This window comes from Pseudohalioglobus lutimaris (assembly GCF_002866825.1).
Lineage (GTDB): Bacteria > Pseudomonadota > Gammaproteobacteria > Pseudomonadales > Halieaceae > Halioglobus > Halioglobus lutimaris.
In genome coordinates, this window is sequence record NZ_PKUS01000029.1 from 57,672 (window position 1) to 98,323 (window position 40,652).

Annotated in this window: 33 protein-coding genes (1 of these 33 only partly in view); 25 read left to right on the forward strand and 8 right to left on the reverse strand. The window is 57.8% G+C overall.

What is annotated here, in order from left to right; genetic code table 11:
• The 3 genes in view from dapC to map are tightly spaced (at most 12 nt apart) and all read right to left on the reverse strand, a layout consistent with a single transcriptional unit that may run on beyond the window.
• Positions 1 to 962: the 5' portion of a succinyldiaminopimelate transaminase gene (dapC, locus tag C0039_RS17070; RefSeq protein WP_101518762.1), read on the reverse strand. 229 nt of this gene lie to the left of the window's left edge; the window shows 962 of its 1,191 coding nt (coding positions 1-962); it begins with the start codon at positions 960 to 962; the stop codon falls past the left edge of the window.
• A 12-nt stretch (positions 963 to 974) separates the two neighbouring features.
• Entirely contained in the window at positions 975 to 3,659 is a 2,685-nt protein-coding gene (gene glnD / locus C0039_RS17075) for a [protein-PII] uridylyltransferase (protein WP_101518763.1), read from the reverse strand.
• Complete coding sequence (gene map / locus C0039_RS17080) at positions 3,659 to 4,429, reverse strand: type I methionyl aminopeptidase (RefSeq protein WP_075998697.1); 771 nt, start codon at positions 4,427 to 4,429, stop codon at positions 3,659 to 3,661. The genes glnD and map overlap by 1 nt, the downstream gene beginning before the upstream one ends.
• A gap of 326 nt (positions 4,430 to 4,755) precedes the next feature.
• On the opposite strand from map, the gene rpsB reads away from it, so the two are divergent.
• The 14 genes from rpsB (at position 4,756) to C0039_RS17150 (ending at position 20,435) form a co-directional block, all read left to right on the forward strand.
• Entirely contained in the window at positions 4,756 to 5,559 is an 804-nt protein-coding gene (gene rpsB / locus C0039_RS17085) for a 30S ribosomal protein S2 (protein ID WP_165787172.1), read from the forward strand.
• A gap of 121 nt (positions 5,560 to 5,680) precedes the next feature.
• Entirely contained in the window at positions 5,681 to 6,538 is an 858-nt protein-coding gene (gene tsf / locus C0039_RS17090) for a translation elongation factor Ts (protein ID WP_101518765.1), read from the forward strand.
• Between the two features lie 170 nt (positions 6,539 to 6,708).
• A complete protein-coding gene (locus tag C0039_RS17095; protein ID WP_243391647.1) occupies positions 6,709 to 7,503 on the forward strand; it encodes a hypothetical protein in 795 nt (264 codons plus the stop codon).
• Positions 7,504 to 7,678: 175 nt separating this feature from the next.
• Positions 7,679 to 9,202 carry a fumarate hydratase gene (locus tag C0039_RS17100; RefSeq protein WP_101518766.1) on the forward strand — a complete coding sequence of 508 codons (1,524 nt, stop codon included), beginning with the start codon at positions 7,679 to 7,681 and terminating at the stop codon, positions 9,200 to 9,202.
• A 4-nt stretch (positions 9,203 to 9,206) separates the two neighbouring features.
• Positions 9,207 to 10,655: an exodeoxyribonuclease I gene (gene sbcB / locus C0039_RS17105; RefSeq protein ID WP_075998692.1), complete on the forward strand. Its 1,449-nt coding sequence runs from the start codon at positions 9,207 to 9,209 to the stop codon at positions 10,653 to 10,655.
• Positions 10,656 to 10,778: 123 nt separating this feature from the next.
• Complete coding sequence (locus C0039_RS17110; RefSeq protein ID WP_075998691.1) at positions 10,779 to 11,792, forward strand: aspartate carbamoyltransferase; 1,014 nt, start codon at positions 10,779 to 10,781, stop codon at positions 11,790 to 11,792.
• Positions 11,792 to 12,409 carry an NUDIX domain-containing protein gene (locus C0039_RS17115; RefSeq protein WP_075998690.1) on the forward strand — a complete coding sequence of 206 codons (618 nt, stop codon included), beginning with the start codon at positions 11,792 to 11,794 and terminating at the stop codon, positions 12,407 to 12,409. Before C0039_RS17110 ends, C0039_RS17115 begins: the two co-directional genes overlap by 1 nt.
• An 18-nt stretch (positions 12,410 to 12,427) precedes the next feature.
• Positions 12,428 to 14,020: a murein biosynthesis integral membrane protein MurJ gene (murJ, locus tag C0039_RS17120; protein WP_075998689.1), complete on the forward strand. Its 1,593-nt coding sequence runs from the start codon at positions 12,428 to 12,430 to the stop codon at positions 14,018 to 14,020.
• Positions 14,021 to 14,133: 113 nt separating this feature from the next.
• Positions 14,134 to 15,084 carry a bifunctional riboflavin kinase/FAD synthetase gene (ribF, locus tag C0039_RS17125; protein ID WP_075998688.1) on the forward strand — a complete coding sequence of 317 codons (951 nt, stop codon included), beginning with the start codon at positions 14,134 to 14,136 and terminating at the stop codon, positions 15,082 to 15,084.
• Positions 15,081 to 17,885 (forward strand): isoleucine--tRNA ligase, encoded by a 2,805-nt coding sequence (gene ileS, locus C0039_RS17130; protein WP_101518767.1) that lies wholly within the window; start codon positions 15,081 to 15,083, stop codon positions 17,883 to 17,885. Before ribF ends, ileS begins: the two co-directional genes overlap by 4 nt.
• Positions 17,854 to 18,366, forward strand: a complete 513-nt coding sequence (lspA, locus tag C0039_RS17135) for a signal peptidase II (protein ID WP_101518768.1) — start codon at positions 17,854 to 17,856, stop codon at positions 18,364 to 18,366. Before ileS ends, lspA begins: the two co-directional genes overlap by 32 nt.
• Positions 18,359 to 18,814, forward strand: a complete 456-nt coding sequence (locus C0039_RS17140) for an FKBP-type peptidyl-prolyl cis-trans isomerase (RefSeq protein ID WP_101518769.1) — start codon at positions 18,359 to 18,361, stop codon at positions 18,812 to 18,814. Before lspA ends, C0039_RS17140 begins: the two co-directional genes overlap by 8 nt.
• Positions 18,814 to 19,764 (forward strand): 4-hydroxy-3-methylbut-2-enyl diphosphate reductase, encoded by a 951-nt coding sequence (gene ispH / locus C0039_RS17145; protein WP_075998684.1) that lies wholly within the window; start codon positions 18,814 to 18,816, stop codon positions 19,762 to 19,764. The genes C0039_RS17140 and ispH overlap by 1 nt, the downstream gene beginning before the upstream one ends.
• Before the next feature lie 104 nt (positions 19,765 to 19,868).
• Positions 19,869 to 20,435, forward strand: a complete 567-nt coding sequence (locus tag C0039_RS17150) for a GspH/FimT family pseudopilin (RefSeq protein ID WP_101518777.1) — start codon at positions 19,869 to 19,871, stop codon at positions 20,433 to 20,435.
• Positions 20,436 to 20,438: 3 nt separating this feature from the next.
• Here the strand turns inward: C0039_RS17150 and C0039_RS17155 are convergent, their stop codons facing one another.
• Both C0039_RS17155 and C0039_RS17160 read right to left on the reverse strand, forming a co-directional pair.
• Positions 20,439 to 21,818 (reverse strand): sigma-54-dependent transcriptional regulator, encoded by a 1,380-nt coding sequence (locus C0039_RS17155; RefSeq protein ID WP_101518770.1) that lies wholly within the window; start codon positions 21,816 to 21,818, stop codon positions 20,439 to 20,441.
• Positions 21,819 to 23,435 (reverse strand): sensor histidine kinase, encoded by a 1,617-nt coding sequence (locus tag C0039_RS17160; RefSeq protein WP_243391648.1) that lies wholly within the window; start codon positions 23,433 to 23,435, stop codon positions 21,819 to 21,821.
• A gap of 167 nt (positions 23,436 to 23,602) precedes the next feature.
• Here C0039_RS17160 and C0039_RS17165 point away from each other — a divergent pair, with 167 nt between their 5' ends.
• On the forward strand, positions 23,603 to 25,234 hold the full coding sequence (locus C0039_RS17165) for an NAD+ synthase (RefSeq protein ID WP_101518771.1): 1,632 nt from the start codon (positions 23,603 to 23,605) through the stop codon (positions 25,232 to 25,234).
• A 55-nt stretch (positions 25,235 to 25,289) separates the two neighbouring features.
• On the opposite strand, the gene C0039_RS17170 is transcribed toward C0039_RS17165, so the two are convergent.
• Positions 25,290 to 26,159, reverse strand: coding sequence for an outer membrane protein assembly factor BamD (locus tag C0039_RS17170; RefSeq protein ID WP_232334859.1), 870 nt, complete (start codon positions 26,157 to 26,159; stop codon positions 25,290 to 25,292).
• A gap of 101 nt (positions 26,160 to 26,260) precedes the next feature.
• Between C0039_RS17170 and rluD the strand changes: the two genes are divergently transcribed.
• The 8 genes from rluD to C0039_RS17210 all read left to right on the forward strand — a co-directional run bounded on the left by rluD (position 26,261) and on the right by C0039_RS17210 (position 36,752).
• Complete coding sequence (gene rluD, locus C0039_RS17175) at positions 26,261 to 27,241, forward strand: 23S rRNA pseudouridine(1911/1915/1917) synthase RluD (RefSeq protein WP_101518772.1); 981 nt, start codon at positions 26,261 to 26,263, stop codon at positions 27,239 to 27,241.
• Positions 27,222 to 27,971 (forward strand): peptidoglycan editing factor PgeF, encoded by a 750-nt coding sequence (gene pgeF / locus C0039_RS17180; RefSeq protein WP_075998678.1) that lies wholly within the window; start codon positions 27,222 to 27,224, stop codon positions 27,969 to 27,971. Before rluD ends, pgeF begins: the two co-directional genes overlap by 20 nt.
• A 95-nt stretch (positions 27,972 to 28,066) precedes the next feature.
• Positions 28,067 to 30,637 (forward strand): ATP-dependent chaperone ClpB, encoded by a 2,571-nt coding sequence (gene clpB / locus C0039_RS17185; protein WP_101518773.1) that lies wholly within the window; start codon positions 28,067 to 28,069, stop codon positions 30,635 to 30,637.
• Positions 30,638 to 30,863: 226 nt separating this feature from the next.
• The gene (locus tag C0039_RS21425; protein ID WP_279304939.1) at positions 30,864 to 31,283 is read left to right on the forward strand and encodes a type IV pilin protein; all 420 of its coding nucleotides are present in this window, start codon (positions 30,864 to 30,866) and stop codon (positions 31,281 to 31,283) included.
• On the forward strand, positions 31,283 to 31,879 hold the full coding sequence (locus C0039_RS17195) for a PilV family protein (RefSeq protein WP_207796478.1): 597 nt from the start codon (positions 31,283 to 31,285) through the stop codon (positions 31,877 to 31,879). Before C0039_RS21425 ends, C0039_RS17195 begins: the two co-directional genes overlap by 1 nt.
• Before the next feature lie 11 nt (positions 31,880 to 31,890).
• Complete coding sequence (locus tag C0039_RS17200; RefSeq protein WP_165787173.1) at positions 31,891 to 33,015, forward strand: PilW family protein; 1,125 nt, start codon at positions 31,891 to 31,893, stop codon at positions 33,013 to 33,015.
• Between the two features lie 59 nt (positions 33,016 to 33,074).
• Entirely contained in the window at positions 33,075 to 33,509 is a 435-nt protein-coding gene (locus C0039_RS17205) for a hypothetical protein (protein ID WP_133126042.1), read from the forward strand.
• A gap of 240 nt (positions 33,510 to 33,749) precedes the next feature.
• Positions 33,750 to 36,752, forward strand: coding sequence for a pilus assembly protein (locus tag C0039_RS17210; RefSeq protein ID WP_207796479.1), 3,003 nt, complete (start codon positions 33,750 to 33,752; stop codon positions 36,750 to 36,752).
• Positions 36,753 to 36,846: 94 nt separating this feature from the next.
• Here C0039_RS17210 and C0039_RS17215 read toward each other — a convergent pair whose 3' ends face one another.
• Positions 36,847 to 37,311 (reverse strand): DUF4124 domain-containing protein, encoded by a 465-nt coding sequence (locus C0039_RS17215; protein WP_101518776.1) that lies wholly within the window; start codon positions 37,309 to 37,311, stop codon positions 36,847 to 36,849.
• A 22-nt stretch (positions 37,312 to 37,333) separates the two neighbouring features.
• Entirely contained in the window at positions 37,334 to 37,795 is a 462-nt protein-coding gene (locus C0039_RS17220; protein ID WP_084179097.1) for a DUF4124 domain-containing protein, read from the reverse strand.
• Positions 37,796 to 38,294: 499 nt separating this feature from the next.
• Between C0039_RS17220 and C0039_RS17225 the strand changes: the two genes are divergently transcribed.
• Both C0039_RS17225 and ilvN read left to right on the forward strand, forming a co-directional pair.
• Positions 38,295 to 40,040 (forward strand): acetolactate synthase 3 large subunit, encoded by a 1,746-nt coding sequence (locus C0039_RS17225; RefSeq protein ID WP_075998673.1) that lies wholly within the window; start codon positions 38,295 to 38,297, stop codon positions 40,038 to 40,040.
• 2 nt (positions 40,041 to 40,042) lie between these two features.
• Positions 40,043 to 40,534: an acetolactate synthase small subunit gene (gene ilvN, locus C0039_RS17230; protein ID WP_075998672.1), complete on the forward strand. Its 492-nt coding sequence runs from the start codon at positions 40,043 to 40,045 to the stop codon at positions 40,532 to 40,534.
• The last annotated feature ends 118 nt before the right edge of the window (positions 40,535 to 40,652 follow it).

The following is a 40,652-nucleotide window of genomic DNA, read 5'->3' on the forward strand; positions in this document are numbered from 1 at the left end:
ATTGCCACATCAAGATGACCCTCGAGAACCGCCAGGACAGCCTTGAACTTTTCCCGGTAGCGCTGCCGGTTTTCTACTACGTGGGTGTTGTCGTTCCAGGCAGCGATACTGGCCAGCTGGTGGTGCGGTGGCATGGCGCAACCATGGTACGTGCGATAGAGCAGGAATTTGGTGAGTATATCCGCGTCGCCGGCAACAAAACCAGAGCGCAGCCCAGGCAGGTTTGAGCGCTTGGACAGTGAGTGAAAAACGACGCAGTTTCGGAAGTCGTGATGGCCCATTGCGGCACAGGCTTGCAGTAGCCCGGGGGGCGGCGCGTCTTCGTTAAAGAATATCTCGGAGTAGCATTCGTCTGCGGCGATGATGAAATTGTGTTCTATCGCCAGCCTGATCAGCTGCTGCATCTGGTCTATCGGCATCACGGCCCCGGTAGGGTTGCCGGGACTGCACAGGTAAACCAGTTGGCAGCGTTGCCACTCGTCTTCGGCGATGCTGTCGAAATCCGGCAAAAAGCCGGTCTCTGCGGTGCAGTTGATAAAGCAAGGTTGTGCTCCGGCGAGCAGGGTTGCGCCTTCATAGATCTGGTAGAACGGGTTGGGGCAGAGTACCCGGGCATCCGGCCCCGGTGTCACAACTGCCTGGGCGAAGGCGAACAGGGCTTCTCGCGTGCCGGTGACCGGAAATATCTGCTTGTTTGCGTCAACTCCCTGCAGCTGAAAACGCGCTGTCAACCAAGAGGCCATTGCACTGCGAAGCTCAGGTAGGCCCTGGGTTAGCGGGTAGCTCGAGAGTTTGTCGAGGTTGTTTGCCAGGGTCTCCAGAACAAAGCCGGGCGCAGGGTGTTTCGGTTCCCCAATGGACAGCGCAATGGCCGACATGTTCTCCGCGGGCGACAGGTCGGCGAACAGCTGGCGCAGTTTTTCAAAGGGGTACGGCTGAAGCTTTTGCAGATCCGGATTCATATATTTTTGCTGTCAGGCAACCGCCTGTTCATCCAGCTCTTCACGAACTGCGCGTTGTATTGCCTCGCACATCGCCGGGTCTGTTATGGGCTGTTGCTTATGGTCGGTGATGAAGAATACGTCTTCTACCCGCTCGCCCAGCGTCTGGATCTTGGCGGCCTGCAGTTCGATGCCGAAGTCTACAAATATGCGGCTTATCCGCGCGAGCAGACCGGGGCGATCAGGGGTTGACACTTCCAGCACGGAATAGTTTTTGATCTCGTCCACGCTCATCTTGGTTTCAGTGGGTACCGAGAAAGATTTCTTGGCCCGCGGCGTTCTCCGCTGTACGTCATCCTTTGCCTCGGAATAATCACCCAGTGTTTCAGTCAGGTGCTCACGTATGTGATTCAGGCGTGCGCTGTCTTCGGCAATAGAGCTGCCATCTGCACTGAGGACGAAGAACGTATCCAGCGTCATGCCGTCGTTGGCATTATAGATGCGCGCATCATGAACTGAGAGGTCTAGCTGTTCCAGCTGAGCACAGATTCTGGGGAAGAGCTGGGGAGTGGAGCGAGCATGAATAAAGATCTGGGTGGTATTGGCAACGCTGGAGTCCAGGGTTGAGCGCAGCACAACCAATGGCTTGCTCTTGTCGTGGTGGCCGGCAATCGCCTCCGTGTGCCAGGCGATATCCTCGGACTTTTCACGCAGAAAGTAGTCTTCGCCGCGCTCTTTCCACAGCTCTTGCAGTTCTTCAACGGTAAAGCCACGGTATTCGAGCGAATCGATGGCCGCATCCCGCGTTTCGTCCACCCAGACCTGCTTGTCTATCGGATTCTCCAGGCCTCGTCGCAGTGCACGCTTGGTCTCGGTGTAGAGCTGGCGCAACAGGCTGCCACGCCAGGCGTTCCACAGCGTGGGATTGGTGCCGTTGATGTCAGCAACCGTGAGAGCAAAGAGGTAGTCCAGTCGGTTCTCATCCCCCACGTGTTGGGCGAACTGCAGAATGACGTCAGGGTCTGAGATGTCCCGCCGCTGGGACACGGCGGACATTGTCAGGTGACTTTCAACCAGCCATGTCACCAGGTTGGTATCGCGCTTTGACAGTCCGTGGTCCTCACAGAACGCTCGCGCATCCACAGCGCCAAGCTCAGAGTGATCGCCTCCGCGCCCTTTGCCGATATCGTGGAACAGTCCAGAAAGGTAGAGCAGCTCTATTTTTGGGAGCCTGCAAGCGACCCGGCTGGTGACTGGAAAACGCTCGGCGAACTCAGGAATCTGGAAACGGCGCATGTTCTCAATCACTTCCAGCGTGTGTGCATCCACGGTGTAAGCGTGAAACATGTCGTGCTGCATCTGCCCGATGATACGACCAAATGCGGGTATATACCGGCCCAGCACGCCGTAGCGCAGCATACGCTTTAGCTGGCGGGTGAGCTTGTATGGCGAGCGTAACAATTCGATAAACATGCGCTTGTTGATATCGCTGGCGCGAAAATTGTCGTCTATCAGGTGCAGGCTGTTGCGCAGCAGGCGGATGGTGGGAGCGGCGATGCCGTTAATGGCGTCATTGCGCGCGCTCAGCAGGAACACCTCCAAAATGGCGGAGGGATCAACCTTGAATACGTTGTCGTTGCGGGCCTCGATGTAGCCGTTGCGCATTTGGAAGCGGCCGTTGAGTTCCTGCACGTCGTGAGCACCCGCCGCGGTGAGAAAGGCCTGGTCAAAATTCTGTATGAGCACTTCGTTGAGCATACTTAATGCCTGTGCCCAGCGATAGTAGACCTGCATGAAGTTCTCAACAGCGAGCTTGTCTCCGTCTTCCAGCCCCCATATGCCAGCCAGCTCTCGCTGGTGATCAAAGAGCAGCCGATCCTCTTCGCGCCCGGTAACCATGTGCAGTGCATACCGTACTTTCCACATGAACTCACGACCGTCTTTCAGGACTTTCATTTCCTCAGCATTGAGGAATGCTTCAGTGGTCAGTCGATCAAGGGACTCGACCCCGAAGTGACGTTCTGCGATCCAGCTGATAGTTTGCAGGTCGCGCAAACCTCCGGGTGAGCTCTTTACGTTGGGTTCCAGGTTGTATTCGGTGTCCGCAAATTTGGTGTGCCGGGCACGTTGTTCATCAAGCTTGGCGCGGAAGAACTCGGCGCTGGACCACATCTGCGTGGGTCCGGTGAGCTGGCGAACCTCCTGCATCAGCGACTCGGGACCACGCAACACCCTTGCTTCCATTAGATTGGTCAGTATGGTGATGTCGTCGCGGCCCGCGTCTACGCATTCCTGCACCGTGCGTACGCTGTGGCCGATATCCAGTCCGATGTCCCACAGTCGGGTGAGAAAGCCTTCTATCTGTCCTGAGCCGGGGTCATAGTCTGCTCCCAGCAACAGCAAAATATCAATGTCGGAGTGAGGATGGAGCTCGCCGCGCCCGTAACCCCCTACTGCAACCAGTGCCAGGTCTGTGGAATCCCACCCGTGATTGTCCCAGAGTGCACCCAGCATCTGGTCCATGAAAACGGCCCGCTGGCGAATGAGCAGACCCGCATCGGCACCTGCACGGAATTGACGGTGCAGGAACTCGGTACACTGGCTGATGGCGTCCTTACAGGCCACCAGGGGTTGTCCCTCATCCAGCCCCCGAGCAAAGGCCTTCGGATCAAACGCTTCCCGGGGCAGGCTGGGCAATGGGGTGACCGCGACAATCATCAGCGTTTTTCAGTTGAACGACGGGTGAAGACTTCACAGCCGTCAGCGGTAACGCCCAGCGTGTGTTCCCATTGGGCGGAAAGTCGGCCGTCACGCGTGGTGACAGTCCAACCGTCTTTCTGGTTGAGCCGGGTCTGGCGTTTGCCGGCGTTGATCATGGGCTCAATGGTGAAGGTCATGCCTTCTTCCAGAACCAGTCCTGTGCCTTTTTTGCCGTAGTGCAGTACCTGAGGGTCTTCATGGAAGACCTTGCCGATGCCGTGGCCACAGTATTCACGGACGACAGAGTAGTAATTCTTTTCTGCGTGCTGCTGAATGACGGCGCCTATGTCGCCCAGTGTGGCCCCCGGGCGGACGATGTCCAGTGCCAGGTAAAGACACTCCTGCGTAACCTGGACCAGGCGCTGGGCATGGGGGGCAACGTTCCCAACTTGCACCATGATGCTGGTATCCCCGTGATAGCCATCGAGAATGACGGTGACATCAATATTGACGATATCGCCGTTCTTGAGTTTCTTGGTATCAGACGGAATGCCGTGGCATACCACCTCGTTTATCGAGGTGCAGATGGAGCGAGGGAAGCCGTGATAGTTGAGAGGCGCGGGAATGGCGTTCCTGCTCACTATGTAGTCGTGGCAGATTCGGTCCAGTTCGCCGGTAGTGATGCCCACCTCAACGTGGGGTTCGATCATTTCAAGTACCTCGGCAGCAAGGCTGCCTGCGGCGCGCATTTTTTCTATTTCGTCCGCTGTTTTAATCGTTACGCCCATGTTTAACTCATTGAAATAAATGAAAAATATTGCTTTAGCGGCAAATCCTCGGCCGCTGGAGGGGGCACATTCTACCCTATTCGTGGCGCCTGCGGGTAACACGCGAGCTTTCCGGGGGGATTTATCCCTTTAACAAAGGTTGGGCTTATGGTATAAAGCGCGCCTCATTTTCCGAGGGTGCTGTTCCCGCAAGGGCGCGCTTCTGGAACATGGGAATCAAACGACACACACATGTCGACACCTTTTCCAGGGTGCCCCCTGTCTCATGACAGAGGGTTTGGAACAGGGGATATGTGGACGACTAACCCAAAACAAGGTAACCAACTATGTCACAAGTGCAAGTAAGTATGCGTGACCTGCTCCAGGCAGGCGCCCACTTCGGACACCAGACCCGCTACTGGAATCCAAAAATGGACCAGTATATTTTCGGTGCCCGTAACAAGATTCATATCATCAATCTCGAGCACACTGTTCCGTCCTTCAATGAAGCACTGGATATGGTGCAGCGTCTGGCCTCCAACAAGAACAAGATTCTTTTTGTTGGTACCAAGCGCGCAGCGGGAAAGATCATCAAGGAGCAGGCCGAAAGAGCTGGCCAGCCCTATGTGAGCCACCGCTGGCTCGGTGGTATGCTCACCAACTACAAAACCATCCGTGCATCCATCAAGCGCCTGCGTGAGCTCGAAGCACAGCAAGCGGACGGTACGTTCGACCGCCTGACCAAGAAAGAAGCGCTGATGCGTTCTCGCGATATGGAGAAGCTGGAGCGTTCTATTGGTGGTATCAAGGAAATGGGCGGCCTGCCTGATGCCTTGTTCGTCGTGGACGTGGATCATGAGCGTATCGCCATTACTGAAGCCAATAAGCTGGGTATCCCCGTGATTGGCATCGTTGACACCAACAGTAACCCCGACGGCGTTGACTACGTCATTCCTGGCAATGACGACGCCATCCGGGCGGTGAAGTTGTACGTGACGGCTGTTGCCGACGCCTGCATCGCAGGTCGCGCTGAAAATGGTGAAGCGGTAGCCAGCAAGAAAGACGAGTTCGTTGAGGAAACTGGCGAGGCAACTACCGAAGCTGCTCCGGAAGCCGCCCCCGAAGCGCCTGCCCCCGCGGCTGCCGAGTAAGCACCTTTCCCCGGCACTGTAGAATTACGGTGCCGGGGAGTTCGCATCACCCCCGGCGCTTTGGCGGCCGGGGTTTTTATTTCCAAGATCCGATTTCCCTGGATTCCACAGGAGGAAAACAATGTCAGCAAAACTGGTTAAAGAACTTCGTGAGCGCACCGGCCTGGGTCTGCTCGAATGTAAAAAGGCCCTGGCTGCTGCTGAAGGCGACGTCGATAAGGCGATTGAAGAACTGCGCAAGTCCAGCGGTATGAAAGCGGCAAAGAAGGCAGGGCGGACCGCCGCTGACGGCGTCGTGACCACGCGCATCGCTGAGGACGGTAGCTACGGTGTGCTGCTTGAAGTGAATTCAGAAACCGACTTCGTTGCTCGCGATGACAACTTCCTCGCCTTCGTAGACAAGGTTGCCGAGGCTGCTTTTGAGAGCAAGCAGACCGACGTGGCCGCTCTGATGGCAGGTGACCTGGAATCAACCCGTGAAGCCCTGGTACAGAAGATCGGCGAGAATATCAGCGTTCGCCGCGTTGAGCTTGTATCAGCGGGTGACGGCGTGGTTGGTGCTTATGTTCACGGTAACAACCGTATCGCTGTGCTGGTTGAGCTCAAGAACGGTGACCAGGACCTGGCCAAAGATGTTGCCATGCACGTCGCCGCGGTAAATCCCCAGGTTGTATCTCCAGCGGATATGCCCGAGGACGTAATCGCCAAGGAGAAGGAAATCTACACAGCCCAGGCCCAGGAATCCGGCAAGCCGGCAGAAATCATCGAAAAGATGATCGGTGGCCGGGTGAAGAAATTCCTTGCCGAAAACTCCCTGGTTGAGCAGTCGTTCGTCAAGGACCCCGATGTGACGGTAGGCAAACTGGTTTCCGCTGCAGGAGCTGAAGTTGCCTCTTTCGCCCGGTATGAGGTTGGCGAAGGCATTGAAGTGGAAAAGGTCGATTTTGCTGACGAGGTTGCTGCTCAGCTGAATGGCTAGGCAACACTATCGCAGCGCTATCGTGAAACGGGGCTTCGGCCCCGTTTTGCGTTGTCCCGGGCGGTTATACATCCTGCGCAGGAGGCTTGTGTAATCCCCGGGAATTTCTTGGGATGGCAAGCGTCCCATGTATAATCGCGTATACAACCCGTGCAATAGTAGTAGCTCTGATGTCCAAAGACGATATAGACCATATCCCCTCAATCGTTCCCTCCCGTGACCGGGAATTTACTCCCGGGGGGGGCACTGGCGGCGGCAACAAGGCCGGAGCGGCCAGGGGAAAAACACCTCGCGGTAAGGCTCCCACGGGAGCGGCACGTCCTCCCCAGGCGGCAAAGGCCGGGGCGGGGGTCCTTGCCCGTCTCTTTATTGTCGTTGCCCTGGTTACCGCTGCCGTGGCTTGTGCCTGGGCCTGGCAGTTACAGACCCAGCTGCAGCAGGCCAATGTTGTATTGGATGACTACGCTGCCCGCATCGGTGACCTCGAGGCGCGGCTTTCCGATACCGATGAGGGCATGAGCCAGAATGCGGCGGTGCAGGCGGCCAAGATAAAGGAGCTGGACACTGAGGTGCGAAAGCTCTGGGATAATGTCTGGAAACAGACCAAAGCCCGTTTGGGCACCCTGGAGGCCTCCAGCAAGTCTCACAATGGCAAGATTGCCGCCAATGAAAAATCCCTTAAGTCGCTGCAGGCCAAGGCGGACAGCGCGGCGTCGGACCTGGCCAAGTTGAAGAGTGTATCCGGCGATCTGTCCCGCCTGATGAACAGCGCCAGGAGTAACCAGGCGGAAGTGGAGCGTGTCGCGGACACGCTTAATCGCATTAATCTTGATATGGCCAAGCTGAACCGGCAGGTAGAGAGTAACGCAGAGGCCGTGCGCGCCACAGATGCCTTCCGTCGTCAGGTTAATGGCAGCATCAACAGTCTCGAAGGTGCCGTTCGCGCGCTGCAGGCCGCACCCTGATCAATTTTTGATGGCCGCTGCCTCCATTTTTTTCCGGCTAACTGGCCGGTGGCTGGCAGCAGCCCGTTCCGAGGCGGCTAAAGCACCTTGCATGCGCAACCGGGGCTTTCTCACCCCGCCTGCCGGTGTACAATACTCGCCGCATTAACTCCCGCCAAAATCAAGGAAGCCCGTCATGACCGTGATTCGTCAGGATGATTTCATCGACAGTGTCGCCGATGCCCTGCAGTTCATCTCCTACTACCACCCCAAAGACTTCGTCGATGCTGTTCATGAAGCCTGGCAAAAAGAGCAGAACCCTGCCGCCAGGGACGCCATGGCGCAAATTCTGATCAACTCGCGCATGTGCGCCGAAGGCCATCGCCCCATATGCCAGGATACAGGCATTGTGACCGTTTTCCTGAAGATTGGCATGGACGTGCAGTGGCAAGCTGACATGTCCGTTGCAGACATGGTCAATGAGGGTGTGCGCAGGGCCTATACCCATCCCGACAACGTGCTGCGCGCTTCCATTCTCGAAGATCCGGCGGGCGCTCGCAGGAACACCAGGGACAATACGCCTGCGGTGATTCATATGGAGGTGATAGAGGGTGACACCGTGGATGTGCAGGTGGCGGCGAAAGGCGGAGGCTCCGAGAACAAGTCGAAAATGGCCATGCTTAACCCCTCTGACAGCATTGTCGACTGGGTGGTCAAGACGGTGCCGACCATGGGTGCGGGCTGGTGCCCGCCGGGAATGCTGGGAATCGGCATAGGCGGGACTGCTGAAAAAGCGGCGGTCATGGCCAAGGAATCTCTCATGGAGCCTATCGACATTCACGAGCTGCGCGAGCGCGGCCCCGCTAATCGTGCCGAAGAACTGCGCCTGGAGTTGATGGAGGCAGTTAACAAGCTGGGTATCGGTGCCCAGGGCCTGGGCGGTCTCACTACCGTAATGGATGTGAAGATCATGGAATACCCCACTCATGCTGCTTCATTGCCGGTTTGTATGATTCCAAATTGTGCTGCGACCCGTCATGCGCATTTTGTGCTGGATGGCTCCGGACCTGCTTTACAAACGCCCCCCAGCCTGGACGACTGGCCCGATATCACCTGGGAGGTTGGTGAAGGCGTGCGCCGGGTCAATCTCGACACGGTGACGCCCGAAGAAGCGGCCCAGTGGCAGCCCGGCGACACATTGCTGCTTTCGGGCAAGATGCTGACCGGTCGCGATGCCGCCCACAAGAAGATGAAAGAGCTGATCGAGTCCGGGGAAGGGCTGCCGGACGGGGTGGACCTGAAAGGGCGTTTTATTTATTACGTGGGCCCGGTCGATCCGGTGCGCGACGAAGTCGTGGGCCCCGCTGGCCCAACCACTGCTACCCGCATGGACAAGTTTACGGATTTCATTCTCGAAGAAACCGGACTGTTGGGAATGATCGGCAAGGCCGAGCGCGGGCCGGTCGGCGTGGAGGCGATCAAGAAACACAAGGCGGTGTACCTGATGGCCGTGGGCGGTGCGGCCTACCTGGTGTCCAAGGCTATCACCTCGGCCAGAGTCGTTGCGTTCCCGGAAATGGGCATGGAAGCGATCTACGAGTTCGAGGTCAAGGATATGCCGGTCAGCGTTGCTGTTGATGCGCAAGGCACCTCGGTTCACGAGGTGGGGCCGAAGATCTGGAAGGCAAAGATCGAAGAGCAAGCCATTGAAGTGAGCTGACACTGTGCCTGACACTTTTTACTGGCACGACTACGAAACCTTTGGCGCAGTTCCCTCGCGTGACCGCCCGGTGCAATTTGCCGGGCTGCGAACTGACGAGGACCTTAATCCCATAGGAGAGCCGCTGGTTATTTTCTGCCGGCCCGCCAATGACTTTCTCCCCCATCCCCAGGCCTGCCTGATCACCGGGATCAGCCCGCAGCAGGCGCTGTCAGAGGGAATACCGGAGGCTGAGTTCATATCTCGAATCCATGCTGAGTTGGCGCAACCCGGCACCTGCGGCGTGGGGTATAACTCGCTGCGCTTCGACGACGAGGTAACTCGCTACACCCTGTACCGGAACTTTTACGATCCTTACGCACGTGAGTGGCAAAACGGCAACTCACGCTGGGACATTATTGACATGGTGCGGGCCTGCCACGCGCTGCGCCCCGAGGGCATCGTCTGGCCCAATCGCGAGGATGGGCTACCCAGCTTTCGGCTTGAGCAGCTCACCGCCGCCAATGGTATAGCCCATGAGGCCGCCCACGATGCCCTGTCGGATGTGCATGCCACGATTGCCATGGCGCGGTTGATTAGGGAAAAGCAACCGCGGCTTTACGACTACGTGCTGCGCAACAGGGACAAAGGCTCGGTATCGGCGATGCTGGATATGGAAGCAATGAAGCCAGTGTTGCATGTGTCAGGTATGTTTGGCGCGCAACGCAACAATATCGCCTTGATTGTTCCCCTGGCAATGCATCCGGGCAACAAGAACGAGGTAATCTGCTATGACCTGATGGCAGACCCTGCTGCGTTGATCGAGGCATCCCCCGAGCTACTGCGTGAGCATCTATACACGCGAACGGAGGACCTGCCCGAAGGCGTGGAGAGACCCGGCCTGAAGACCTTGCACATTAATCGCTGTCCGGTTCTGGTCACTGCAAAAATGGCTAACCCCGAAACGGCCGCTCGCCTTGGTATTTCGGGCGACCAGTGCCGCACTCACCTGGCTGCATTGCGCAAATTTCGTGCCGCGGATCCACAGTCTTTCGTCAAGAAAATGCAGGCTGTCTACGCTGGGCATCAGTACCCAGAAATTACCGACCCGGACCGCATGCTCTACAGCGGAGGCTTCTTTTCCGATAGGGACAAGCGGTTGATGGATCAGGTTCGTGACAGTGCGCCGCAAGACCTGGCCTCGACCAGCTTTCCCTTCGAGGATGATCGCCTGCCGGAAATGCTGTTTCGTTATCGGGCGCGTAACTACCCTCAAAGCCTTTCCACAGAGGAGCAGGCGCAGTGGGAGGAGTACCGTTTCCAGCGTCTTACCGAAGCGGATGCGGGCGCAAGTATCTGCATGGAAGAGTATCAGCAAACGATCGAGACCCTTATGGCGTCCGGGGAGTTGTCGCCGCCGCAGCGTCAGTTAATGGAACAGCTTCTGGAGTACAGCGACAGTCTGCTTGCGTGATAGTGGACTGCGGGAAAAGGACTGTTGTCTGGTTCCGGCCCGGTATTAAGCACATGGCTCGCTGCTGCTCACGGTCGTATAATCGCCCCGGAAGATCCCGAACAGACCAGGAGCGCAACACCCATGCAATTTGCCGGCAGTCATATCCTGTCTATCGCACAGTTTGAACGGACCGACGTGGAGCGCGTCTTCGCCGTTGCTGATCGCATGGGGCCCTATGCGCAACGCAAACGTCTCACCAAGGTTCTTGACGGAGCCATTCTCGGCAACATGTTTTTCGAGCCCAGCACTCGCACCCGGGTCAGCTTCGGCAGCGCATTCAACCTCCTGGGTGGCGAAGTTCGTGAAACTACAGGCTTCGAATCCACTGCTATTGCCAAGGGCGAATCGCTTTACGATACCGCGCGCGTATTGAGCGGTTACTCCGATGTTATTGTGATGCGTCATCCGGCGGAGGGGTCGGTTGGCGAATTTGCTGCCGCCAGCCGGGTGCCAGTGCTCAACGGCGGTGATGGCAGCAATGAACACCCCAGCCAGGCGCTGCTGGATCTCTACACCATCAAGAGCGAAGTGGCCGCTCACGGTGGGCATCTGGATAAGTTGCGCATCGCCATGGTAGGTGACCTGCGTTACGGTCGGACCGTGCACTCGCTGTGTAAACTCCTGAGCCTGTTCGACGCGGTGGAAGTGCACCTGGTCAGTCCTCTGGAATTGCGCATGCCCGAAGATATTGTTGAGCAGATGCGCACAGCCGGACTGTCAGTGTGGGAGTCAGATCGTCTGGAGGAAAGTATCGCCCAGGTCGATATAGTCTATTCCACGAGGATACAGGAGGAGCGTTTCAGCTCACAGGAAGAAGCAGACTTGTACCGCGGTCGCTTCCGCCTGAACCAGAGCGTATACACCGCGCACTGCCAACCTAACACCGTGATTATGCACCCATTGCCCAGGGACTCCCGCGACCATGCGCGGGAGTTGGATGACGACCTGAACGATAACCCCAATCTAGCCATTTTTCGGCAGACAGACAATGGCATTCTGGTGCGTATGGCATTGTTTGCCCTGGTACTGGATGTGGCTGATCAGGTCGATTCGCATTCTCGCGAGGTCAACTGGTATACCGCAGGTCGTTTCTGATGCCTCTGAACCTCACTTTTGGTGCTGAAGATGTGCGTGTGCTCGAGGACGAGACTGTCTTCCAGGGCTACTTTAGTGTGCGCAGGGTAACGCTGCAGTATCGAGCTTTCGACGGCGGTTGGGTGGCACCCCAGGTGCGCGAGATTTTTGAGCGTGGCGACGCCGTGGGTGTGTTGCCATATGAGCCGGAATCCGACTCGCTGGTGTTGATTGAGCAGTTTCGCCCGGGCGCGATGCGCGATGACTGCGATCCGTGGATGCTGGAGTTAATCGCCGGCATTGTTGAAGCGGACGAGACACATGAACAGGTCATTCACCGTGAGGTCGGCGAGGAGGCCGGTTGTGAGGTTGCTGATCTACTGCCCATTGCCACGGTATTGCCCAGTGCCGGAGCCTGCACCGAGAAGGTCTCGCTTTTCTGTGGTCGGGTCTCGGGCGCTGTTGCCGGTGGTGTTCATGGTCTGGCTGAAGAGGGCGAGAATATTCTGGTTCACCTGGTGCCTGTCAAAGACGCTTTTGATCTGCTCGCTCAGGATCGCATTCCCAATGGCCATACGCTGATCTCCCTGCTCTGGCTGCAAAACAATATCGAATCAGTGAGGTCACGCTGGAGCTGAGGCTCCAGTGAGCCCCTCATGACAGAGACTCCCGAAGCTCCCGAAAAAGCCAGACCCGGCCTGTTACGTTCCAGCGCCCTGGTCGGCAGTATGACCATGATTTCGCGTGTACTGGGCCTGCTGCGTGACATTGTGATCGCCGCATTTGTGGGCGCCAGTGCCAATGCAGACGCCTTCTTTGTCGCCTTTAAGATACCTAATTTTTTGCGCCGCCTGTTTGCCGAGGGTGCTTTTTCCCAGGCGTTCGTGCCGGTGCTGGCCGATTACAAGGAAGAGAACGCACTGGCGGCGGTGAAAGGACTGGTTGACCGGGTCGCTGGCGTGCTTGGGGGGACCCTGTTGTTGCTTACTGTGGTCACCGTCATGGCCTCGCCAATTGTTGCCACTATTTTTGCCCCCGGGTTCATCAGCCAGCCTGAGAAGTTCCAGATCACTGCTGACATGATTCGCATTACCTTTCCCTACCTTCTGCTCATCTCCATGACGGGCCTCTGCGGGGCCATACTCAACAGCTATGGACGCTTCGCCGTGCCGGCGTTCACGCCCGTATTCCTGAATTTGTCACTTATCTTCGCTGCCACTGTTGCATCGCCCTGGTTTGCGGAGCCGGTTTTTGCCCTGGCCTGGGGCGTCTTTTTTGCAGGGATCATCCAGCTTCTTTTCCAATTGCCATCGCTTTACCGTCTGGACCTGGTGCCCAGACCGGTCTTTGACGTGCATCACGAGGGCGTGAGGCGTATTTTGAAGCTTATGGTGCCAGCGCTTTTCGGTGTGTCGGTCAGCCAGATCAACCTGCTGCTGGATACAGTGCTGGCCTCTTTCCTGCCAACCGGCAGCGTATCATGGCTGTACTATTCTGATCGCCTGGCAGAGCTGCCACTGGGCGTATTTGGTATCGCTATCGCGACGGTTATCCTGCCCAACCTCTCCGCCCATCGAGCCGCCGCCAGGGAGGAACAGTTTGCCTTCACCCTGGACTGGGCTATGCGCTCAGTGCTGCTGATTGGCGTACCTGCGGCGCTGGCACTGGTGTTGCTGGCCAAGCCCATCCTTATAACGCTGTTCCAATACGGTGCGCTGACGCCCCGGGACGTGGAGATGGCCTCGTTGAGCTTGCGCGCCTACAGCCTGGGGCTGGTGGCCTTTATGCTGATCAAGGTGCTGGCGCCTGGCTACTATGCCCGCCAGGATACGGCTACGCCCGTGAAGATAGGCATCATCGCCATGGCGGCCAACATGGTGATGAATCTCGCCTTCGTGCTGCCGCTACTGTGGTACTTCAATGTAGGACACCTGGGTCTGGCGCTGGCAACCAGCGCGTCGGCCTGGCTCAACGCGGGCCTGTTGTTACGTGGGTTGATCAGGCAGGGTGTGTATAGCTGGCAGCCTGGCTGGGGGGGATACTCACTGCGGTTGTTGGTGAGCACGGCGGCGATGTCTGTCCCGGTACTGTTACTGTCCAAAGATCAGGCGCTTTGGCTGGAATGGGGCTGGCAGCGCAGGGCGCTGGAAATCGCGCTGGTCTGTGGGGCAGGGGCACTGGCCTACCTTTTATCGCACCTTGCCATGGGTACCCGCTTGCGCCACTTGCGGGCGCCGGGAGCGGTCTAGCAGGAGCACTGCCCGTGGCTGCGACCTCCGGCAGTGGTCAAATTGTACGTTTCCGGTGGTCGGCGCATTCGCTATACTCCAGCGTTTGATTGATTCGAGCAAATCCTCATCTCATGGAGCTGATTCGCGGCCTGCACAATTTGCGGCCCAGACACCGCGGTTGCGTGGCCACGATTGGTGCCTTTGACGGGGTGCATCTGGGTCATCAGGCGGTGATCAATCACCTGCGGGAAAAGGCGACCGAGCTTGATCTGCCCAGTGTGGTGATCGTGTTTGAGCCATTGCCTCGTGAGTACTTCTCACCGATACAGGCACCGGCGCGCATAATGAGCTTCCGGGAGAAGTTTGTGGCGATGCGGGACCTGGGGGTTGACCGCCTGTTACGTATTCGTTTTAACGAGGCCTTTCGGGCGCTCTCAGCAAAACAGTTTGTAGACCAGGTGTTTGTTACTGGCCTGGGCGTGAGGCATGTCGTGCTGGGCGATGACTTCCGCTTCGGCAATGATCGCCAGGGCGACCTGCGCTATATCCAGGAACACGGCGAGCATTTTGGCTACGGCGCTGGCCCTACGCCGACTCAGACCTGGCAGGGGGAGCGGGTCAGCAGCACGCGCATCCGTGAGGCGCTTGAGGCTGCCCAGTTCCAACGAGCAGAGCAGATGCTTGGCAGGCCCTACAGCATCTCCGGCAAGGTGATTTACGGTCGGCAACTGGGACAGACCATAGGCACACCGACCGCCAACCTGCAATTGCGCCGCTTGCGCGCGCCGTTAGCAGGTGTCTATGCGGTGAGGGTGCGCGGCGCGGGACTGAAGGATGCGCAGGGCGTGGCCAACGTGGGTGTAAGACCCACTGTCGATGACAGTATCAAGGCCAATCTTGAGGTGCACCTGATCGATCGCGAAATTGAGCTTTATGGCCAGCACATTGAGGTTAGTTTTCTGCACAAGTTAAGAGAGGAAAAGAAGTTTGCCTCTATAGAAGAACTCAAAATGAACATAGCACGAGATATTGAACTCACCAGAACCTGGTTCGCGCAGAACCCGGCACAGCAGACGATATGAGCGAATACAAAGACACACTGAACCTGCCTAAAACGGCATTTCCCATGAAGGCCAGTCTGGCCCAGCGAGAGCCCCAGCGACTCAAGCAGTGGCAGGAGATGGACCTGTACTCGCGAATCCGCGAGGCGTCAAAGGGGCGACCGAAATTCATTCTTCACGATGGCCCCCCTTACGCCAATGGTGACCTGCACCTGGGCCATGCGGTTAACAAAGTGCTCAAGGATATTATCGTCAAGTCCCGTTCTCTTGACGGTTTTGACGCCCCTTACGTCCCCGGCTGGGATTGTCATGGTCTGCCTATTGAGCTCAACGTTGAGAAGAAAGTTGGTAAGCCTGGCGCAAAGGTCTCCGCGGCAGAATTCCGTCAGAAGTGCCGGGATTACGCTGCCCGACAGGTGGATGGGCAGCGCAAGGACTTTATTCGCATGGGCGTCTTTGGCGAATGGTTCAATCCTTACCTGACCATGGATTTCAAGTTTGAAGCAGATATTGTGAGGTCACTTTCACGCATTATCAGCAACGGACACCTGCACAAGGGCTTCAAACCAGTGCACTGGTGCATGGATTGCGGTTCTGCACTGGCAGAAGCGGAAGTGGAGTACAAGGATAAACAGTCCCCGGCGATCGATGTTGCCTACATAGCAGCGGATCCTGCAGCGATCAATGCAGTTTTCGACACTGCCTGCGAGGGCGAGATAGCGGTGCCAATATGGACCACCACTCCCTGGACGCTGCCGGCGAGCATGGGAGTCAGCGTGCATCCTGATCTTGAGTATGTGCTGATTGCAGGTCAGCAAAGGGCGCTGGTTGTCGCTGCCGATCTGGCCGAGGACTGCGCGCGGCGTTATGGTCTGGACGGTGTAAGCGTGCTCGGCCGTTGTCGTGGGCGGGCACTGGAAAACCAACTGCTGCAGCACCCCTACCTGGACAGGCAGGTGCCTGTTGTCCTGGGCGAGCATGTCACCACTGATGCTGGCACTGGTGCCGTGCACACCGCCCCCGCCCATGGTCAGGATGACTTCGTTGTCGGCCAGCAGTACGGACTGGAGGTATACAACCCGGTAGGCGCGAACGGTGTATACCTGCCCGAGACTGAACTGTTTGGTGGCCAGCATGTGCTGAAGGCTAACCAGGCCATATGCGAACTGCTGCAGGAACGCGGCGTCCTGCTGCACCACGAGGACTATGAGCACTCCTATCCCCATTGCTGGCGCCATAAGACGCCAATCATCTTCCGGGCAACTCCCCAGTGGTTTGTGAGCATGCAGCAGAACGGCCTGCTGGAGAAAGCACTCAAGGAAGTAGACCAGGTGCAGTGGTTACCCGAGTGGGGGCAGGCGCGTATCCAGAGTATGCTTCGCGAACGTCCCGACTGGTGTATCTCCCGGCAGCGCACCTGGGGCTCGCCTATTGCCCTGTTTGTGCACAAAAGCACAGGCGAGTTGCATCCCGACACAGCGGGATTGATGGAGCAGGTTGCCCAGCGCATGGAAACCAGCGGTATTGATGCCTGGTTCGACCTGGACCCTGCTGAATTACTGGGTGATGAGGCGCAGCATTATGACAAAGTCACCGACACGCTGGATGTCTGGTTCGACTCCGGTGTCACCCATTCCTGTGTTCTGGAGCGTCGGGAGGCGCTACAAAAACCCGCAGATATGTACCTGGAGGGTTCAGACCAGCATCGCGGCTGGTTTCAGTCTTCGTTGTTGACGGGCGTGGCCATGGACAATGCTGCACCCTATCGCAGGGTGCTGACCCATGGTTTCACAGTGGATAGCGACGGCCGCAAGATGTCCAAGTCCATCGGTAATATCATCGCACCGAAAACGGTGATGAACGATTTGGGCGCCGATATCCTTCGCCTCTGGGTGGCCGCCACTGACTATCGCGGCGAGTTGACCTGCTCCGATGAGATCTTCAAGCGCACTGCTGACGCTTACCGGCGCATCCGCAATACGGTGCGTTTTCTACTGTCAAACCTCAATGGGTTTGACCCGGTGACCGATGCTTTACCCTTCGATGAGATGCTGTCCCTTGATCGTTGGGCAGTGGATCGCGCCGCCGGGCTGCAGGGTGATCTTGCAGCGGACTATGCCGACTATCAGTTCCACCTGGTCTACCAGAAGCTGCATCATTTCTGCGCGGGTGACCTCGGTGGCTTTTACCTGGATGTGATCAAGGATCGCCAGTACACCACCCGCGCCGATTCCATCGCCCGTCGCAGTGCGCAAACCGCCATGTACCATATTGCGGAGGCCATGGTGCGTTGGGTGGCCCCCATCCTGAGCTTCACCGCTGAGGAAATATGGGAAAACCTGCCGGGAGAGCGGGGCGATTCGGTTTTCCTGGAGCAGTGGTACGCTGATCTACAGTCGGTAGCCGGGGACGACGTCATGGGCCGTGACTACTGGCAGCAGATGATGGCTGTGCGTACCGCGGTGAATCGGGAGATGGAAAACCTGAGAGCCGCAGGCGAGTTGCGTGGTTCCCTGGACGCAGAGGTGACGCTATTTGCTGACGCCGAACTGCAGGCCGGACTGCAGGCGCTGGAAGATGAGCTGCGCTTTGTGCTGATTACTTCTGCCGCTCAAATTCTGCCTCTGGCCGATGCCCCAGCGGACGCCGCCGTGACCGAAGTGCCCGGCCTGCGCCTGACGGTAAGGGTATCTGAGGCAGAGAAGTGCGAACGCTGCTGGCACAGGCGCGAAGATGTGGGCCAGGTAGAAGGCCATTCCACGCTTTGCGGGCGCTGCGTGGAGAATGTTTATGGCGATGGCGAACGGCGTCGTTTTGCGTAACGGTGTCCACGCATGGCGCTGGTATTTGCTGGCGTTAGTGCTGGTGTTGCTTGACCAATACACCAAGGGCCTGGCCAGTGCCTCCCTTGACTACGGTCGTCCGGTACAGGTGTTCTCCTGGTTCAACCTTACCCTGCAATACAATACCGGCGCCGCGTTCAGTTTCCTCAGCGATGCCGGAGGTTGGCAGCGCTGGTTCTTTACCGGTATTGCAGTTGTGATCAGCGGCGCGCTGACCATCTGGCTGTTTATTGCGCCGCGAGGACAGTGGCTGCTCATACTCAGTCTCTCCCTTATACTGGGCGGGGCAATAGGCAATCTCTGGGACAGGGTGGTTTTGGGCTACGTGGTGGACTTCATTTCGGTACACTATCGGGGTTGGTATTTTCCCGCTTTCAATCTGGCGGACTCGGCTATAACCGTCGGTGCGGGATGTATGTTGCTGGACAGCTTTGTCCATCGGGAAAAAAACGATGACTGAATTCAATGTACCTGTATCCGAGGGGACCCGCGTGTTCCTCAACTTTTCCGTCAGCCTGGAAGATGGCTCCGAAGTCGACACAAACTTTGGCGGGGACCCGGTAGACTTCAGTATTGGCGATGGCTCACTGCTACCAGGCTTTGAGCGTCGTTTGTTCGGTATGGTTGCCGGCGACAGGCAGATGTTTGAAGTGCTGCCTGAGGATGCGTTTGGCCAGCCCAACGAAAACAACGTTCAGCGTATGCAACGTGATCAGTTTGATGAGGATGCAGAGCTGGAAATTGGCCTGGTGTTTTCCTTTGCCGATGCTGCGGGGGGCGAGCTGCCGGGCATGGTGATTGCGTTCGACGATGACGAGGTCACCGTCGATTTCAATCATCCGCTGGCGGGCCGGACTGTAATGTTTGACGTGCTGATACACCGGGTCGAGCCGGCGGAGCTGCACTGATGGAGATCCAACTGGCCAACCCCCGGGGTTTTTGCGCTGGCGTCGACCGGGCCATCGATATTGTTAATCGTGCGCTGGAAGTGTTTGGTGCCCCGATCTACGTTCGCCACGAGGTGGTACACAACAAGTTTGTTGTCGATGACCTGCGGTCGCGCGGGGCAGTGTTTGTCGATGAACTGGAGGAAGTGCCCGACGATTGCATTGTTATTTTCAGCGCGCACGGCGTTTCCCAGGCTGTACGTAGTGAAGCGCAGAGGCGCCATTTGCAGGTGTTTGACGCAACCTGCCCGCTGGTGACCAAGGTACATATGGAAGTGGCCAGTTTTAGTACCGAGGGCCGTGAGTGTGTCCTCATTGGTCACGCCGGCCACCCTGAGGTAGAAGGCACCATGGGCCAGTATGATCATAGCGCCGGTGGTAAAATTTACCTTGTAGAAGATGAGCAGCAGGCCTCCAGCCTGCAGGTCAAGCGGCCGGAGCGACTCTCCTACGTCACCCAGACAACACTGTCTGTGGACGATACTGCAAAGGTCATCGATGCGCTGCGCGCCCGTTTCCCGGAAATCCAAGGGCCACGCAAGGACGATATCTGCTACGCCACGCAGAACCGGCAGGACGCGGTCAAGCAGCTGGCTGCGCGCTGCGACCTGGTGCTTGTAGTGGGCTCGCCCAATTCTTCCAATTCCAATCGCCTGCGTGAATTAGCCGAGCGTATGGGCGCTGAGGCGCATTTGCTCGATGGGGCCGAAGACATTGATCCTGCGTGGCTCAAGGGTAAGCAGCGAATTGGCGTGACTGCCGGTGCGTCAGCCCCTGAGGTACTGGTACAGGAAGTTATTGATGGTCTGCGTGATCTGGGCGCACAAGCCCCGGTGGAAGTGGAGGGCAGGCCGGAGAACGTCACTTTTTCACTGCCCCGTGAACTGCGTATCGAGGCCAAGAACCTCTAGCTGAGCCGCTTGCTGACGTCTTAACCAGGCAAGTCATATCCTATATAGCCGGATTCTGGCAATCACTCTTCCTCCAGCTATGCTTGGCGTTCAGGGAGGTGATTATGGCAATGGCAGGTGTGCGCGCCGCGCAGCCGGGTTTCACACTGATAGAATTGATGTCAGTGATGGTTATCGTGGTGCTGGTCGGCGCACTTTCAGCGCCCGCCTTTAGTCGACTCCTTGAAGCCTCGCGTATACGCACAGAGGCCACGCGTCTGATGGGCGATATTGTGCTCACGCGCAGCGAAGCGATCAAGCGCAACCGCCAGGTGGTGATGTGCCCCGCAGGCTTGTCTGCTGCAGGCGAAGTCGAATGCGGTGGTGTTTATGCCCAGGGTTGGATTGTCTTTCAGGACAATGATCGCGATGGTGAGCTGAGTGGGGGAGAAGAGATCGTAGACAGGGGGCAAGCGCTGGCGTCGGACCTGCTTGTGACGAACCGGGTCGCCACCCGGGCAGCGGATGAGAAGATAAAATTTCAGCCGGACGGGTCGTCACGACGTAATCTCACGCTGATGGTTTGCTCCGGGGGTATGCCAGAGATCACGTCATGGAGCGTGGTAATGAATATTGTGGGTCGGCCTCGACTCGCCCGGGGGTGGGGTCGGTGTCAGCGCGCCGAAGACTGAGTCTCAGTCATCCAGCTGCAACTTCTTCAGGCGGTAACGCAGACTGCGAAAACTGATACCCAGCAGCTTGGCTGTGGCGGTCTTGTTCCAACGTGACTCTTCCAATGCCTTGCTCAGGATCTGGCGTTCCATGTCATCCAGGTATCCCTGCAGGTCGCCATATGCCTCTTCGACAGACCAGGTGCTGGCTCCATCCCGGTCAGACTTGCGCGTCCTGGCCGCCGGGTTGCGCGGCTTCATGGTCGAGAACTGCAGGTCGTCGGCCGTGATGGCGCCACTGTCTGCCAAAGCCAACGAGCGCTCAAGGATGTTTTCCAGTTCGCGAACGTTCCCCGGGAAACTGTAACCGCTAAGGGCCTCTATGGCCGAATCATCCAGTGCCGCCTGTTCATTGCCGTGCTCCCGTGCGATCCGTTTCAGCAACGCCCTGGCAAGCATGGGCAGGTCTTCGGCGCGTTCGCGCAGGCTGGGGACCTGCAGGTCAATCACGTTTATCCGGTAATAGAGATCATCTCGGAAGCGTCCCGCCTCGACCTCCGCTGCGAGGTCCTTGTGTGTGGCACTGAGCAAGCGCACGTCTGTGGGCACCTCCTCGCTGCCACCCACCGGGCGTACAGCCTTTTCCTGAATTGCGCGCAACAGTTTAACCTGCATCACCAGTGGCAGATCGGCGACTTCGTCCAGGAACAGGGTGCCCCCTGCGGCGGCCTGAAACAGTCCGGGTTTGTCCGATGTCGCGCCAGTGAAACTCCCCTTGAGGTGACCAAAAAGCTCGCTCTCCATCAGGTCCGGTGGAATGGCGCCACAATTAACAGCGATGAAGTTACCCGGCGCCCGCGGGCCGTTGTTATGAATCAGGCGAGCGACCACTTCCTTACCGCTGCCGGATTCGCCGCAAATGTGAACCGGTGCCTGACTGCGGGCGAGTTTGGTGATCTGGCTGCGCAGCTTCTGGATGGCAGGGGCCTCGCCAATCAGGTCCTGTACCACCGCCTTGTCCAGCCGGCTGATATCGCCTTCCAGCTGCAGTGCCGTACTGACCAGTTTGCGTAGTGTCTCCAGCTCGATGGGTTTGCTGATAAAGTCGAAGGCACCGGCCTTCAGTGCCGATATCGCTGTCTCGACACTGCCGTGTGCGGTAATCATGGCCACTGGGATATGTGCGTGTTCCTGCTGTATGTATTCCACCAGGCTGATGCCATTACCATCGGGTAGGCGCATATCGGTCAGGCACAGGTCGGGCACTATGTCAGACACCATATTCCTGGCCTCGGTCAGGTTTGCCGCGCTGAACGTCTCCAGGCCCATGCGACTGAGGGTAATGTCGAGTAGCTCTCGGATATCAGGTTCATCGTCTACGATGAGAACGCGCTGTGCTGCCATTTAGGATGCTCGTTGGCTGAGGGAAATACGGAAGCAGCTCTCGCCCTTGTCTGTGGGGCGATAGCTGAGTCCGGCATTGTTGATTTCACACAATTCCTTGCACAGGTACAAGCCCATGCCGCTTCCCTCCGCCACGGTAGTGAAAAAGGGCTCGAAGAGTTTGCTCTGGTCAGCTACCGGAATGCCCGGACCATTGTCGATGATATTGACCAGGGTCTGGTGGCCGATAAAGTCCATATCAACTTCTATTCTTGCGGTCTGGTGGCCCGTGGCAATGCTGCTGTGGCGCAGCGCGTTATCGAGAAGGTTGGTCAGGACTCTCTGCAGGTTTTCCGGGTCAAATTCCACCAGCAGGTCGCTGTACTGGCAGTCCACGGTGATATCGGCGGGAGCATGCAGTCCTTGCAGGTAGTGTTTCACGAAATCCGTGAGCCACTGCTGCAGGTCGATATACTCTGGTTTGGGTGGCTCACGACGTGAGATCTGCATCACGCTTTCAACGATCTGGTTTACCCGCCCGGAATGACTCTGGATGATCTCTGCCATGCGCTTGTCTCCGGGCGTGAGCTCCGTTGACTCCTGCAGTAACTGCGCTGCGTGGCTGATCGCACCCAGCGGGTTGCGTATCTCATGGGCGATACTGGCGGTGAGTCGGCCCAGAGATGTGAGCTTGAGTGATTGTGCATACTGGGTCACCGGCGAATAATCCTCGACGAACACCAGGCTGTCGCGCTGGCTGCTGGGTTGTAGCTCGCGGAAGTGTGCGATGATGGGCACTGAATCTTCGGTGACGTGAAAGGGCTTGGCCTTGTGCAGCCCGGTTTCCTTCCAGTGTTGGAACTGGCGAGACAGCTCAGGGCAGTACTCCGCCAAATCACGACCCTGTTCCATGATGACCGGGCGCTCTGGTACCAGCAGGGTCGAGGCGGCCTTGTTCATTACTCGTACCACGCTGTTGCCATCCACCAACAGAATGCCCGTATCCATGTGCTGCACGATCTGCTCATTCAGGCGCTGCAGATCGTAGAGGTCGCTGGCACGGTTGCGTGCCAGCTCCTCAGCGCGCCCCAGGCGCTGGGCCACCGCCTGTACCATGATTGAGACAATAAAGATCAGCGCCCCGAGCAAACCTGCCGGGAACAGCGCGGGAAGGCTTTGTTCGCCCTGCAATATCAGGTAAACGGTATCACCGAGCAAGGCCAGGGCGCTCAAGGCGGCGATCAACGTCGCCAGGGTCCGGTTGGTTATCAGCACCGCGCTGGCGGAGACAGTGATGATCAGCAGCACGGGCAAACCTGAAACAACACCGCCGCTGGCGTGTGACATCAGGGTGATACTGACAATATCAAGTGCAAAGACGACCAGCATGAGGCGCTGGTTTAAACGACGCGACAGGAAGCCCACCAGGGGAATACTGGTGGCCAGGTGAAGCAGGGCGACCGAGACATAGAGCGTGGGGTGTAGTACCCCAACCAGCTGGCGAGTGTTGGGGCTGACCAGCATGATCAATAATACTACCGACAGCAGCGAGCGGTAGGCCACGTAGATTCTGAACAGGGCCTGGTTCTGTTGGCCGCTGACGGCGACCGGTCTGGTAAGGATTGCTGGGCGGTTCACGAGGGCCTTCAGCCTGTTATTAATGTCTCTGTGGCGTATAGCCTGTTTATTATGGCAGTGCCAGCCAGGTACTAGTGTAACAGGCATATCTGTTTTCGGGCTGGCTTATAGCGCGACTTTTGCGGAAAATAGCGCTCCCCGATTCACTCCTGATTCCGAGCAGCAGTATGGCAAGCCTGAATATTCTGATGGCCCAGATCAACACCCTGGTGGGCGACTTCGAGGGCAACACGCAGCGGGTTGTAGATATCGTCAAACGTGCCGAGGCGGAGCACAGCTCACCGGTCATTGTTTTCCCGGAGCTCACCCTCAGCGGCTACCCCCCGGAGGACCTGCTGTTGCGGCCCAGTATCGAGTTGCGGGTTAAGCAGTCACTGCAAACGCTCTGCGCTCAGCTCAAGGGCGACGCCTGGGCGGTAATCGGATACCCCCGGACAGAGGCAGGTGCTCTCTACAACGTGGCCGGAGTAGTGCATCGTGGCGAAATCGTTGCCGAATACCGTAAGCAGCGCCTGCCTAACTACCAGGTATTCGACGAGAAGCGTTATTTTTCAACAGGCTCAGGGCCTTGCGTTATCGATATCCAGGGTGTGAAGGTGGGCCTGAGCATTTGCGAGGACATCTGGGAAGCCGGGCCGACCGCCGACACCGCAGCGGCCGGTGCTGAATTGCTACTCAATCTCAATTCATCCCCTTATCACCGGGGTAAGCGCAACGAGCGCTGGGAGCGGGTCGCGGAGCGCGCCCGCGGGGCCGGCTTTCCAATCGTTTACGTGAATCAGGTCGGCGGCCAGGATGAGCTGGTATTCGACGGTGGTTCCTTTGCCGTGACTGCCGCTGGAGAAGTTGCCGCTGCTGCGCCCAACTTTGAGGAGGGTGAATACTGGCTGCACTACCAGGCACAGGACAAGGCCGCCCCCTTTGCGGGCCTCAAAGTGTTCCCGCCGCTGGATGAGATGGAAGCCACCTGGCGGGCACTGGTGCTGGGCGTGCGCGATTACGTGAACAAAAACCATTTCAATGGCGTGGTGTTGGGCCTTTCCGGAGGTATAGATTCAGCACTCACCCTGGCGGTCGCAGTGGACGCATTGGGGCCTGAGCGAGTCGAGGCGGTGATGATGCCTTTTCGCTATACGTCGCAGATGAGCGTTGAGGATGCCGCCGAGCAGTCTGACATTCTTGGTGTCAGCCACAAGGTGATTTCCATCGAACCCATTTACGAGGCCTTTATGCAGAGCCTGGCGGAGGAGTTCGCCGGGACTACCCCTGATACGACCGAGGAGAACCTGCAGGCGCGCTGTCGCGGCGTACTGCTGATGTCGATTTCCAATAAGAAGGGCAGCCTGGTGTTGACCACGGGTAATAAAAGCGAGATGGCGGTGGGCTATTCCACGCTGTATGGCGATATGGCGGGTGGTTTCGACGTGCTAAAGGATGTGCCCAAGACGCTGGTGTTTGATCTATGCCGCTATCGCAATACACTGGGCCCCTGCATTCCCCAGCGGGTGATCGACCGGCCGCCCTCCGCTGAACTGGCGCCAGACCAGAAGGACGAGGACAGTCTGCCTCCCTATGATGTACTCGACCAGATTCTGGAGATGTACGTGGAGCAGGACATGAGTGCTGAGGCGATTATTGCGGCGGGGATGGATCGTGATCAGGTGCAGCGGGTGCTGCGTCTGGTCGACATCAATGAGTACAAACGACGTCAGGCGCCGATCGGGGTGCGTATTACCAAGCGCGGTTTCGGGCGTGACCGGCGGTATCCGATTACGTCCGGGTGGCGGATAGGAGACTAACGCTTACTCGCTCTTATTTTTTGTCGAGTGCGGGCCGGTAAGCCGTAAATGTGGACTAAAGCTTGGGCCGCGTATCAAACTGCGGTGGTGTAGGCGGGAAAAACAGGCCGAAGCTGGCCTTGTTGATCCAGTTACGCTGCAGTCCGTCGAGAGTATAGACACTTTTGAACTCGCCGTTTTTGTCCAGGTTCGGGTGGTCCGGGTAGTTCAGCGCCAGGGTTGCGATGGCATCTTCAGCCAGGTCATCGAGGCCCAGCAGAATATAGCCCTGCGCCATGACGGCGAGACCGTCGGCCACGGCTGGTGTGCGCTGGAAGTTCTCTACTACATAGCGACCGCGGTTTGCCGCAGCGAGGTAGGCGCCGCGGCGGAAATAATAGTTGGCGACCAGAATTTCGTGCCTGGCCAGCAAATTGCGCAGATGTAGCATGCGCGCGCGGGCATCGGGCGAGTAGGGGCTGTCAGGAAAACGCGTCACCAGCTGGTTGAACTCGGCGAAGGCCTCCCTCGCCTGACTGGTATCGCGCTCTGCCTCATCGGTTGGCAGGAAGCGTGAAAACAGGTCTTCGTTGGCGGAGTGGGCTGCCAAACCCTTGAGGTAGTAGGCATAGTCGACATTGGGGTGGCTGGGATGCAGGCGGATGAAGCGGTCGGCGGCTTCCACCGCCGCTTCCTGTTCATAGCCGTTGTAATGCGCGTAGATCAATTCCAGTTGGGCCTGCTCGGCATATTTGCCAAAAGGATAGCGCGACTCCAGTAATTGCAGGCTGCGCACGGCCAGGTCCCAGTTATTGGAGCGCAGGTAGCGCTGGGCCTGTTCGTAAATTTGTTGCTCGCCGGTATCGGCGGTGACATCCGGTAATTCATCGTTACTCGAGCAACCGACAAGGGCCATGCTGAGCAGGAAAATGAGGGCGTACTTCAAAATTATCTCACCAGTGCTGGGCTGCCGCCGTGCTACCATGCACGCCAGCTTTAAGGCGGCTATTTAACCACAGCCGGGCAGGCGCATAAACAGGAAAAATGATGAGCGAGAGTATCGAAAAGCAGGCTGAGGTGCCCGCGGACATGGACAACGAGCGCCTGGACCAGGTGGCGGCGAAATTGTTCCCGGATTACTCAAGGTCACGTCTGCAGGCCTGGATCAAAAAGGGTGAGTTGCTGGTAGATGGCAAGCAGGTCCGTCCTCGCGACAAGGTGCGTGTCGGTGACCTGTTGACGGTGGCCGCCAGGGTCGAGCAGGCAGTGAGTTGGCAGCCCCAGGATATCGAGCTCGAAATAATTTACGAAGACGAGCATATCCTGGTATTGGATAAGCCGCCGGGGCTGGTGGTTCATCCCGCTGCCGGTCATGCCGATGGTACCCTGGTCAACGCGCTTCTGGCGCACGCACCCGAAATGGGACAGTTGCCCCGCGGCGGTATTGTGCACCGGCTGGACATGGATACTTCGGGCATCATGGTAGCCGCCAAGAGTCTTCCGGCCCATTACGACCTGGTTGAGCAGCTGCAGGCTCGCACCGTCAAGCGCGAATACTGTGCTGTTTGTATTGGCGTCATGACCGGTGGAGGTACCGTGGATGAGCCCATGGGCCGTCACCCCAGGCAACGCAAGAAGATGTCGGTGTTGGCCGCCGGCGGCAAGCCCGCGATTACCCATTATCGGATCCGCAAGCGTTTTGGTCATCACACCTGTATTACCGTGAACCTGGAGACAGGTCGCACCCACCAGATCCGTGTGCACATGGCGCACAAGCACTATCCGCTGGTGGGCGACCCGCTCTACGGCGGGCGGCCGCGCATTCCCAAAGGTGCTTCCGACGAACTGGTGGCCGCGTTGCGGAGTTTTCCCCGGCAGGCCCTGCATGCGCAGGGGCTGGGACTGATTCACCCGGATACGGGCGAGGAAATGCAGTTTGATTGTCCATTACCTGACGACCTGCTGGGCCTGCTTGATGTGCTTGAGCGTGAAGACCCGGTAGTCAGCAATGACAGCGCCTTGTATTAATCCGGCCTGGTACACCCCGGCCTGGTCTTTACCCGGCATAACCGCCTTCACTACCACGCGCTCAGGTGGCTATAGCAGCGCACCGTGGGACAGCTTGAACCTGGGTGATCATGTTGGAGATGATCCGGTGACTGTGGCCAGGAATCGCGCCGTCGTACAGTCCTCGTTACCCGGGGGTACTCGCATCCAGTGGTTGGAGCAGGTTCACGGAGTCTCGGTTATTGAGGCAACCGGTTCGGGCAGCCCGCGGGCTGATGCCTGCTGGTCTGCGCAACCGGGGGTGGCCTGCACGGTGATGACCGCGGATTGTATGCCTGTACTGTTTGCCAGCGTCGACGGCAGGGTGGTCGCTGCCGCACATGCGGGATGGCGGGGTTTGCTTGCCGGCGTGCTAGAGGAAACCATTGCAGCGATGAATGTCGCCCCGGGCCAGTTACAGGCCTGGCTGGGGCCGGCAATCGGGCCCGGTGCCTTTGAAGTGGGTCCGGAAGTGCGCGAGTCGTTCCTGTCGGCCGCGGCGGATTCATCAGCGTTTGTTCCCAGCGCCCGACAAGGCCACTACCAGGCAGACCTCTATGCCCTTGCCCGGCAAAGACTGCTGGCCCGGGGCCTGCTGCGCATAGACGGTGGCGAATTCTGTACTTTTCGGCAACCCTCACAGTTCTTCTCCTACCGAAGGGACGGCAAGACCGGCCGCATGGCCAGTTTGATCCTGATCAACCCGCGCTGAATTTGCCTTGAAATAGCGGCAAGTGGCCTCATATTACCCCCATAGCAAAATGTGACCTGCCTGAAGCGCAATTCGGGAGGCGAGGAGAGTAACTTATGAGAATGGACAAACTGACGAATCAATTGCAGTCGGCCCTGGCTGATGCCCAGTCCCTGGCGTTAGGTAAGGATCACAATTTTATTGAGCCGGTACACCTGCTGGGCGCCTTACTTGAGCAGCAAGGGGGCTCTGCGCGACCGCTGTTGCAGAAAGCCGGTGCCGATGTGGTAACGCTGCGGGGTGAGGTGCAGGGCGCAATTGATGCGTTGCCGACAGTCAGTGGCACCGGGGGTGATGTACACGTCTCCCAGGACCTGACACGCATCCTCAATGTTACCGATAAACTCGCCCAACAGGGTGGAGACACTTATATCTCCAGCGAGCTGGTGTTGCTGGCGATGCTGGAAAGCAAGAACAGGGCAGGTGAGCTACTCAAGGAATGCGGTGTGACACCGATTGCTCTGAAGAGCGCTATTGACCAGGTACGCGGCGGGGATGCCGTCGACAACCCGGAAGCGGAGGAGTCACGCCAGGCGCTGGAGAAGTACACCATTGACCTCACTGAGCGTGCTGAGCAGGGCAAGCTGGACCCGGTGATCGGTCGCGATGATGAAATTCGTCGCACTATCCAGGTGCTGCAACGACGCACCAAGAACAACCCGGTATTGATCGGTGAACCCGGCGTGGGTAAGACTGCAATTATCGAAGGTCTGGCGCAGCGGGTGATCAATGGCGAGGTGCCCGAAGGTCTGAAAAACAAGCGTATTCTATCCCTGGACCTCGGTTCACTGCTGGCGGGGGCGAAGTTCCGCGGCGAGTTCGAGGAACGCCTGAAGGCGGTGCTCAATGAACTCTCCAAGGAGGAAGGTCGCATCATCCTGTTTGTCGATGAGCTGCATACCATGGTCGGCGCAGGCAAGGCAGAGGGCTCTATGGATGCGGGCAATATGCTCAAGCCGGCCCTGGCCCGCGGAGAACTGCACTGTGTTGGCGCAACTACACTGGATGAGTACCGTCAGTACGTGGAAAAAGACGCTGCCCTGGAGCGCCGGTTCCAGAAGGTGTTGGTCGACGAGCCCAATGAAGAGGACACCATTGCCATTCTTCGTGGCCTGAAAGAGCGCTATGAGGTGCACCACGGTGTGGATATCACCGACAGCGCCATTATTGCCGCGGCCAAGCTCTCGCAGCGCTACATCACGGACCGCCAGCTGCCGGACAAGGCCATCGACCTGGTGGACGAGGCCGCCAGTCGCATTCGCATGGAGATCGACTCCAAGCCGGAGGCCATGGACAAGCTTGAACGCCGCCTCATTCAATTGAAGATTGAGCGCGAGGCGGTGAGGAAAGACGACTCTGCTAAAGCGCAGGTGAAGTTGCTGGATGAGCAAATTGAGAGCGTCGAGCGTGAGTTCTCTGATCTGGAGGAAATCTGGAAGGCGGAGAAGGCATCCCTGGAAGGTAGCGCGCAGATCAAGTCTGACCTGGAGCAAGTCAAGCTGGAACTGGAGGCGGCGCGCCGCGCCGGTGACCTGACGCGTATGTCAGAGCTGCAGTACGGGCAGATTCCGGAACTGGAAAAACAGCTTGAACAGGCTCAGGAAGCTGAGACTGTCGAGCGCACCCTGCTGCGCAACAAGGTTACAGAGGAAGAGGTGGCCGAGGTGGTTTCCCGCTGGACGGGTATTCCTATATCCAAGATGCTGGAAGGCGACCGGGAAAAATTGCTGCGTATGGAGGACTCGCTGCATGCGCGCGTCGTCGGACAGGACGAGGCAGTGGTCGCGGTGTCAAACGCAGTGCGCCGTTCGCGCGCTGGCTTGTCCGATCCGAATCGGCCCAACGGGTCTTTCCTGTTCCTGGGCCCCACCGGTGTCGGTAAGACCGAGCTGTGCAAGGCGCTGGCAGAATTCCTGTTTGATTCCGAGCAGGCCATGGTGCGCGTCGACATGTCTGAATTCATGGAGAAGCACTCGGTCGCCCGCCTGATCGGGGCGCCCCCGGGCTACGTGGGTTATGAGGAGGGTGGCTATCTGACCGAGGCGGTTCGTCGTCGCCCCTATTCTTTGCTGCTCCTTGACGAGGTAGAAAAGGCACACCCGGATGTGTTCAATATCCTGCTGCAGGTGCTGGAAGATGGTCGCCTGACCGATGGCCAGGGTCGCACCGTCGACTTCCGCAACACGGTGATTGTGATGACATCCAACCTTGGCTCGGACCGTATACAGGAGATGGCCGGAGATGAGAACTACGACGCGATCAAGGCAGCAGTGATGGAACAGGTCGGACTGCATTTCCGCCCCGAGTTTATCAACCGGGTGGATGAGTCCGTGGTGTTCCATCCGCTGCAACAAAGCCAGATCCGCGGTATCGCCGAGATACAGCTGCAGGGACTGCAGAAGCGACTGGCGGAAAAAGAGTTGTCGCTGGAGATCTCCGAGGTCTTCATGGATCACCTGGTCACAGCCGGGTTCGACCCGGTCTACGGCGCGCGGCCGCTGAAGCGGGCGATTCAGCAGGAACTGGAAAACCCGCTGGCACAGCGTATTCTCGCCAGCGAGTTCAATCCCGGGCAGACAATAGTTGTCGACTGGGATGGCGAGTCGGCAAGTTTCATAGCAAGCTGATCCTCAAAGGCCCTTCGGGGCCTTTTTCTTTGGCGTCTGACGCCTGCAGAATACCTTGCAGGTGAGCGCTTTCCGCGGCTGCTTTCACGCAGCCTTGCCCAGCTGCTGTGGTGAAAAAATGCGGTTTGGCAGCGCCTTTTCAGTCAAAAACCGCCACCGTGCGGTGAAATGAAAGAACCTTGAGCATACTGTCAGGTAACCCATGGGGAAGCCTGGAAAGGACGCTTTGCTCACCCTCAAACACAACGACAAGGCCAGTCTCGGCTTTTCCCTGATCGAATTGATGATCGTGGTGGCTATCATGGCTGTTTTGATGGCGGTTGCACTACCTGCCTATCAGCAACAATCACTACGCGCCAACCGTGCTGCGGCGCAGGCCGAAATGCTCACAGTAGCCAACCTGCAGCAACAGTACCTGCTCGCCAACCGTCAGTACCTGGACGCAGCTGCGCTTGCCGCTGCCGGCTATACACCAGACCCTGCGGTCGCCAGGTACTATCAATCCCGCCTCACTGTCGGGACCGGTCTGGTTCCCACGTATGCGTTGCGCCTGGTGCCTGTCGGGTCACAACAAAGCGACGGCTGGTTGCAGTTGGACGGTCAGGGTAATTACAGCTCCGAGTTCAGCAACAAGTGGTGGCGCTAGTGAAATCAAAGGATGTCCAGTCGTTCGCACAGACTGGTGCGTTGATGATTGAGTTGCTGGTGACACTGGTAGTGGTAGCAATCGGCATGTGGGCTATGCTCGACCTGCATACACGCTTACAGGTATCGGAACAGGAGGCCTACCAGCGCACCCAGGCCCTGTTGCTCCTTGGTGACCTCGTCGAGCGTATGCGCAGCAATCGGCAGGCCGCTGGCGACTATCTCACCAATCCGATACGCGGCCTGGGAGTAGATGCTTGTAGTGATCCGCTGGCTGCGCCCGCTCTTGCTGGACGAGATAGAGCCCAGTGGTGCCAGGGTTTGCAGGGCAGCGCTGAGGTGTATGCCGGTCATGCGGCCGGTGCGCTGATCGCCGGCAGGGGTTGTGTGGAGGCACTGGACGAGGTGGCAGGAGAGGAATACCTGCTTACAGTCGTTTGGCAGGGAGCTGTGCCGCTGTCCGCGCCGCCTGGCGAGATACGCTGCGGCAAGGGTCAGTACGATCAGCCCGCGGGCTCTGCATGCGCGCTCAAGCCTGATAGCTGTCGTCGCTATGTTTCCACGCGTATTCACATCGCAGAACTGGGCGACTCATGATCGGGCCTGTCATGAAAAAGCCGCGCGCGGCACAATCCGGATTCAGCCTCGTTGAGCTAATGATTGCCTCCGCTCTGGGCATGGTTATTGTTGCCTGGTTGACGCAGTTGTTAGTTGATACGGCAAAGCTCAACCGGGAAATGGCCAATACCAACGACCTGATGGAGCGCGGGCGTTTTGCCATGGATCGACTGCGTGAAGACATCAGTCATGCGGGCTACTGGGGTGGGTATATCCCTACTTTCGACGACCTCACCTGGACTGGCCAGCCTCTGGATGTGCCGACCGCTCTCCCTGATCCCTGTCTGGCTTTTATCGACTGGCAGGCTACGCCAGGACATGTTCCCGCTTTGCTGGGGTTGCCACTGCAACTGCACAGAGCCTCTCCCGGAGCAGGCTGCAACACCTTGCTTGGGGCCGAATCGGTTGACGCTGCAACGGATGTGCTGATCATTCGCCACGCAGATATTTGTTCTATCACCACCGAAAGCTGCGCAGACAAGTCCTCGTCGGGACTCTATTTCCAGGCCTCAAATTGCGCCAGCGAACTGGCTTCAGGGCAACTCTACGCGCTTGACCCTGATAGGCTGCCGCTGACGGAGATGGACTGCTCTTCACCGGCGCCTGCAAGGCGTTTTTCCCAGAATATTTACTTCATTCGCGACAACAGCTGGGGAGTCCCGGCGCTTTACCGCTCAGCGTTCGGCTACTCATCCGGAGAGCCCCGACAGCTGACTGCACAAGAGATGGTGCCGGGGGTGGAGCGTCTGCGTGTAGGTTTGGGGGTCGATAACCGCAGCAGGACGGGTGCATTGACAGATTATACCCTTGCGCCCCTTTGGCAGGAGCAGCTATCCGGAGTAGTACCGATCAATCGCGGAGACGGCGTTCCCGATGGCCCGTTCGTCTACTGCAGCGAGGCCCAGCCGTGTACTACTGATGATCTCATGAACACGTCTGCCGTCAGGCTCCACCTGCTGGTTCGTGCCGAACTGCCCACGGCCGGATATCGCGATACCAAGATATACGAAATGGGCGACCTCAGCATCGGGCCGTTCAACGATGCGTACAAGCGTCATGTGTTTTCTTCCACAGTGGGCATTCACAACGTGGCTCTCAGGAGGGAAACACAGTGATTCCGGCGCATACAAGGCGAAATAGCCGAGGCGTTATCACGCTGTTTGTTGCAGTAATCATGCTGCTGCTTACAACGCTCCTGGTGGCCATCGCCTTTAAGTTAAGCAGCATCAACCTGATGGCGGTCGGTAACGTGCAGGCACGGACTGGATCTGTGGCTGCTGCAGAAAAAGTAATAGAAGAATTCATCAGTGGCGAGCCCGGTACTGCGGAGTTTGATGGTGGCACGGTCGCCCACGTGGACATTAACCTCGATGAGGTCATCGATTACGTGGTTGAAGTGCCTCCTCCGAAGTGTGTCCGTGCCAGGCGGGCAAGCAGTGCGTCCGCCAGTAGTGTGACCCTGGAAGGCTTCTCTGCCGCCGGGGCCTGGAATACACGCTGGGAAATCAACGCCCTGGCAATTGATGAGGCCACAGGTGCCCGGGTAAAGGTCTTGCACGCCAGGCGCTACGTGTTAACGGAAGCGGAAAAGAATGCGCTGTGTCATTGATAGCAGCCAATGAAGGTGCGACGAGCAGACTAGCGGAGGTAGAGGGAAATGATGGGATGGTTCAGGATTTGTTTAATGGCGTGTTTAATAATACGACCGGCGCACGCAGTCGCAGACGATGTTGACCTCTTTCTTGGCCCATCAGTCATGCAAGGCGAGTCTGTCAACGTATTGATTTTACTGGACAACAGTAGTAACTGGGCACGTAAAAGCGCGGCTGGTACGTCAGTTCTGGAAAGTGTGCGAACAGCACTTGCCGAGGTGCTGCGCGGCACTGCCGACAGGTCAATTAATGTTGGCCTGATGCTCTATGCAGAAGGGGGTGAGGGCAACGGCAGTGGCGGTTATCTGCGTGCCGCTATCAGACCGATGACCGCGGTTTCTGCTGAGCGCTATGCTCGTCAGGTAGAAGAACTCGATGTCCACGATGACAGGGGTGTTGATGGTCAGTTTGCGTTGGCACAGGCAGAGGCCTATCTGTATTTCTCTGGCGGCGAGGCGACGAGCGGGGCCGGCCGGCAGAAGACAGATGGGCTCAGCGAGGCATGTGTCACCACAGCTGGAGTGAGCTCGCCTCCGGCGTGCCCTGCAGTGAGTCATGGAAGTGCTGCTGATACTGCCGTATGGACACTGCCTGGCGTCGCGATCGACGGGGGGCGTTACTTGAGCCCGGATGATGACGCGACCTGCAGCACTAATCTATTTCTTTTCATCAGCCATGGTCCGAATCGAGGTGGTGCAACGGCCTCGCAGAGGTCTCAGGTGCTACTCTCGCAGTTGTCCGGAAATACTGTCTCCATGGGTCTCAACAGGTCAGCTGGTGGAGGTGATATCTCCACCCAGTGGTCCCGCTTTATGGCGCAGAGTCGCCACAGTATCACTACACACATCATTGATGTCGCGCCCGGCCAGACCGAAGCAGACCGCGTATGGAGTGAGCGATTAAAGGGCATTGCCGATGTCGCATCGGGTAAATACATGCGCACTGATGGCACCGTCAGTGACGTTCGCCTGGCCATCAGGCGAGCCATCGCTGATGCAACGACCATGAATGCGGCTATTGCCCCGGTCGCTTTACCCGCCAGTGCACACACTCGCGGACTGTTTCTCAACCAGGTTTTCATGGGCCAGTTCCGGCCAGACGAATATGGTCGACTGCGATGGCCAGGCAATCTCAAACAGTACCGGCTGGGCTTACATTCCGCTGCAGGCGTAAAACGGTTGAGCCTGTTGGACGCGGATCAGCGCCCTGCGCTTGATGATGAGTCGGGTCGAGTCCGCGACTGTGCTAGAAGCTACTGGACGCCTGTATCGCCGGACACATACTGGAACTACCTCACCCGTAGTCAAGGGCGGGGAGAGTGCACAGCCTCGGCACAGGAACCGGGCTCAAATGTCCCGGATGGTGCAGTGGTGGAGAAGGGTGGGCAGGCTTATGTTGGTCGCGGCGGTGAGCGCTACGCGTCTGCTGTGTCGGCCTCAAGGGTAGTTAAAACCACTGCTGCCACCTTCTGTGGCGGGGAGACGGGAGTAGCCTGCAGGCTTGACGACTTTAATACTTCCAACGCGATGTTGACGGCGGAACGCCTGGGTGCGTCGAGTACGGCAGAGCGAACACACTACATAAGTTGGGCGCGAGGTGCCGATACAGAGGACGAGGATGGCGACGGAAACGTTGACGAGTATCGTCCCTCACTTCACGGCGACGTTGTGCACTCGCAGCCAGTAGCCCTGGACTACTCAACTGTCCCGGATGAGCAGCGCGTAATCGTTCTTTACGGTAGCAACGATGGTTTGCTGCGGGCCATAAATGGCGATCGGGGCATCGCGCACAATGGTTCGGGTAAGGGTGTGCCGATTTTACCGGGTGCCGAGTTCTGGGTATTTATGCCGGCCGAGTTTCATTCGCGCATCGGCAGACTGCTGCGCAACGATATTCAAGACGGGGGGCCATTGAGCGGGAAGGTCTACGGGCCGGATGGCCCGTTGACCACATGGCAAAGTGATGCCGGGCGTCACTACCTGTCAATGGCAATGCGGCGGGGAGGGCGTGCTGTGTATGGTTTCGATATTACGGAGACCGACTCACCGGTTTTGCTCTGGCATCTGGGATGTTCGTCTAATTCAACTGACTCAGGGTCGTGCGCAACGGGGTGGGAAGATGTTGGCCAAACGTGGTCTCCGCTGCAGCCTGCCTGGCAGCGCGGAGCCCCGTCGCCATACCTGATAATGGGCGGTGGCTACGACAACTGCGAGGATATGGCAGCACCTGCCGCTGGCGAGAAGCACGCCTGTGAGCAGGCAACTGCTGGTAACGCGATCTACGTTCTGGATGCGATGACCGGAGCAATCGTTGCTCGCTTCGAGACAGAACGCGCGGTCCCTGGGCGCGTCACGATCGTTCCCCGCGCGGATGGGGATCGCAATATAAGCTATGCCTATGCGGCAGACACCGGCGGCAATGTTTATCGCCTGTCCGGGCCGTCGGGTGAGGCGATAGGCGACACGCCGCCGACGCGCTGGCTATTGACCCCTATTGCCAGCCTGGGCTGTGGGCACAAGGCTGGCGAGGTTTGTAGCGACAGGCGCAAGTTCCTCTCTGGCCCGGACGTGGTGAGAATTCCAGGCGCGGCCAGATACGCAATTCTGCTTGGATCTGGAGACAAAGAGAAGCAAGGGGCGGCTGTAGACACTGCGCTGTTGGAGGACAACTATTTCTTCGCTCTGGTCGATGCGCCGGCGGACCCTGCCTGGCTGGAGTCAGAGCGGGCGACCTGTAATGCGGACCTTATCTGTGCAGACTCGCTGCCCCAGGTTGCCCTTGATCCTGAAACTTTACCGTCGGCCAGTATCGGTAAAAACGGCAACAGTATAAAGGGCTGGAAGTTGAAGCTCCGCAAAGGAGAGCAGGTCGTGTCTGCGGCACTGACAGTAAATGACAAGGTGCACTTCAGCACTCACCGCCCCGACAGTGCCCAACCAGCAAGCTGTAGCACGAATCAGGGGATCGCCACGCGTTACAGCGTCGACTACCGGCTCGGCAAGGGTGAGCTCACCGATATCCCTGGTGGCGGGTTACTGCCCATGCCGGTAGCCGGACGGGTTGAACTGGAAGATGGCGATATCGCCCCATTTTGTATCGGCTGCGGTGGCAAGCATGCCATTGGTGGTGACATAGAACTGGATCTCCCAGCCGAGGCGCCCCGCCCGGGGGGCAGGGTTTACTGGAAAATCGGAGAATGACCGCTGCCAATGGCGCAATGGGTGCACCGTTGCGCGTTGGCCACAGCGGTGACGTGGAGCAATCTTGCCCCTCTGTATAGCGCTGGTGACGGTATCAGGGGCAGTAAACGCCGATCAGGGCCTCGGCTTTTTCGCGCTCCCAGGCGATTTCTTCTTCAGTCAGGACGCGCTCTTCCCCCTGATCATTCAGCATGACTACCGTAGTCTTCGTCGTCAGCGCTTCGAGGTTGGCCCGGGCTCGCGAGCACAGTTCAGGGTTTTTCTTGTTGCGCCTGGCTTCGTCTTCGTCTACCTGCTCGAAATCGTTGCCTACCCTGGGTTTGACTTCGGGCGGCACGGCACCTTCCTCCGCGGGCACGACTCGCTTAAGTCCCGACCCAGTGGTAATTACTTCATAGTCCACACCCTTGGGTGGAGGCCGGTCACTGTGCACAGGGTGCCCGCGGTCATTTATCCAGCGGTAGTGAATCGTTCCCGCATTCAAATGACTGACGCTAAGGGTAGCCATGCAGAACAGCAAAGCGCCTGCGAGGTACCTGGACTGGGTATTGGCAAGCATGGCAGCAACTCCAATGTCGGGTTTAGGGGCAATGAGCCTCAATAATTTCGAGGTTATCCTGTCTTTGCGCTGCGCGTTCATCATCCGTGAGATAGCGCAATCCGCCGTTACCGTCATCAATCCTTATTCTCGGTGCGCGGTCAATGACTTCGAGGTTTTTTCTTGCCGTTGCGCAGTACTCCGGATTCTTTTCATGCAGGCTGCTGGCGGGCTTGCTGGCCACGGGTGCGGGCGGCGGTGTCGCGGTTGTCGGTGACGGGGCAGATTCTGGAACTGCTTCCCCGTCCCCCTCAACCCGGTGAACAACGCTGGATTTAGTGGAAATCGTTTCATACTGAACGCCTAGCGGTGGTGGCCGGTCGCTCATAACAGGATTTCCCTCACTGTCCTTCCAGCGATAGAGGGCAGATTCTGCAGCGGTGTGAGCACTGCTCAGCAATAGACAAACGAGGACGGTCACTGTCCCAAAATTTCGCATATGCATCCCCGACCATGGTCTTTTTATCAGTCACATCAGTATAAAAGTAAATCAAAGTGAGCAATACGTGAATAGTCCAGAATGTGCCGAATGTCACATGAACCCGCGCTATAGTTGACTTTCACGCCCTTTCTGCCAAGATACCCGCGTCTTGTAAATGGCAACAGCTAACGTCGAGTACCCTCGGCCTCTGGCTCACTGGTGTGATCCGATTATTCATGCCAGCTGTTTATGAGTCCCGTATTCGACCTGGGCCGCATTGGCCAGGTTGAGGGCCAGACACTGCGCTACCCCGCAGGGCGACCGATACACGGGTTCGTGATCGATATTCCCTGAAGGAGCGTCCCGATGGGGCGGATTGCGACGTGTATCGAGTCCATTAAAGGGGGTGGCGTGGCAATCCGGATACCGGTCCGAGGTATTCGTCTTAGCACCGTCCACACAAAACGTTGAATTGTACCGGCGAGGGTTACGCGTCGGGCATGATTTATTCTGGAGAATTGCTGTGGAACTCTTATCCGGCGGTGAAATGATCGCCCGTGCATTGGAAGACGAGGGCGTTGAGTACGTCTTTGGCTATCCCGGTGGCGCGGTATTACATATTTACGATGCATTGTTCAAAGACTGTAAGGTGCCCCACATATTGGTGCGCCACGAACAGGCAGCTACACATGCCGCGGATGCCTATGCTCGCGCCACCGGCAAGCCCGGTGTGGTGTTGGTAACATCGGGGCCAGGTGCGACCAATGCGATTACGGGTATTGCCACCGCCTACATGGACTCCATACCCATGGTCGTACTTTCCGGCCAGGTACAGAGCCACCTGATTGGCGAGGACGCGTTTCAGGAAACAGACATGGTGGGCATCTCGCGGCCTATCGTTAAGCACAGTTTCATGGTGAAACATGCCTCGGAGATTCCCGGGCTTATCAAGAAGGCTTTCCATATCGCGGCCTCCGGGCGTCCGGGCCCCGTTGTTATCGATATCCCCAAGGACCTGACCCGTCCTGACGAAAAATTCGAATACGAATATCCGAAAACGGTAAAGCTGCGCTCCTATTCACCTGCGCAACGTGGTCACACGGGACAGATCAAGAAGGCGGCACGCCTCCTTCTTGGCGCCAAGCGTCCGGTTATTTACTCTGGCGGAGGCGTCATCCTGGGCGAGGGCAGCGAGCTACTTACCCGCCTGACGCGCGAACTCAATTACCCTATTACCAATACATTGATGGGGCTGGGAGCCTACCCCGGCTCGGATCGCCAGTTCCTGGGTATGCTCGGCATGCATGGTTTCTATGAAGCGAATATGGCCATGCATCACGCCGACGTGATTCTGGCAGTGGGTGTGCGCTTTGATGACCGGGTGACAAATACCGTTTCCAAGTTCTGCCCGGGGGCGTCAATAATCCATATCGATATCGATCCAGCCTCAATTTCCAAGACCGTACAGGCCGACATACCTATAGTGGGGCCCGTTCAGTCGGTGTTAACAGAAATGCTCTCGCAAATAGAACAAATACGCGCCAAGGATGCGGAACTGCCAGATGCGAATGCTCTCGAGCGCTGGTGGCAACAGATAGATGAGTGGCGTGCTGCTCATGGCTTGTTTACCGGTAGACGCTATCGTGAGAGCGAGCAGATCATGCCCCAGCAGGTGATCGAAAGCCTGTATAAAGTTACCAACGGCGACGCCTACGTGACCTCCGACGTGGGGCAGCACCAGATGTTTGCCGCACAGTATTACCGCTTTGACCAGCCTCGGCGCTGGATCAATTCGGGCGGCCTCGGCACCATGGGGTTCGGGCTTCCCGCTGCGATTGGCGTCAAGCTGGCGTTCCCGGACGCGGACGTGGCCTGTGTTACCGGTGAGGGTAGTATCCAGATGAATATTCAGGAGCTCTCTACCGCCACGCACTACAATACGCCGGTGAAGATCATCAACCTGCGAAACAACTATCTTGGTATGGTTAAACAATGGCAGGACATGCAGTACGAGGGGCGGTATTCAGAGGTGACGTATGCTGATTCCCTGCCGGACTTCGTCAAACTCATGGAGGCCTACGGGCATGTAGGTATCCAGGTTACCAGGCTGGAGGATCTCGATGCTGCGATGGAGGAGGCCTTCGCCCTGAAGGACCGGACTGTATTCCTGGATGTCCTGATCGACAATATGGAGCATGTGTATCCCATGCATATTGCGCCCAACGGGTCGATGAAGGACATGTGGCTTTCCAAGAACGAGAGGACCTGATCATGCGGCGCATCATATCTATGCTCATGGAAAACGAGCCGGGCGCACTGTCTCGCGTTGTCGGACTGTTCTCCCAGCGTGGCTACAACATCGAGACGCTGAATGTGGCAGCCACCGACGATAACACCTTGTCTCGCCTTACGCTCACGACCATGGGTGATGACCTGCACGTTGAGCAGGTGACCAAACAGTTAAATAAACTGGTGGACGTGGTCAAGGTTGTCGACCTGACCGAGGGTGCCCACGTGGAGCGCGACCTGATGTTGATCAAGGTCCGCGCCACGGGCGAGTCCAGGGACGACATTAAGCGGACCACGGACATCTTCCGCGGTCAGATTGTGGATGTAGGCCCCAGCGTATTTACCATTCAACTGGTCGGCACCTCTGACAAGCTCGATGCCTTCGTCGCCGCCATGGTCGATGTGGATATACTGGAAGTGGTGCGGTCGGGAGTCGCCGGAATTTCTCGTGGAGATAAAGTACTGTCGTTGTAAGCGACTAGCGTATTTTTCGCGCACTGAACGCAAAGAAGAAAAAAAGGGGCCTGCAGGCCACTGCTGTCCCACAATTAGGGACGAAATAGAAAAGCCTGAATCTCAGTAGTTATAATGA

Excerpts from the sequence above, each read along its gene's own strand:
- C0039_RS17110 (WP_075998691.1), top strand. The coding sequence starts at position 10,779 with ATGCAATTTGCCGGCAGTCATATCCTGTCTATCGCACAGTTTGAACGG.
- C0039_RS17165 (WP_101518771.1), top strand. The coding sequence starts at position 23,603 with ATGGCAAGCCTGAATATTCTGATGGCCCAGATCAACACCCTGGTGGGC.
- pgeF (WP_075998678.1), top strand. The coding sequence starts at position 27,222 with ATGACAGCGCCTTGTATTAATCCGGCCTGGTACACCCCGGCCTGGTCT.
- C0039_RS17215 (WP_101518776.1), bottom strand. The coding sequence starts at position 37,311 with ATGCTTGCCAATACCCAGTCCAGGTACCTCGCAGGCGCTTTGCTGTTC.
- C0039_RS17095 (WP_243391647.1), top strand. The coding sequence starts at position 6,709 with ATGTCCAAAGACGATATAGACCATATCCCCTCAATCGTTCCCTCCCGT.
- C0039_RS17140 (WP_101518769.1), top strand. The coding sequence starts at position 18,359 with ATGACTGAATTCAATGTACCTGTATCCGAGGGGACCCGCGTGTTCCTC.
- C0039_RS17115 (WP_075998690.1), top strand. The coding sequence starts at position 11,792 with ATGCCTCTGAACCTCACTTTTGGTGCTGAAGATGTGCGTGTGCTCGAG.
- rluD (WP_101518772.1), top strand. The coding sequence starts at position 26,261 with ATGAGCGAGAGTATCGAAAAGCAGGCTGAGGTGCCCGCGGACATGGAC.
- glnD (WP_101518763.1), bottom strand. The coding sequence starts at position 3,659 with ATGATTGTCGCGGTCACCCCATTGCCCAGCCTGCCCCGGGAAGCGTTT.
- C0039_RS17200 (WP_165787173.1), top strand. The coding sequence starts at position 31,891 with ATGAAAAAGCCGCGCGCGGCACAATCCGGATTCAGCCTCGTTGAGCTA.
- rpsB (WP_165787172.1), top strand. The coding sequence starts at position 4,756 with ATGTCACAAGTGCAAGTAAGTATGCGTGACCTGCTCCAGGCAGGCGCC.
- ribF (WP_075998688.1), top strand. The coding sequence starts at position 14,134 with ATGGAGCTGATTCGCGGCCTGCACAATTTGCGGCCCAGACACCGCGGT.
- ileS (WP_101518767.1), top strand. The coding sequence starts at position 15,081 with ATGAGCGAATACAAAGACACACTGAACCTGCCTAAAACGGCATTTCCC.
- ispH (WP_075998684.1), top strand. The coding sequence starts at position 18,814 with ATGGAGATCCAACTGGCCAACCCCCGGGGTTTTTGCGCTGGCGTCGAC.
- C0039_RS17220 (WP_084179097.1), bottom strand. The coding sequence starts at position 37,795 with ATGCATATGCGAAATTTTGGGACAGTGACCGTCCTCGTTTGTCTATTG.
- ilvN (WP_075998672.1), top strand. The coding sequence starts at position 40,043 with ATGCGGCGCATCATATCTATGCTCATGGAAAACGAGCCGGGCGCACTG.
- tsf (WP_101518765.1), top strand. The coding sequence starts at position 5,681 with ATGTCAGCAAAACTGGTTAAAGAACTTCGTGAGCGCACCGGCCTGGGT.
- clpB (WP_101518773.1), top strand. The coding sequence starts at position 28,067 with ATGAGAATGGACAAACTGACGAATCAATTGCAGTCGGCCCTGGCTGAT.
- murJ (WP_075998689.1), top strand. The coding sequence starts at position 12,428 with ATGACAGAGACTCCCGAAGCTCCCGAAAAAGCCAGACCCGGCCTGTTA.
- C0039_RS17155 (WP_101518770.1), bottom strand. The coding sequence starts at position 21,818 with ATGGCAGCACAGCGCGTTCTCATCGTAGACGATGAACCTGATATCCGA.
- C0039_RS17150 (WP_101518777.1), top strand. The coding sequence starts at position 19,869 with ATGGCAATGGCAGGTGTGCGCGCCGCGCAGCCGGGTTTCACACTGATA.
- map (WP_075998697.1), bottom strand. The coding sequence starts at position 4,429 with ATGGGCGTAACGATTAAAACAGCGGACGAAATAGAAAAAATGCGCGCC.
- lspA (WP_101518768.1), top strand. The coding sequence starts at position 17,854 with ATGGCGATGGCGAACGGCGTCGTTTTGCGTAACGGTGTCCACGCATGG.
- C0039_RS17100 (WP_101518766.1), top strand. The coding sequence starts at position 7,679 with ATGACCGTGATTCGTCAGGATGATTTCATCGACAGTGTCGCCGATGCC.
- C0039_RS17205 (WP_133126042.1), top strand. The coding sequence starts at position 33,075 with ATGCTGCTGCTTACAACGCTCCTGGTGGCCATCGCCTTTAAGTTAAGC.